Below are 55,004 nucleotides of genomic sequence, written 5' to 3'. Positions count from 1 at the left end.
CGTTCCGTGGTCGGTGCCGAAGCCGATGTGGTACGAACCGATTCCGGACTTCGCCCGCACCAGTTGCCCGAGGTTCAGCTGTCCGCGGGCCGACATCGCAGTGGCCCTCGCATCGCCGAGATGCGAGTTGTGCGCCCAGATCACGCCCTTCGCCGCTGGTCCGTGAAAGTCCAGCAGCGCTTGCAAGGTGGTGAACATGTGCCGGTCGCGGAGGTTCCAGGACTCCTCGCCGCCGTAGTACATCGCGCGGTAGTACCGCTCGGCATCTCGCGCGACCGCGGCGTTCTGCTCGGCGTCGAGGAACTCCTCACCCCGGCCGGTCCGATAGCTGTCGCGACGCCGGCACAGCTCGTGCAGCACCGCCACGACGTCGTGCTCACACGCGCGATATCGCTGCCTCACCGCAGCCTTCCCGTACGCCGCCGGGTTCGACTCGTACGGCGTCAGGCACCCGTACCGCTCCCTGGCAAGTTCCCCCAACTCCGGGTCTTTGTCGTCGAGGTACTTCACCACCCGCTGGATCGAGTCCTGCAAGCTGTACAGGTCGAGCCCGTGAAACGAGACAGCATGTTCCGGATCCTGGTCGTTGTGAGCGCGCAGCCACGTCACGAAATCCAGTACGTCGGTGTTGCGCCACATCCACTGCGGAAACCGCCGGAACCCGGACTCCACCGACTCGGAAACCCCAGCGCGGACGTAGCGATCGATCAACGCGGCATCGGGCCAGTCCGCCTCCACGGCAAGGAAGTCGAAGCCGGCCCGCTCGATCAGCTCCCGGGTGATCCGCTGCCGCACCCGGTAGAACTCACTCGTCCCGTGCGACGCCTCGCCGAGCAGAACCAGCCGGGCGTCGCCGATCCGCTCCAGCAGTCCACCCAGCTCGGGCTCCGCCAGGTCCGCGATCGGCTCACCGGCAAGCTGCACCATCACGCCTCCTCAGCTGTACGACGGGTGCCTGCCGCCAGTACCCAGAAAGCTCAGGCTCAGCTTTCGCGGGAGTCCGCCTCGGCGCGGGCCGCTTCGATGTCGTTGATGTACCGCTCGGCCCAGGCACGGATCACGGCGACCGGCTCCCGCAGCGTTCTGCCCAGAGGCGTGAGTTCATAAAGGACGGTCCGGTCCGGCCGATCCGCCTGCCGGGTGATCAGGCCGTCTCGCTCGAGACTGCGCAACGTCTGGGTGAGCATCTTCTCGCTGATCCCGTCGATCTGGTCGCGCAGTTGCCCGAAGCGGCGCGGCCCGGTCTCCAGGGCGCCGATCAGCAGCACGGTCCACTTGTCGGCCAACCGGTCCAACGCCTGCCGGGACGGACAGGCTGCGCTGTAGACGTTCGCGAGGTGCCCGTCGGCCAAGCGGGCGCGAGCAGGCCTGCGACTGCCGGGGCGCGGACGGGGTTGCACCGGGCTGGGCGACATAGCCAGAGGCTAACCGATGGAGAGTGTCTTGGCGCGACTGCGCACTTGCAAGTGCGTACTTGTCGAGCGGATCTGACTAACCAATGGTTAGTAGGTCAGCTCACGAGAGGAACCCAGAACATGCTCAACGCCGCACCTCGGACCCAGCTCACCGTCGGGTCGACCACGGTCACCTATCTGCCCGACGGCGAGATCCATCTTGACCCGACGGTCTTCTTCCCGGCCTCCGCGCCGGACGGCTGGTCGGCGTACGCGCCGTACCTCGACGACGACGGCCGGCTGCCGATCAGCGTCGGCTCGTTCCTCGTCCGGACTCCCGAGCATCGCCTGCTGGTCGACCTCGGGCTGGGTGCGGTCGACTTCGAGATCCCAGGGATGGGCTCGTTCACCGGAGGGCGGTTGCTGGACAGTCTGGCCGCCGAGGACCTGCAGCCGAGCGACATCGACACGGTGTTCTTCACCCATCTGCACCACGACCATGTCGGCTGGACGAGCGACCACGCGCCGGCACCCGGCTCCATCCACGGCGGATCACCCAGCGGGCTGACGTTCGGCCAGGCGCGCCATGCCGTCGACCGCGCCGAGTGGGATCACTGGACCGGCACCGCCGAACTCACCGGACCGGACCCCGAAGCGGTGCGGAAGCCGCTGAGCTCCGTCGTTCAGTTCCTGGATGACGAACTGGTGGTGCCCGGCGTCCGCGCGATCTCCACCGCCGGCCACACGCCCGGTCACACCAGCCTGCTGATCACCGATCCCGGGACCGATCACCGCGTGCTGATCCTCGGCGATGTCATGCACACCCAGGCGCAGGTCAGCGAAACCCACTGGAACTTCCGTTTCGACGTCGATGCCGAGGCCGGCACGAAGACCCGGATCGACCTCTTGGCCGCCTACCAGGACGACCGCACGACGATCGCCGCCGGTCACTTCGCCGGCACGGTCTTCGGCCACTTCCTGCCGCCGAAACTCCAGCACCGTTGGGCTCAGTCCCGCGGCAAGTAGCCTTGGGCAACTAGTTGGAGGAGGTAGTCCTCGGTCTCCTCCGGCTGCCAGCCGTAGTCGCCGTGCAAGGCCCGCAGGTGGACGTAGGTGAGCATGACGAGGTTGGTCAGCGCGGTGACGAAACGCTCCGGGTCGGCGACCGGGTCGAGCGTTCCGTCCGCCGCGCCGGCCTCGAGGATCCGCAACCACGGTCCGAAGAAGTCGAGCTCGATGCCCATCGCTTCGAGCACCGGGCCATGGAAGGCCTCGGCGGTGTGGGCGAGCAGCGGCAAGTTGCGCTCGGCAACCGAACACAAGGCTCGGAGCGCTGCCGCCAGCCGGTCCCGACCGGAGGCTTCCATCGTCAGCGGTCCCCACAGGGCGTCGCGATAGTCGCGGACGAGTTGCGCCCGCAACACCGCTTCGACCGACGCCTGGGTGACACCGTGCCGCCAGACCGTCGCCCGGGAGAGACCGGCCCGCTCGGCGACCCGGTCCAGGGTGAGCGCCGACCAGCCCTTCTCGTCCAGCAGTTCGATCGCGACCGCCAGCAGCCTCTGATCCATCCGCTCTCCTTGGCTGAAACAACTTGTTTCATGGTACGACGAACTCCAGCTCACCCTGGGAGGGTAAATGCGGCAAGTGACGTTTCGCTGGCAGGACGGCCAGCCGGCGTACGACGTACTGGTGCGGCTCATCTCGCACACGGATCGGGCTTATGACGAAGGGGAACTGGATCGCTATCTGATGCACCGGGACGGCGACGGCTGGTCCTTGACGTTGGAGCTTCCGGCCGCGCTCAGGACGTCGTACCAGCTCTGTCCCGTGCGCGACGCACCAGTGCGTGGACAGAAGATCGACGACGATCGCTGGACGGCGATCATGGCCGCCGGCGTAGCGGACCCACTGAACCCACTCACTCATCCCGCGGGCTGCACCTACGGCAATCCCGGGCCGGCCTCAGTCCTGGAGATGCCGGCCGCACCAACAAGAGCAATCCGGGCCGGTACTGCGGGGAGCGTTGTGCGGCGGCAGGTCTTGGACGATGGATCCGGGGTCACCATCGCTCAACCACCTGATCCGCAAGGGCTTGCGGTGCTGTTCGACGGTGCTCGCTGGATCGACCTCGGCCTGCTGGACCAGCTGGATCTCCCGATCACCGTGGTCCTGATCGAATCGATCCGCGGACTGCCTCGACGGGATACGCTCGCCAGGCCGGAGGTGTTCGCACCAGTCGCGATCCAACTCGCCGAGCACTGGGCGACCACCGGCCCGACGGCGGTGATCGGTCAGAGTCTCGGCGGGCTCGCCGCGACCTTCACGGCGCGACAACGGCCGGACCTGTTCGACACTGTCGTCGGGCAGTCGAGCTCGTTCTGGTGGGACGCCGACGGCTTCGACGGCGCCTCCGTGATCGACGAACTCGAGCAAGGTCCGCTGACGACCCAGCGCTTCTTCTACGAAGCCGGCAGTACCGAGGGCGATCTGCTCCTCGGCAACCGCCGGCTGGCCGCGGTACTGGCTGGGCATGGCTACGACTCGGCGTACCGGGAGTACGAAGGTGGGCACGACTACGCTTGCTGGCAGGTCGGCCTGATCGACGCCCTGCGCTGGGCCTTTCCGGTGCGTAGTTAGTTGCCGAAGGCTACTTCTGGCGGGTGGCGACGAACCGCTGGCGGACGATGACGCGGCCGTCGGCGTCCTCGTCCTCGTTGCGCCAGTGGAAGCCGGTGCCGGAGATCTCGGTGAAGATCCAGCGGGTCTTGGCGGACTTCGGCTCGCGGGCTTCGAGGGTGATCGAGTGCTCGCCGGGATGACCGATGAACGTCATCACGGACGCGTGCTTGGGACCCATCCAGGTGGACCGGAACGCCTTCAGTTCCGGATCGTGGATCCGGACGGTCAGACCCCACTCGCCGTCGCCGTCGGTGGCCCGGGCCGCGCGGCTCGGGGTGATCCAGATGTCCGCGATCGCCCGCCCGTCGAGCGCCCAGGCGAAATGCCACTCCCCCTTGGTCTGCCGGGTGACCGCGCCGTCCTCGTCGTACCAGCTGACGTCGAGATCCCAGCTCCCGATCAGCGGTGCGAACGGCTGGAAGGCCTCGGCGAACTCCTCCCGCGGCCCCTCCGACACCATCAACCCAGCAAGGACATTCGCGGCTTCGACCCGACTAGACATGTGCATACTGCCTATTTACCCCTTACTCCGGCCCGGTTGTCAACGCATTGGACAGAGACCTTTCACCGCAGGTCGCCAAGCTGCGGATCGCGCCCGGCAATGGTCTGGGTGTTCACGAAGTGAAGGTGCAAGACGGTTGGTACGCGGTCAGCTGGTTCGCCAAGGGGAACTCCACCGAGTGGGGTGGCAAGCTCACGGCGTACGACGCGGCGGGCAAGCTGCTCAAAACGCTCCCGCTCTGATCAGTCGGCCGGCTCGAGTCGGGTCAGCCAGTTCTTGAGGAGCTTCTCCAGCTGGTCGGCCTCGGCCGGGCTGAGCGTCTCGAGCAGCCTTCGCTCGTTGGCGATGTGCGCCGCGAACGCCTTGTCGATCAGGCGTTTGCCGGCCGGCGTCAACCGCACCATCCGGCCTCGTCCGTCCGCGTCACTCCGGCGCCGATGGACGAGGCCGGCCTCTTCGAGCCGGTCGACCCGCTTGCTCACGGCACCGGTGGTGACCATGGTGTGCAGCGCGATCTCCCCCGGCGCCCGCTCGTACGGCGTACCGGCGCGGCGGAGCGCGGCCAGGACGTCGAACTCGCCCTCGGTCAGGCCGTACTGGGCGTAGACGAGGTTGAGCTCGCTCGTCAGCCGGGCGGCGATCCGGTGCAGCCGGCCGATGACGCCCTGCGGCCGCACATCGAGATCCGGCCGCTCCACCCGCCAGGCGGCCTGGATCCGGTCGACGTGGTCCTGTTCTTCGGTCACCCGAGCACTATATCTTCCAGGGAAGATAGAATGTCTTCCATGGAAAATAGTTTCCGCTGGGCCGCCGTCACCGCGATCGCGCCGATCGCCTGGGGCACGAACTACTACGTCACCCACGAATACCTGCCCAGCGACCACCCCCTGTACGGCGCCGCCCTCCGCGCTCTCCCGGCCGGGCTGCTGCTGTTCTGCCTGGCGCGCCGCAAGCCGGTTGGCGACTGGTGGTGGAAGTCCGCAGTACTGGGGGTGTGCAACGTGGGCGCCTTCTTCGCGCTGATCTACGTCGCCTCCCAGCTGCTGCCGGTGAGTGTGGCGTCGATGATCATGTCGACCGCGCCGCTCGCGATGGGGATGTTCGCCTGGGCTTTGCTCGGCGAGCGGCCCACCGTGCCGGTCGTGCTCGGCACGGCAGCCGGGATAACCGGCGTCTGCGTCATGCTCGGCGCCGCGCCCTCGGCGGTGAACCTTCGCGGTGTCGCCGCCTCGCTGGCCGCGGTCACGCTGTCGTCCTTCGGCTATGCGTTGACGAAGAAGTGGGGGCGTCCGGGTGACCTGATCGCGACAACCTCGTGGCAACTCATCGCGGGTGGCGCGGTCCTCATCCCCTTCGCCGTCATCTTCGAAGGAGCACCACCGCGCCTCGATCGGGCCGCGGTCGGCGGCTTCGTCTACGTCATCCTGGTCTGCACGGCCGCGGCGTACCTGTCTTGGTTCATCGGCTTGCGTCACCTCGGCGCCGCGACCGTCGGGCTGATCGGATTGCTCAACCCGGTCACCGGCGTACTGCTCGGAACCACCTTGTCCGGCGAGAGATTGAGCACGGCACAGCTGGCCGGGATCGCCTTGATCCTGGCGGGAATCCTGGTAAGCAAGGGGTGGGGGCGGCATGGTCCCAGCACGTCTGGGTACCCGGGCAGTCGTCGCTCCGAAGTAGTCCACGCCGAAACAAGGGGGTAGCCGTGCCGTCGTACCGTGCAAGGGTTTCCAGCAATGTCATCGCTTCAGCGGCAACTCGGGCCGAGGCGCAGGCAACGGTGGATTTCCTCTGGTCGCGCGGTCTGCGGGAAGGCCTCAGCATCGTGGGCACCGATCTCCGGCTGGCGGACAGACCGCGCCGGAGCGTGGCGCGAAGTACTGGTGTGGACGCCGCGCAGGGCGCGGGCATCGGGTTGCTGATCGCGATCCTGATCGCGTCGTTCACCGAGACCAACACCAACGGCTTCCTCGTGGTGCTGTGGGGCCTCCTGTACGGCGCGCTGTTCGGCGCGTTGCGCGGCTTCTTCCGCGCACTGTCCCAGCCCGCCCCGGAGCCGCAGCCGGTCGCGACCCGCTTCGAGGTGTGGTGCGCACCGGAGGACGAACGGGTCGCCCGCCGCCTGCTGGCCAGCGAGGAACAACTGCCCGACGCGGCCTGATCACTCATAGCATCGGGCCCAGTGGGTACAGGCTGATCAGGAGGCCCGGTCACTCGAGGGACCGTCACCCCCAGGCCCCAGGCGTTCAACCCAGAAGCGCCGGGACCGCTTCCACCCCGCCCACTCCCGCCCAAGCCACCACCACCCTCCTCACCGGCGACAGCCACCCAGACAAATCTCCGCGTGGTTGAGTTGCGGCGAGTGGGTACCGGGGGCCGCATGGAGCATGGGGATGGTTCTGTGGGTGGTGGAGGTCGGGGATGGCCGGAGGGGCATCGGCGGCCGGAGGGGGTTAGTGATGAGACGCTGGCGGCGCTGGGGGCCTTGTCCGAGGCGTTGGAGAAGGTGATTCGGGCGCGGGGGCATCTGTACTCGTTTCATCAGCTGACGGGTGAGGCCGACTTCGGGCTGGACGAGGCGGTTGAGGCGTTGCGGAAGGCTGGGCACGGGGAGCTCGCGGAGCGGATCGACAGCGAGCTCGTCGGGCGGAACGTGCTGCCCGGGCGGTGGACGTTCAAGGTGGTCGAGGACTACGACGACCAGTACTACGAACCGTTCGTCGCGCTGGAGCGGGAAGCTCGGCAGCAGTTGGTCGGTGGCAAACGCCACCTGCATGAGGCCGAGCTGAAACGGCAGCGCGCCACCCCGGGCCGGTCCGGTCACGAAATGGATGCCGGCGAACTCGGAGAGTGACCGGCGTCAACGCTGCTTCAACGGCGATGACCGGGGTACTGGAAGGTGCTTTCGGCAACCGGCAGGTGGCCGGAGTCCCTCGGTTTCTTGGGTTGCGAACCTCAGCCCAGCAGCAGATCGTGCCGATCGCGCCGAGGTGGAGACGAAGGACTCGCACCATGTTCGATCAGGTTTCCGCACCGCCCCTGACCTGCACCCATGCTCATCCTGCCGCCCACAGCACCAGGCAGCTCCAGCAGGCCGAAGGCGTCCTGCGGGGCTGGTTCGATCTGTCGGCCGAGGAGGCCGGCGCGATCCTTCGCGCCTGGTCGATCGAGTGTGACGCCTGCACCTGCCAAGTCGCCGAAGCTCTGGTCAACGGCATCTGTCTCGGCCGCGGCACCAGCCAAGACCCCGAACTGGTACGGCGGCTGGAGCAACGCCTTCGCCGGCTGCCAACCTGAAGACAACCGCGGCCGCACGCATGGATGACGCCTCCGGTGGGTACTCACTGACAGGTTCCGGTCCGGGAGGAGGCGGCGGTGGCGACCGTTGAGGAACGCCGGCAGGCTGTCAGTACGTCGGGGATGCCGCTGGTCAGGCAGCGGACGCTGGGGCAGCTCGCGGTCAAGTGGCTGACCACCACCGACCACAAGCTGATCGGCCAGCTGTACCTGATCACGTCCTTCGTCTTCTTCCTCGCCGGCGGCGTGATGGCGCTGCTGATCCGGGCGGAACTGGCCCAGCCGGGCCTGCAGATCGTGAACGAAGAGGTCTACAACCAGCTCTTCACCATGCACGGCACGATCATGCTGCTGCTGTTCGCGACGCCACTGTTCGTCGGGTTCGCCAACGTGATCATGCCGGTCCAGATCGGCGCACCGGACGTCGCGTTCCCGCGCCTCAACATGTTCAGCTACTGGCTGTTCCTGTTCGGCGGCCTGATCGCGTTCAGCGGGTTCTTCACCCCTGGCGGCGCCGCCGACTTCGGCTGGACCGCCTACACCCCGTTGTCGAACGAGGTGCGCTCGCCGGGCATCGGCGGTGACCTGTGGATCATGGGTCTGTGGATGGCCGGTCTCGGCACGATCCTCGGTGCGGTCAACTTCGTCACCACGATCATCACCATGCGCGCTCCCGGAATGACGATGTTCCGGATGCCGATCTTCACCTGGAACATCCTGGTCACCTCGATCCTCGTGCTGATCGCCTTCCCGATCCTGGCCGGCGCGCTGCTGATGCTGGAGGCGGATCGAGCATTGGGGGCTCACGTCTTCGACGCCGCGAACGGCGGGCCACTGCTGTGGCAGCACCTGTTCTGGTTCTTCGGCCATCCCGAGGTCTACATCATCGCGCTGCCGTTCTTCGGCATCATCACCGAGATCCTCCCGGTCTTCAGCCGCAAGCCGGTCTTCGGCTACATCGGCCTGGTCGCGGCCACCCTCACCATCGCCTTGTACTCCGTGGTCGTCTGGGCGCACCACATGTTCGTCACCGGCGCCGTCAATCTGCCGTTCTTCTCGCTGGCCACCTTCATCATCGCGGTGCCCACCGGGGTGAAGTTCTTCAACTGGATCGGCACCATGTGGGGCGGCTCCATCTCCTTCGACACCCCGATGCTGTGGTCGGTCGGCTTCCTCACCACGTTCCTGTTCGGTGGCCTGACCGGCGTCATCCTCGCCTCCCCCTCACTCGACTACCAGCTCAGCGACACGTACTTCGTCGTCGCGCACTTCCACTACGTCGTGTTCGGGACCGTGGTGTTCGCGATGTTCGCCGGGTTCTACTTCTGGTGGCCGAAGATGACCGGCCGGATGCTTGACGAGAAGCTCGGCAAGCTGCATTTCTGGCTGCTGTTCCTCGGCTTCCACGCGACGTTCCTGGTGCAGCACTGGCTGGGTGTCGAGGGCATGCCGCGGCGCTACGCGTCGTACGGGGCGAACGAGGGGTTCACCACCCTCCATCAGGTCTCGTCGGTGGGGGCCATGCTGCTGGGCATCTCGACGCTGCCGTTCCTCTACAACCTCTACAAGTCGCGGAAGGCGCCACTGGTCGCCGTCGACGACCCGTGGGGCTGGGGCCGTTCACTGGAGTGGGCAACCAGCTCTCCGCCGCCGCGGCACAACTTCGTCAGCCTGCCGCGGATCCGGTCGGAGAGCCCCGCCTTCGATCTGCATCACCCGGACGTCGCGATGTCGGAGTACCCGGACAGCGGTGCTCCGCCGGACAACCTGCTGGACGCCGGCGAGGACCAGGGCCGGGTCGAGCACCTGAACCGGCCTGACGCCGACAAGTGACCGCGAGCAGTCTGTCAGTAGCGCTGGGCCACCGGCGCGATATCCTCGCAGTACGCCGTGAGCGGCCGTGACGGGAGCATTCGTCGATGACAGATCGCGCAGGAATCTTCGTCCGGCTCGCGACGCTGGCGGCCGCCAACGCCACGCATCCGGATCTGGCCGGGCGGCTGTGCGCCGCGAGCCGGCTGATCCTGGGCGCCGACGGTGCCGCGATCACCGTGGAGAACACCACCGCGAACCGGACCACCCTGTCGACGACGGACGCGGTGATGGCGAGGCTGGAGGATCTGCAGGACGTGACCGGGGAAGGGCCGTGCCTGGACGCGTTCCGGTACAGCACCCACTTCACGCTGGTGGTGAACGACCGGCCGAATGTCCGCTGGCCCGAGTTCGCCAGGTCGGCCTGGCAGGCCGTGGGCGGTCTGAACATGTACTCGTTCCCGATGCGCCCGTCGAACCGGACGCTGGGGGTGGTCAGCGTCTATTTCACGGATCGGCGCGAGCTGCCCGAGCCGATCGACACGGCCCAGTTCCTGGCCGACGCCGTCGGTGCGGCCCTGCTGCAGGACCCGGCCGCCAAAGGACTGGGGACCGAAGGCCCGTGGGCGTCCCGGGCCCAGATCCATCACGCCTGCGGCATGGTGACCGCCCAGCTGCGGCTGTCGGCCGAGGACGCGCTGGCGATCCTGCGCGCCTATGCCTACGCCCACGACATCACCTTGGCCGAAACCGCCCGCCGGGTAGTGAATCGCGAACTCGACTTCCGAGGAGACTCATGAACGGCCGGCTCGACACCCCGATGCCCGAGCGCGTCGTGCGGGAGCTGGCTGCCGCGGCGGCGGCCCTGGTAACCGACCATGACGTCCTCGGTACCGTCACCAATCTGCTGGCCGGTTGCGAGCGCTGCCTGGGTGCGACCGGCAGCGGAATCGTGGTGTCCCGTCCCGACGACCAGCGGCTCGAGTTCCTTGCCGCCACCAGCCACCGCGCCGAGGACATCGAGCTGTACCAGGCGCAGACCGAACAAGGCCCGGCCGCCGACAGCATCGCGAGCGGGGAACCGGTGTCCATCGGCGGACCGCGCTTCGTCGAGCGCTGGCCGGGTCTGGCTGAGCAGGCCAAGGCGCGTGGCTTCAAGAGCATCTACGCGCACCCGCTGCGGTGGCGTGGACAGACCCTGGGAGCACTGAACCTCTTCTTCGCCGGCGACGAGGCACCGGCCGGTACGGAACCGGTCGCGCAGGCGTTCTCCGACCTCGCCACCGTCGTGATCGTCCACTCGGGATCGGTCTCCATCACCCACGTCATCGGGCAACTGCGCAACGCGCTGTCCGACCGCGTCCTGATCGAGCAGGCCAAAGGCGTGCTCGCCTATACCGAGAACCTCACCATCGACACCGCCTTCGGGCGCCTCCTGACCATGTCCGCCGAATCCGGCCGCCCACTGTCAGAAGTAGCCTCCGACATCGTCGAAAACCTGGCACACCCCCACAGCCCCTGACAGCAGCGTGTGGGGGTGGGTACCGGCAGATGCCTCCGGCCGTCGCTCGCACGAACGGCCGGAGGTCTACCCGGACCTAGTGTCCTGAGTCGGCGGAGCCTGACTGACGGATGTTGCCGGCCGAGTCCTTCGCGCCGTCGGCCACCTGCTGCGCCGCCGAGCGCCCCTCGTCCCGCACGTCCGTGGCAGCCTGGGTCGCGGACTGCCGCACGCTCTCGACCGCCTGCTGCGCTGGTTCCTGGAGATCTTCCTTGACCTCCTGAGCCAGCTGCGCAGCCTGCTCCTTCACCGGACCGGCCGCCTCCATCGCCTTGTCCTTGGTCTCCTGCGCCAATTCGCGTTCCCGGGTTGATGCCGGTAGCGCGGCAGCGACGACCCAACCCGCAGCAAATGCGATCATGCCTGCAGCCAGCGGCGTACCGCGCGTCCGTGCGCGCGCCATCTGCGGTGCCGAACCGACGGCGTCACCCACCTTGCTCCCCGCCTCCTGCACGGTGGACGCGGCCGAGCCGGCCGTTCCGCTCACCGATCCGCTGACCGACTCGGCCGAGCCCATCACGCTCTCCTTCAACCGGTGCACCCCACCGCGGGCCCGATCCACCCGCCGGCCGACGATCCGGCCCGGGCTGACCTTCTCGGTCAAGGCGTCGACGTCGCGGCCGAGGTTGCGCCGGGTCTGTTCGATGTTCCGCCTCAGCTCTTCCGGGTCTTCAGCCATTTCGCGTCCTCCTTGAGTGAGTCGACCGTCTGGTCGGGTTTCGGGTTGACCTCCTGCAACTGCTTGCGCCCGGTCATCGCCAGTACCGCGGCGACGATCGCCCAGACGACGGTCACGATGAGCGCGGCCCAGACGAGGTCCATCACCTCGTTCAGGGCCCACATCACGGCCCACGAGAGGAAGAGCGCCGTCATCCAGCCGGCGAACGCGGCACCGCCGAGCAGGCCCGCGCCTTTGCCGGCCTTCTTCGCCTCCGCCTGGAGCTCGGCCTTGGCCAGCGCGAGCTCCTGACGGGTCAGCTGTCCCAGGTCGGAGCTGAGCTGGGAGACCAGCTCGCCGACCGACTCGTCCGTCGACAGGCCGCTGGACCGGCTGTCGGACGGTGATCCGCCCACCGTCATGTCACCGCTCCGATTCCGGCCCGAACCTGGGCGTCACCGGCGCTCCCGGATCAGGATCCGGCGCAACCGGAGTAGGCGTCGGCGGCGGGACCATGGAGTCCACGGCAGGAGGCGGAGCCATCGGCTGGGCCACCGAGCCCGCGACAGGAGGCGGAGTCGTGGAGCCCGCGACCGGAGCCGGCGGCGGGGGCGTGGTCTGCCCGACCGGTCCGGCCGCCGGGGTGGTTTGCGCGACCGGGGTGGACGTCGGCGGCGGGGTCGTGGTGTGCGCGACCGGCGTACCGGAGAGGTCCGAAGATCCCGTGTTGCTCGGTGTGTCGGGAGCGCCGGATGCCATCGCGCGAGTGAGGCGGCCGGCGACGATGCCTGCTGCCGCGGCGACCAGCAGGAACGTGCCGGGCTTGCGACGGGCGAACCCACGAACCTCTTCCAGCAAGTCACCAGGCTCGCGCTGCGACAGGAAGTCGGCAGCCTGGTTGGTGAACTCGGCGCCGTGCCGCACCAGCTGAGCACCCAGACCGGACTCACCCTGCTCGGCCATCCGGCGCAGCTCGTCGCTCATCGACCGGAGACCGTCGGCGGCCCGGTCCTTCTGCTGGCTCGCTTGCCCGACCAGTTCGTCCCGCGTCTGGCCGGCCAGCCTCCGGGTCTGCTCACGCGCATCCGACGTCACCTCGGAAGCCTTCTCCTTGACGGTCTCCGCGACCTGCCGCGCCGCGTCCGTCGACGTCTCCTTCAGCTGTCCGGCCTCGTCGCGAGCCGTCTGGCCGACACCTTGGGTGGACGGACTCTCGGTGTCCGTCCAGTGGTTCGTCGTCATCTACTGAACTCCTTCCAGGGGAAGGGGAAAGGCAGCGGCACACTGCCGTACCACCGCGAAATCTCGCCCGCCTGTACCCAGCGTCGAATCACCGTGCACAAGGCGGTTTTCCCCAACGGAGCCAGGAGATCAGCCTTGGCCGGAGCCTTGCTCGCCCTTGCGTTCGACGTCGGCGACGAGTTCTTCGGCGAGCCGGCGGAGTTTGGTGTTGCCGTGCTGGGAGAGGCGGGTCAGGAAGGCGAAGGCGCGCTGGTCGGTCAGCGTGTAGCGCTCCATCAGGATGCCGACCGCCTGGCCGATCGTCCGCCGGGTGCGCAACGCTTCCTGCAGGTTCTGGATCTCGTTCGCGTACTCGATCGCCATCGCCGACTGGTGCCGGAAGAGCTCCCCGAGCGAGCTGAGATCCTCGAAGGCGCCCGGCGTCAGCGAGTACAGGTTGAGGGCGCCCTGCGACTTCGGCGCGTCGAACAACCGGACCCCCATCTGCGCCCGGATCCCCGCGGCGACCGCGGTCTCGGCGTACTTCGGGAAGCGCTCGTCGACGGCCAGATCGGGCGAGACGACATGAGCGCTGTCGGTCGCGGCCTGGTAGCAGGGCCCTTCCTGCAGCTCGTACTGCGCCGCGTCCACGCCCCACAGCACGTCGTGGGTCGGAGCCACCGTCTCGAGCCTGCCGTCACTGTGCTTCACCGTGATGCTGGCGTACTCCACTTCGGGAAGTACCTCGACGGCTGCCGCGGTGATCCGGCTCAGCGTATGGTCGAGATCACCCGGAGTGAGTGATTTCGCCAGTTGCTGGGCTGCTTCGATCAAGGCTGCATCGTCCATGACTGGCCTGTACCCGCCTACAGCGACCCGAAGCACCGGCTTGCGGAGGGTCGCCGGGCCGCCTTCGGCGTCAGACCCCGGCCCGGCGACCAGCCGCTACTTGGCCTTCTTCGCTCCCTTCTTCGCGGCCGCCTGCGCCTTGCCTTTGACCGTGCCCTTCAGGTCCTGCATGGTCGAGTAGGTCCCGAACAGGGCGGGATCGGGCGCGGGCGCCGTACCGGGAGCGCCGAGCGCCTCGGGGTCGGTCAGGTACTCCAGCGGGTCATCGCCGTCGGACCAGCCACCCTTGGGTCCGTCCGTCCCGTCGGACAAGCCCCAGATCGTGTGGTTGTGCTCCTGGTTCTCCTCGTCGAAGAAGGCGTTCGGCACGATCGGGGTTTCCAGACCGTCCGCCTCCAGCTCCTCGATCGCCTTCAGCCACTGTTTCTGGTGCACGGTGTCGCGGGCCAGATTGAACTGCAGCATCGCCTTCACGCCGGGATCGTCGGTCATGTTGTAGAGCCGGGCCGTCTGCAACCGGCCCTGCGCCTCGGCGGCCGCGTTCGCCCGGAAGTCAGCCAGCAAGTTGCCGCTGGCAACGATATAGCCACCGTTCCACGGCACGCCCTGGCTGTTGGCCGCCAGCGCGCCGCCACCGGCGACGATCGCCTGCTGAGGGTCCATACCGCCGAGCACCGCCGCCATCACCGGGTCCTTGACCGCCTCGGCGGTGGCGGTGGCCGGCGCTCCCTCCAGCAGCCGGGCGACCATCGTGGCCAGCATCTCGACGTGGCCGATCTCCTCGGTCGCGGTGTCCATGATCAGATCCTTGTACTTGCCCTCGACCCGGCAGTTCCAGCCCTGGAACAGGTACTGCATGGTCACGGTCATCTCGCCGTACGCACCACCGATCAGCTCCTGCAGCTTCCGCGCGTACAGCGCGTCCGGCTTCTCCGGCTTCGCTTCGAACTGCAGTTGCTTGGTATGACGGAACATCAGGTTCTCCACTTCGTCGGGGGAGGCGCCTCGGTACCCACGGTCCGGCCCCGCAGTCGCCTTCGAGCACACTGTTTTCCCAGCGAGCACACTGTTTTCGTCCGCCCCCTCCAGGCGTCCGGTTGCTCTCATGCCCGGTGGGTACCGGCCTCCCGTGACTGATGCCGTTGTCATCGGGGCCGGACCCAACGGGCTGGTCGCCGCCAATCTGCTGGCCGACGCGGGCTGGGAGGTCGTGCTGCTCGAAGCGAACGACGCGATCGGGGGTGCGGTGCGCAGTACCCGCGAGGTCGCCGGCGCCTATGTGCACGACACCTTCAGTTCGTTCTATCCGTTGGCCGCGGTGTCTCCCACGATCAAGTCGCTGAAGCTCGGCGACTACGGGCTGAGCTGGTCGAACGCGCCGTCGCCGGTCGGCAATCCACTGCCCGGCGGCGGATGGGCCCTCGTCCATCCCGACCCCGGCGACACTGCCGCCGCTCTCGATGCGCACAGTCCGGGCGACGGGCAAGCGTGGCTCGAGCTGTACGCCGACTGGCGACGGGTCGGCCCGGCGATCATCTCGGCCCTGCTGAACCCGTTCCCTCCGGTCAGGGCCGGCGTCGAGCTGCTGCGTCGCCTGCTGGGGCGACGTGGCCTGGAACGGCTCCTCCTGCTGATCGGCCCGGTGCGCTCGGTCGGCGACCGGCGATTCTCGGGCGAGGCGGCCAAGCTGCTGCTGACCACTAATTCGCAACACGCAGACATCGCGCCGACCGGCCTGGGATCGGGGTTGATGGGTTGGCTGCTGGTGATGATCGCGCAGCAGTACGGCTATCCCGTACCGCGCGGCGGGGCCGGTCGCCTGTCGCAGGCTCTGGCCGATCGGTTCGTTGCTCGTGGTGGGTCGATCGTGTGCGGGGCCGAGGTGAGTCAGGTCGTCGTACGGGATCGTCGCGCGGTCGCAGTACGGACGGTGGAGGGCACGGAGTACAGGGCTGGGCGGGCAGTGCTCGCGGATGTCTCGGCGCCGGCGCTCTATGGGCGACTGATCGCGCCCGAGGATCTGCCGGGCAGTGTCAAAGCGCGGCTGCGGTTGTTCGAGTGGGATCCCGCGACCGTCAAGGTGGACTGGGCTCTCGACGCGCCGATCCCTTGGAAGGACATGCCTGAGCTCTCCCCCGGTACTGCGCACATCGCCGACTCCGTCGATGACCTCCGGCGCTGGTCGGCGCAACTGTCCGCCGGACAGATCCCGGACAATCCGTTCCTGCTGATGGGCCAGATGACCACCGCTGATCCGACCCGGTCGCCGGTGGGGACCGAGTCCGTGTGGGCTTATACGCATGTGCCGCAGCGAATTCGCGGAGATGTCGGTGGCACCATCCGCGGCACGTGGGACGAACACGACGCGGAGCTGATGGCCGAGCGGGTGGAGGAGCGAGTCGAGCAGTACGCGCCTGGCTTTCGTGAGCATGTGGTCGCGCGGCGGGTGATGACACCGCCCGAACTGGAACGCCGCAATGCCAACCTGGTCGGCGGAGCGGTCAACGGCGGCACCTCACGTCTGCGGCAGGAGCTCGTACTCCGGCCGTTCCCGGGGTTGGGGCGGTCGGAGACGGCCATCAAATCCCTCTACCTTGCGTCAGCCTCGGCGCACCCGGGAGGCGGAGTCCATGGAGCCCCAGGTTCCAACGCCGCCCGAGCGGCTCTCCTGCACGCCCGCTGACTCCGCCCTCGATGACTGCCGCCGCAATGATTGCCGCTGGGTACTCAGTGGGCATGAGTGAGAACGAGCGGCTGATTCACGCGCCTGTCGCGGACGTCTTCGCCATCCTGACCGACGGGTGGTCCTACGCCTCCTGGGTGGTCGGCGCCTGCCGGATCCGCGATGTGGAGCCGGGCTGGCCACAGCCGGGCCACAGCATCCATCACTCGGTCGGGCTCTGGCCGCTGCTGATCGACGACACCACGACCGTCGAGCAGTACGAGCCGCTGCGCTTCCTCCAACTGAAGGTCCGCGCGTGGCCCACCGGTGAAGGCCGGGTCGAGTTCGTTGCCACCGACCACGACGGTGAATGCCACCTGGTCATGCGCGAGCAGACCGTGAAGGGCCCTGCCGCCCTGCTGCCGGACTCCGTGGTCGACCAGATTCTGCACGTGCGCAACACGGAGACCCTCCGCCGCCTGGCGTTGATGGCGGAGGGCTCCACGAAGCACCCCAGCCAAACGGACTAAGGCATCGGCTTCCCACCGGTGGCGCCGATGCGTTCGCCGGTGATGTAGCTGGAGTCCGACGACGCCAGGAACACGTACGCCGGTGCCATCTCGGCCGGCTGACCCGCTCGGCCGAGCGGTGTGTCCGCGCCGAACTGGTCGACCTTCTCGGCCGGCAACGTGGCCGGGATCAGCGGAGTCCACACCGGACCGGGCGCCACCGCGTTCACGCGGATCCCCTTGGGCGCGAGCTGCTGGGCCAGCGCCTTGGTGAAATTCAGGATCGCGGCCTTGCTGGTCGCGTAGTCGAGCAGCTCCGGCGACGGCTGGTAGGCCTGGATCGACGTGGTGTTGATGATCACGGAGCCCTCCGACAAGTGCGGCAGCGCGGCCTTGCTCAGCCAGAACATCGCGTACACGTTGGTCTTCATCACCTGGTCGAACTGCTCGGTGCTGATCTCCTCGATCCCACCCTGCGACATCTGGTACGCCGCGTTGTTGACCAGGATGTCCAGTCCGCCCAGCTCACTGACGGTGCGCTCGACCAGCTTCGAACAGTGGCTCTCGTCCCGGATGTCGCCCGGTAGTGCGAGCGCACGCCGGTCAGCCTCCTCGACCAGACGGCAGGTCTCGCGGGCGTCGGCCTCTTCGCTGTCCAGGTAGGAGATGGCCACGTCGGCCCCTTCGCGGGCGAACGCCAGCGCGACCGCCCGGCCGATCCCGGAGTCGCCGCCGGTGATCAGTGCTCGCTTGCCGGTCAGCTTGCCGCTGCCCTTGTAGCTGCTCTCGCCGTAATCCGGCTGCAGATCCATCTCGCGACTCAGACCAGGATGCTCGAGCTGCTCCTTGCCCTGGGCCTCCGGGCCCGGGTAGCGGCTGGTCGGGTCTTGATCAGACATCACTGAGGAACTCCCTTGATCGTCGGCTATCAGGTGGTACCGGGACCGGTGAGGAAACGGCTGGGATCGCCGGCCGCACTGGCGGATGAAGCCAGCCAGGCCTGGAGGCCGTCGGGGTTTCTGCGTTCCAGCTCGTCGAGGCAGTGCTCGCGAGCTTCGATGATCTGCAGCCGGAGTGCGAGGGTCGGTGCCTCCCGCAGGGCCTGGTAGCTGTCCTGCCACTGCCGGCACAGCTCCAAGGTGGTCAACTCACGCACCTGGACCGAACCGCCGGACCGCCCCTTCGGCCGGGTCCCGTGTTTGTGGAACAGCCGCTCGATGACCGGCGGCGACGTCGCCATCGCCAGCAGGAACAGCAGGAACGCCGCAGCACCGAGCAACTGCACGTGGCCGGACATCGCCACACCCGCACCGCCGACGACGGCGCCGGCCAGCAACGCATGCCTCAGCCGTCCGCCGGAGTCGGCCGGCGCACGGCCGAAGGTCGTTCCGAATCCGACCGCCAGTCCCGTGGTCGCCGCGGCGACCACGAAGAACCCGATCAGCAACGTCGCCGGACGTGACAACAGCACCGCGGCGACCAGCCCTGGCACCGCGAGCACAACACCCACACCGCACCAAACCAACCGGTACCTGCGCATGCCATCCGGTACCCCGCCGCACTCGCCCGCATGCAGGGCCCGCATGCGGGCTTTCCAGCCTGGGTACCGCGGGCAGATGACTGACAACCGACCTCTTGCCCTGGTGACCGGAGCCTCCAGCGGAATCGGGCTCGAGCTCGCCCGGCAGTTCGCCGTCCACGGGTACGACCTGGTCCTCGCGGCCGAGAACGACGCGGTCGAGACCGTGGCCTCGGAACTGCGAACCGCCGGACCCACCACCGTCCAGGTCGAAGCCGTCAAGGTCGACCTGGCCACGTCGGACGGCGTGCAACGCCTGTACTCCGCTCTCGCGTCCCGCCCCGTCGATGCCGCCGCTCTGAACGCCGGTGTCGCGCTGGGCGGTGCGTTCGTCGAGAACGACCTGGCCGACGAGCTGCGGATGATCGATCTGAACGTCAAGTCGACGGTCCACCTGGCCAAGTTGCTGCTGCGCGACATGACCGCGCGGGACGCGGGCCGGATGCTGGTCACCTCGTCGATCGCCGCGACCATTCCCGGCCCGTACCAGGCCGTCTACAACGCCACCAAATCCTTCCTGCAGTCCTTCACCGAAGCGCTGCAGAACGAGCTGTCCGATTCGGCCGTCAGCGTGACGTTGCTGATGCCCGGGCCGACCGAGACCAACATCTTCCACCGGGCCGGCATGGACAACACTCCCCTCGGCCGGGCGGACAAGGACGACCCGGCCGAGGTGGCCAAGCAGGCCTTCGACGCCCTGCTGGCCGGCAAGGACCGGGTGGTGGCCGAGTCTCTGATGACCAAGGCGCAGGAGCTGGCCGGCAAGGTCGTCCCGGACAAGGTCAAGGCCGCCCTGCACCGGAAGGTGTCGGAGCCGGACCAGTGACCCCGGCGGGCCGGAAATCCGCGATTAGGCGCTGTTTTCGCGGGGAACCGGGCGACCGAGTGCCGGTTCGGCCTCCCGGTCGGTGAGTTCTCACCGGACGCAGCGAAAGGACGGCGTGATGATGGTTGACGCGACATCACGAAGCATGACCGCCACGGCGGTCCAGAAGGCGGCGCTGGCAGTAGCGCTGGCCTTTCTTGCGGTCGGCGTCCTCGGATTCATCCCGGGCGTCACCACCGACTACGACACCATGTCGTTCGCAGGGCATCACTCTGACGCGATGCTCCTGGGCATCTTCCAGGTCTCGATCCTGCACAACATCGTGCACCTGCTGTTCGGAGCAGCCGGCCTGGCGATGGCCCGGACCGCTGCCGCCGCAAAGCTCTACCTGCTCGGCGGCGGCGTCGTGTACCTGGTCCTGTGGATCTACGGCCTGGTGATCGACCAGACGAGTTCGGCGAACTTCGTCCCGGTCAACACGGCCGACAACTGGCTGCACCTGGTCCTCGGGGCGGGGATGGTCCTACTGGGCGCCCTCCTCACCCGCCGGGTCAGCGCGGCGCACGCAACCCACTGAGGAGCATCTTGAAAGCACTGACCTGGCAAGGAAAGCGCAAGATCGAGTACAGCGAGGTTCCCGACCCGAGGATCGAGCAGCCGACCGACGCGATCGTCAAGATCACCTCGTCCGGCCTGTGTGGCTCCGACCTGCACCTCTACGAGGTGATGGCGCCGTTCCTGCAGGCCGGGGACGTGCTCGGGCACGAGCCGATGGGCATCGTCGAAGAGGTCGGCTCCGAGGTGACCAACCTGTCCCCCGGTGACCGGGTCGTCGTTCCCTTCGGAATCGCCTGCGGGACCTGCTTCATGTGCGAGCACGGACTGCAGTCGCAGTGCGAGACGACGCAGGTCACCGAGCACGGGTCGGGCGCCGCGCTGTTCGGCTACACCAAGCTCTACGGGCAGGTGCCGGGCGGGCAAGCGGAGTACCTGCGCGTTCCGCAAGCGCAGTACGGTCCGGTGAAGGTGCCTGAGGGGCCGCCGGACGACCGGTTCGTCTACCTCTCCGACGTGCTGCCGACGGCCTGGCAAGGAGTCGAGTACGCCGCGGTGCCGGACGGTGGAACTCTCGCCGTCGTCGGGCTCGGCCCGATCGGGGACATGGCGGCGCGGATCGCTCTGCATCGTGGCTACCGGGTGATCGGGATCGACCTGGTGCCGGAGCGACTCGGACGCGCGGCGGCCCGCGGCGTCGAGGTACTGGCCTTGAGCGACGATGTCGCGGCCAAGGTGCGGGAAATGACCGACGGTCGCGGGCCGGACTCCGTGATCGATGCCGTCGGCATGGAAGCGCACGGCTCACCGGTCGCCAAGGCCGGGCAGCAACTCGCCGGGCTGCTGCCTGACAAGCTGCAGGAGAAGTTCATGACGACGGCCGGCGTGGACCGTCTCGCCGCGCTGTACCTGGCGATCGACCTGGTACGCCGTGGCGGCACCGTCTCGCTCAGCGGCGTCTACGGCGGGATGGCCGATCCATTGCCGATGCTGACCATCTTCGACAAGCAGCTCCAGCTCCGGATGGGTCAGGCGAACGTGCGGAACTGGACCGACCAGATCCTGCCGCTGCTCACCGACGAGGATCCGCTGGGCATGGACGACTTCGCCACCCACCATGTCCCGCTCGCCGAAGGGCCGAACGCCTACGCGATGTTCCAGAAGAAGGACGACGGCGCCGTCAAGATCCTCTTTCGGCCCTGACCTCTGAACCCCCGCGCCCGGACTCAGGTTCCGGCGCGGGGTCGGGGTTGGCGTCGGGGTCGGGGTCGGGCAGGGGCGGGCCTGCGGGTTCGCTCGGCGACGGACGGCCGAGCGGCTCGATCGGAGTGGGCTCGGCGGCCCGGCTCGGATCGTTCTCCGGCGGGACCGACAAGGGATCGGCGGGATTCGGTTCTGCAGTCATGACCTGCCGGTTGCCGCGGAGCTTGACCGGCAAACTTCCGCGGGCCAGCCTGGTTTCACCGCGGGGTACCGCAGGAGCAAGCACAATCAGCGGATCGGTCGAGGGAGATGCACGGGCAACAGGCGCGGGAGTTCGCGGCGGCCGCCGGCCGGCTGGAGGGTCAGGTCGAGGTCGGGGAGATCTTCGCGACCCTCGAGGAGCTGGCCCGGGTCGGGCTGCACTGCGAACACGTCGGGCTCCTCCTGTGCAGGGATGACCGCCTCACCGAGGTCGGCGCGACCGACCCCGCGGTGGAACAGGCCGACCGGTGGCAACTCGACACCGGCGAAGGGCCCTGCTGCGCCTGTCTGGAAACCCCGGGCGCCTGCGTGGTGGCCGATACGACGACCGAGGACCGCTGGCCGGGCTGGAGCACCCGCGTGGCCCGGTTCGGCTTCCGGGCCAGCGCGGCCATCCCGTTGCGCGAAGGCGAGGTCACCCTCGGAGTACTGACCCTGTACTCCGACCGTCCGGCCACGTTCGACGCTGCGGCGCAACCCTGCGCCGACCTGCTGGCGGCCCACGCGACCAGAGCCCTGGCCAGATCAGGGCTCAATTGACGGCCGGTCAGAGGTGCAGAGGCACTCGGGTGCCTTCGGGTAGCCGGCCGGTGTCGATCAACTGGTTCGCAAGGTCCCGCAGCACCAGGTTGCGGTCCTGGGAACAGCGGCGCAGGACGGCGAAAGCCTGGTCGGCGTCGATGCCGTAGCGCTCCATCAGGATGCCCATCGCCTGACCGATCAGCTTGTGTGACTCCATCGCCTCGCGCAAAGTCTCTTCCTGCCGGGCGTTCCGCAGGGCGACCGCGAGATGGCCGCACAAGGCCTGGGCGGTGTCCACGTCGCAGGGCCCGAACGCGGCGGGCTCGGTACTGAACAGCTCCAGTACGCCGAGCATCCCGTCATTGGTTGCCAACGGCAACGCCAGGAGACTGCGCAGCCCGAGCTCGGCAGCGGCACCGGCCCACTCCGGCCAGCGGCCTTCGGTGCGGGTGTCGGGAACCAGTACGACGTGCCCGCCGGCCAGCACGTCCGGGGCCGGGCCGTGGCGCTGCTCGATCTGCAACTGGTTGACGGCGGCAACGATCTCACCGGTCGCCGGACCGGCCCGGAGCGCGTCACGACGCCCCTTGAGCACCAGGCCGGCATGAGTGCAGTTGATCACTTGACTACTTGCTCGCAGGACGGCAGCGGCGGTCTGCTCGACACCGGAGATCCGGTGCAGGTCCTGGGCCAGCTGGGCAAAGACTGCAGCGGTCGCAACGCTGCTCGCCGGGTTGGTCACTGGGATGGTCACTGGGCACCTTCCAGGGCCAGTCAAAGTACTCGCCCGGCCGCCGTGACCCGGCGTCACCATTCTGCCCCCGAAGACGCCGGGCGTCACGCATCCAGCGGCCGCGGTTCCCGCGCGTTCTGGCTTCAGAGCGCGGTGCCGATCTCGCGTCCTCGGCTTCAGCGCGGCGGCCGATCTCGCCCGCGGGCGAGATCGGTCACCAGTCGCTCGCACAGTTGACGACCGAACCAGCGGTCAGTTCCGGGAGATCTCCTGGACGGTGTCGCCGGTGGCCTGTTCCGGCATGGACCGGGCGATGTCCGCCTGGGCGAGCATGCCGACCAGGTCGTGGCCGTCGATCACCGGCAGCCGGCGGACCTGGTGCTTGGTCATCGTCGCCAGCGCCTCCTCGATGCTGTCGTCGGCGCCGATCGTGACCGGCTTGCCCTGACCGAACTGGCCGGCCGTGGCCTGGCTCGGGTCACCGCCGTCGGCGAGGCACTTCACCACGATGTCGCGGTCGGTCAGCACGCCCTTGAGGCGGTTGTCCTCACCACAGATCGGCAGCGCCCCGACGTCGAGGTCCCGCATCTTACGGGCCGCGTCCACCAGCGTTTCGTTCTCGCCGACACACTCCGCGCCGGCCGTCATCAGATCCCGTGCTTTGGTCATCGAAAACCACTCCCCACGTTCTGTTGGCCTGACTACGTGGTTGTGCGGTTCCCCAGCCTCGCCAGGCGAAACGCCGATTCAGCCGGCGATCGCGTACAGGGTCGAGGTGAATCCCGCGGCCGACCCCAGGTGCGGGTCCGGATCGAGCAGCCGGATACAGGTGCCGGTGCGGTCGGCGAACACGGCGTACCGGCCGAGCGATCCGCTCACCGGGGCGATCAGCCAGTCCAGCTCGGGGTGGTCGGCGAAGAACGTGTCGACATCGCCGACGTCGTACACGCCGCCGCAGCCGAGGGCGGCCTCGGCCGGGTCGCGGATCAGCACGATGGTCGGGTCGCCGCCGCTCGGGCCGAGCAGCGCGGTGTCGTCATCGGGCCAGCCGAGTGGGTCCAGCCCGAGCCCGCGGTAGTAGTCGACGCTGGCTTCCAGATGTTCAACTGGACGGAACTCGAACAACAGCTTCATCGGCTTGCTCCTGTCTCGCCTCGGACGTCGACCCGTTCACACTGATCCGGCGCGGTCCGGCCGGCGCGGCCACCGGCACCCGCACGGTCAGCACACCGTTCTCGTAGCCCGCCTCGATCCGTTCCAGGTCGAGCGTGTCGCCGAGGAACAGCTGCCGGGAGAAGACCCCCAGCGGACGCTCGGCCGCCTGCAGCTCGACCCCCTCGGGCACGTCGGTCGGCCGCCGCTCGGCCTTCACGGTCAAGACGTTGCGCTCCACGTTCAACTCGATCGCCTCGACCGGTACGCCGGGCACATCGAAGACCATCACGTACTCGTCACCCGCCCGGTAGGCGTCCATCGGCATCGGGGCCGGCCGGGACCAGGTCCCCCGCGCGGAGGCGCCGGCCGCCGATCGGGCCCGCCGGTCGAACTCACGGAACGGGTCGGTGCGCATCAACATCGTTCCACCTCCCGAGCAGTCGCTTGTCGGTGTCAACACGCAGTACTGGTTATATCGCGTCATCGCCTCGATGACAAGAGCTCTGGTCATCGAAGCGATGACATGACGATTTGGCCCGTCGGCGCTGGGTACCGCAGGAGCATGAGCAAACTCCCCCGACTTGGTCTGCTGCTCGCGCTGGTGACGGCCGTTTGCGCTTTTCTTCAGCCCGCGGCGGCCGGTGCTGTGGCCGCGGCCGATCGCGCCGGCGCGGTGGCCGCCGCCGCCGTCCCCAGCGCGGACTCGGCGACTTCTCCGAGTCCGGCCGAGGACGGGCCTGGCGCCCGCGACGGCGACCGTGACGACTGGGACGGCATCCGATGGTTGTTCCTCGGGCTGCTGATCCCGGTCGTGTTCATCGGCGGCGTCATTCTGGCCAAGAAATACGGGTCAAGCAGCCGAAAGTGACGGGCCGAGCCGGTTGCGCAGGTTCTCCAGCACCTGGCGCAGCACCCGGGAGACCTGCATCTGGCTGATGCCGACGTCCTTGCCGATCTCGGACTGCGTCCAGCCCTCGACGAACCGGAGCTCCAGCACCCGACGCTCCCGCGGGCCGAGCGCCTCCAGGACCGGCTGCAGCATGTCGATCGTCTCCAGCTGACTGATCGAGTCGTCCTCCTCGTCGGCGACCAGGTCGCCGAGCGCGAGACCGTCGCCGGCAGGTAGCGGACGATCGAGCGAGAGCACGTTGAAGCAGCCCCGCGCGGCCAGCGCCTGCTCCACCTCGGCCACTTCATGACCGACGTACGCCGCGATCTCGGCGATCGTCGGTTCGCGGCCCAGCTCCTGCTCGAGGGCCGGCACCTTCGTCCCGATCGCGCCTTGCAGCTCCTGCAGCCGACGTGGGATCCGGACCGTCCACGCACAGTCCCGGAAGTATCTCTTCACCTCCCCGCGGATGGTGGGGATGGCGTAGCCGATGAACGGCGTGTCGGCGTCGAGGCGATAGTGATGGGCCGCCTTCACCAGCCCGAGGTAGGCGACCTGTTCGAGGTCTTCGGGTTCGGCGCCGCGGCTGCGGAACCGCTGGGCGATCCCGCGGGCGATCTCGATGTTGAGCTCGACGATCTGTTCCAGCAGTTCCCGCTGCTCGACCTGATCCGTACTGCGATCCCTGCGCCGGAACAGTTCCTGGGTCGCCGCCTCGCGCGCTGCGCGATCTTCGGCGGAGTGACACTGGACTGGCACCGGCTGAGTGGTGCTGAGAGTAACCATGGCTTGACCTCGCGACGAGTAGTCACGGCGTAGCCCACCTCTGGACCACGGTCAGGTTGGTTCCCCCTCCGTACCCCACTACCGAAACCACATGCATCATCACGTCCGGCAACGGCGTGTCGACCCGGAGCGATCGATTACAGTAGGTGGCCGAGTGGGTACAGAGACGTTGCCTCGAGACTAGTTTCAGTTTTCCCGAAAGCAAGGTCCTGGTATGTCGAAGTCCGCGTGCTGCCTTCTCGCCCTCGCCGTCGCGGCCGGTTTCGCCGGCTGCAGCGATGTCGAGGCAGACCACCCGAAGACCGAGCAACGGGTGGATCGGCCGGCGCCCGCGCCCAAACCCGCGGCCGCACCCGAGCCGCGGGCGAAACCGCCGGCTCTTCCGCAGTTGCCCCGCGGGGGACGTCAGCTCTTTCCCACCTACCAACTGGTCGCCTTCGTCGGGACCCCCGGTTCACCGGCGCTGGGTCCGCTCGACAGCAATCTCGACGAGCGCGCCCGACGGCTGGAGCGCCTCGCGGCGTCGTACCGGGCCGGGCGGCAGGCGCTGCCGGTGATGGAGCTGATCGTGGTCGTCGCGCAGGCCGCGCCGGGCAAGGACGGCAAGTACCGGTCCCGGATCGACCCGGCGCAGATCGACCGCTATCTGGCGGTCGCGCGCAAGCACAAGATGCTGCTGATGCTGGACGTCCAGCCCGGCCAGGCGAAACCCCTCGACGAGGTGCGGCTGCTCGAGCCGTGGCTGAAGCAGCCTGATGTGGGCCTGGCGCTCGACCCGGAGTGGCAGGTCGGCAAAGGACAGGTGCCAGGCCGGGTCTTCGGCCGCACCTCCGCCGCCGAGCTGAACAGTGTCGCCGCGTATCTCTCCACGCTCGTCGCCAAGCATCGGCTGCCGGAGAAGCTCTTCGTCTTCCACCAGCTCAGCAAGCCGATCGTCAGCCAGCAGGGCTCGCTACGTCCGCACCCCGGGGTCGCGATGGTGAAGTCCGTCGACGGGATCGGCACTCATGGCCAGAAGCTTGCGACGTACCGCGGCCTGACGACCGGGCTCCCGAAGGGCCTCCGGACCGGCTTCAAACTCTTCTACACCGAGGACACCCGGCACGGAGCTCTGATGACACCCGCGCAGGTGCTGGCCGTGCGGCCACGCCCGGAGCTGGTGATCTACGAGTGAACCGGCGACGCTTCCTCGCCCTGGCCGCCACCTCGACGGTCGTGGGCGGATGCGCCGACACCGCTCCTGACACCGCCCCGGTGGTCGTGGGGTCCGCTGCTACCCGACCGCGCGTCACCACAACACCCCGTACTCCGAAGCCGTCCGTCGCCAAGGTGCGCGCCAACGAACTGGGCCTGATCCCGGTGCTCATGCACCACCGGCTGGTGACCGGATCCGGACCCGTCGGCAGCTACGACATGACGCCGGCCTTCTTCCGCCAGGAGCTCGAGCGGCTGCACCGCGAGAACTACTACCCGATCCGCGCGATCGACCTGGTCCTCAGCGAGCTGGGCTCGGTCCCGGCCGGCAAGACACCGGTCGTGCTCACTTTCGACGACAGCACACCGGGTCAGGTCGCCTTCGATGCGAACGGGCAGGTCGCGCCCGGCTGCGCTCTGGGCATTCTCCTGAGCTTTCATGCGCGACATCCCGACTTCCCGGCGGTCGCGACCTTCTACATCAACCGGTCGCCCTTCGGGCTCAACGGGTCGGCCGCGACGCGGGCCCTGGTCCGGCTGGCCGAGCTGGGCTGCGAGATCGGCAACCACACCTGGAGCCATCCGAACCTGGGCTCGTTGACCACCGTCCAGGCCGAGGCCGAGATCGGGAGGCTGGCCGCCATGGTGAGCCAGGCGACTCCACGTTCCCCGGTTCGCACGCTGGCGCTCCCGCTCGGCGTCCATCCGCGGGATCCCCGCGTCCTGGCGCGCGGCGGGGCAGGCGGTACGGCGTACCGGAATCTGGGGGTCCTGCTGGTCGGCGCCGAGCCGGCCCACTCGCCTTTCCATCGCGCGTTCGACCCGATGGCGGTGCCCCGGATCCGTTGCAGCTCGCACGATCGCGGCGACGGGGATCTCGAGCTCGGCTACTGGCTGGACCGGCTGGCCGCTAGGCCAGAGCTGAAATATGTTGCCTCCGGCACACCAGGGCGCATTACCGCGCCTCGCACGCTGAAAGCCGAGATCGGGCCGGCCTTCCGCGGCCGCGCGACCTGGTACTGAATTCCCTGGAGGCCGCGCGCATTACGCGGTCGGCGGCGGGTACCGGCCGAGCATGGTTTCCGTTTGGAGTGCTACCGCAGAGATTTCGCAGTACGAGCCGTTGCGGACCGATCGGCGCGCGGACGTGGTCGTGGTCGGTGCCGGGTGGATCGGCCTGACCACCGCCCTGCTGCTGGCCCAGGACGGCGCCGACGTCGTCGTCCTCGAGGCCGGCCGGATCGCGACCCGGACGAGTGGGAACACCACCGGCAAGGTGACGTCCCAGCACAGCACGATCTACGCGGACCTGCTCGACCGCCACGGCCACGACAAGGCCGGCCTGTACGCCGAGGCCAACCAGGCCGCGATCGACCAGGTCGCCGCGCTGGTCCAGACGCACGGGATCGACTGCGAGCTGACCCGGGCACCGGCTTTCGTCTACTCCAACGAGTCGGAGAGCGAGATCAAGCGCGAGGCCGAGGCGGCGCTCTCCCTGAGACTGCCCGCTCAACAGACCGACGGACGGGAGATCGGACTGCCTGCGGTCGCGGCGCTCCGCTTCGACAATCAGCTCTACCTGCACCCGGTGAAGTTCTTGGCCGGCGTGGCAACGGCCCTGACCGCGGCCGGTGGGCAGATCTTCGAGCAGACCAGGGTCACCGACGTCGACACCGAAGACGACGGCGTACTGGTCAGCACCCAGGGTGGCCCGAAGGTCCGCGCCCGGCACGCGGTGATCGCGACCCTGCTACCGATCGGGCTGATCGGCGGGTACTTCGCCAAGACGCGTCCGCAGCAGTCACACGGCATCGCTGTCCGGCTGCCGGTCGAGGCACCGGCCGGGATGGCCATCTCGATCGACTCGCCCGTGCGCTCGACCCGCCCCTGGCCGGGTGGCGGCCCGAACGGGCTGATCGTGGTCGGCGGCGGCCACGAGACCGGCAGCGAAGAGGACACCGCGGCGATCTACCAGAGCCTGACCGACTGGGTCAGCTCGACGTGGAACCACCCGTGCCAGGCCGAGTACCGCTGGTCCGCCCACGACTACAGCACTGCCGACCAGCTCCCGTACGTCGGCCGGACGCCGGGCAGCGACGCGATCATGATTGCCACCGGCATGCACAAGTGGGGCCTGAGCAACGGAATGGTTGCCGCTGGCATCTTCCGCGAACTCGTTGCCGGCCGCCCTGATCCGTGGGGCGGCCTGTACGACGCCCGCCGGATCGGCGATGTGAAGGCGGTCGCCAAACTGCTGAAGGACAACGCGAAGGTGGGCAAGGAGTTCGCCGCCGGACACCTGAGCCGCGCCCTGCACGGTGGTCTCGACCATCTCGAGGTCGGCCAGGGCGGGCTCTTCGAGATCGACGGCGAGAAGGTCGGCGCCTACCGCGACCCCGACGGTCAGCTGCACGCGGTCAAGCCCACCTGCACCCATCTCGGCTGCCCCCTGAACTGGAACAACGCCGACACCAGCTGGGACTGCAACTGTCACGGCTCCCGCTTCTCCTACGACGGAAGCGTGTTGTACGGCCCGGCCACCAAACCTCTCGACCGCTCCTGATCCGAAGCGCCACGCCAGGCCTTGCGGCGCCCCGGCCCACGTCATATGAATGAGTCATGCATGAATCGAACCTGTGGGCTGCGTGGACGCTGCGCAGTCACGATGTGCTGGTCGCCGCGCTGCCGGACGGCCTGGGGCTGCGGGACGCGGCGGCGCTGACCCTGATCGCCAGCCACGACGGTTGCTCCGCCGACTGGCTGCTGGCGCGGATCGGGCTGACGCAGTCGGGCACGGTCCGGCTGATCGACCGGCTCGAAGGTCTTGGCTACCTCGCGCGGACTCGCGCCGGACGATCGGTGCAACTGAGTCTTCTCCCGGCGGGGCAGGCGGTACTTCGGGACTGGAACCAGGCGCGAGAAGCCGCCTGCGACCAGGCTCTGGGTGGATTGACCGACGAGCAACGGCAGGAGTTCGGCGCGCTGCTGGATCTCGCGCTGCGCAGTACCGGCCGAGCGCGGCTCAAGGCGGATGTGACGTGTCGCCTGTGCGACTGGGACGCCTGCCCGAGGTGTCCGGTTGACGAGTCCGTGGACGAACCGTGACGGCTACCGACACTGCCCGCGCAGACTCGCTCCCCCGCTCGGTCTGGGCCCTGGCGGGCGCCTGGACGCTGGCATCGACGGCGGACCACTTCGTTCTCTTCGTGCTGTTGTGGAGCGCCGAGCCGCAGGGTTGGACGGGGTTGCAGACCGCGCTGCTGGTGATCGCCATCCGGCTGCCCGCGGTCGCCGGCGGCATACTGGGTGGCCGAGCCGTGGACCGGGCCGGGCCGACCCGGATGATCGTCGTCGACGGCTGGACGCGGGCGCTGCTGATGATCGTTCTCGCGCTGATCAGCTGGACCGGCCAACTGAACATCTGGGCCGTCCTGGTCGTGGGGGCGATCGCCGGTACGACGGCGCCGTTCAGCTACTCGGCGGCCCGGACCATGGTGCCCAGCCTGGTCGCTCCTGGCGCGCTCGGTCGCGCAAACAGTCTCCTCAGCATCGGTGACCAGCTCCCGCTGCTGTTGGGCGCAGTACTGAGCGGGCCTGCGCTCGCACTGCTGGGAACCGGCCCTTCCTTTCTGCTGCCAGGGCTCATGATGCTCGGTACTGCGGTCATCGGGCACCGGCTGCGACGCGTTGCCCGGTCTCAAGTGCAGTTGCCTCCCAACCCGACCTCCCACCGGGCTTCCTGGACGCCACGAGTGATCGGGCTGGTCGCTCTGTCGGTCGCGTACTACTTCACCTACGGCCCGTTCGAGACCGTGCTGCCGATGTTCGTCCGCGACGGGCTCGGCTCCGGCCTCGGCGGCTACACGCTGCTGTGGATCCTCTTCGGTGCCGCCTCGTTGCTGACGTTGCCCGCGGCCGGAGCGTTGTCCCGTCGCCGACCAGGGCTGGTGAACGCGGCCGGCGCAACGCTGTGGGGAGGGCTGATGCTGCCGCTGGTCTTCGTCGACCACCTTCCGGTTTTCGCCATCGGCTTCACCGTGGCGGGCGCGATCTGGGGCCCGTACTCCGCGATCGAGGCGACCGCGCTCCAGCGATGGACACCTCAAGCCGAGCACGGACGAATCTTCGGCACCCAACGAGCCCTCCTGGCCATTGCCGCACCGCTGGGCGCAGCGGCCGGAGCGCTGGCGGCCGACCACACCACGCCACAAACCGTCCTCGCCTTCTCAGCCGCAGGCTGCGCCGTCGCAGGCCTACTAGCCGCAACCCTCAAGGGCCTACGCAGTCCAGCCTGATCAGGTGAGGAGGCGGGCTACCGAGCGTTCGAGCTTCAGGCGGACCGTGTGTTTGTCGAGGTCCGAGCCGGCCTTGTCGATGGCCCGGGCGATGGTGCGGCCTTCCTCGTACTGCGTGATCACCCGCGGGTCGACGTACGACGCGCGGGCGACCGCCGGGGTGTTGCCGAGGTGCTCCGAGACCTCCGTCAGCATCGCCTTGACCGCGGCCTTCTTGGCCGTCTTGGTCTTCGGCGGGTCCGCCTGGGCGAGCGCGACGGCGGCATGCACTGTGGCGGTCCAGGTGCGCAGGTCCTTGACCGTGTAGTCGTCGCCGACGAGCTCGTGGAACCGTTCGTTGATCTGGTCGGCGGTGATGTCGTGCCAGCCCTCCTCGTCCCGGTAGACGAGCAGCAGCGGACTCTTGTGCCTGCTGCGCTTGAGCGCGGTGACCGCCGCGACCAGCTTGCGGTCCTCCAGTTCGAGCGTCCGGCGGACACCGCCCTTGGCGGTGAAGTCGAAAACCAGCTGGCCCTTCTTGACCTGGACATCTTCCCGAAGCAGCGTGGCCGCGCCCCGGCTGCCGTACTCGTCGGCGTACTGCGTGTTGCCGGTGCGGAAGACGCCGTAGTCGAGCATCCGGAGCGCCACCGCGAGGACCCGCTCGCGGCTGAGCCCCTTCGCGCACAAGTCGCGGTCCACGGCTTTACGGAACGCCGGCAGGCGGGGCACCAGGCGGCGTACCCGCTCGTGCTTGTCGGAGTCCTGGTCGGTGCGCCACTGGTCGTGGTAGAGGTACTGCCGGCGGCCGGCCTCGTCGGTGCCGACGGCCTGGATGTGGCCGTTCGGGTAGGGGCAGATCCAAACGTCCTGCCACGCGGGCGGAATCGCCAGTGCCCGGATCCGCTCGAGCACCTCGGCGTCGCGAATCACCTTGCCCTCGGCATCCAGATAGCTGAACCCCGTACCACGCCGGCGCCGGCTGAACCCCGGCCGATCGACGCTGGCCCGCCGCAACCGCACCTGACCTCCCGTTGGCTCCGATCAGGCCCCCTGGTACCCAGCGGGCAAACTGGTTTCCCTTCGGGTACGGGACTCGGAGAGCCAGCGAGGAGACCGATGAGCAACGAAACACCGGCCGGCCGCTACCGGCGCGAGCAAGAAGAAGAACACGAGCGCCTGGACCGGCACTGGGCCGAGCTGCTGCAGGAGCTGCGGCTGGCCCAGACCGGCACCCAGATCCTGTTCGCCTTCCTGCTCAGCATCGCCTTCACCAACCGGTTCCAGGACGCCGACCGGTTCACCCACGACGTCTATGCGATCACCCTGGTCGCCTCGGCACTGGCCGCGGGCCTGTTCCTGGCCCCCGTCTCGTTCCACCGGATCGTCTTCCAGCAGAAGATGCGGGACCGGATGATCCCGATCGCGAGCAAGATGACCAGCGCGGGCCTGGTCTTCCTCACCCTCGCGACCACCGGCGGCATCCTGCTCGCCATCGACGTGGTCCTCGACCGCCGGTGGGCGATCATCACCGCAACAGGCGTCCTGCTGTGGTTCGTCTTCTTCTGGTACGCCCTTCCCACCTGGATCCGCAAAACCAGCCGCAACGGATCGGACAACGGCGACACCTCGGGGCCGTAGCATCGGGTGATATGTCGCAGAGCTCGTTTCCGCCGCCACCAGACGGGCGGCCGCAGGACGGGCCGCCGCAGTACGGGCAGGCGCCTTACGGCCAGCCGCCGTACGGAGGACCGCAGTACGGGGTGCCGCAGTACGGCGGACCTCCCGGCGGGCCGCCGAGGCGGAGTCGGGGGCCGTTGGTTCTGGTTGTCGTGCTGGGGATCGTGCTGGTCGCCGTACTGGCCGTGGGTGCGGTGGTGTTGCTGCGGGCCGACGAGTCTGGGGACGCTAAGAGCGGCGCGCCGGCGGCAGCGGCCGAGGCTGTGCAGTTCCGGCCGGTGCTGAAGGCCGAGCCGGGTGGGTGCAGCGCTTCGGCCTCACCCTCGGTGGACGGTGCCGCGTGTGGGCCGGACGGGGTCCGCTACACACTCGGCAAGGTGGAGCTGGACGGCACCCACGTGTCCGAGGTGACGAAGCCCATCCTCAGGGACGGGGCGGGCTGGATCGTCGGGCTGACCCTGGACGATGAGGGGGCGCAGACGTTCAGCCGGCTCACGACCGAGCTGAGCAAGAAGGCGGCGCCGCAGAACCAGATCGCGATCGTGGTGCGCGGCCGGGTGGTGACCGCGCCGGCCGTGATGTCGCCGATCACCGGTGGCAAGCTCGAGATCAGCTCCAACTACACCCAGAAAGAAGCCGAACAACTCGCCAAGGAGATCACCGGCTGACCTAGCCGTTGGCGAGGTGGGTGAGGATTCTGAGCAGGGCGCGACGGTCAGTTGCGCTGAGATCGGCGAGTAGGTCGTCCTCCATCGCCCGGATCTTGGCCTGTACTGCGGCCAGCCGGCTCTCGCCTTGCGTGGTCAGCCGGACCCTGCGGTGGCGCCGGTCGGCTGGATCCTGCTCGCGGACGATCAGGCCGTCGTGTTCCAGCTGGTCGAGCAGCGGGATCAGCCGCGACTTGTCGTGCCCGATCGCGGTCGCCAGCGCCAGCTGACTGTCGGCAGGCTGCTGGGCCAGGTGGGTCAATACGGCGTACCCCCACATGGACAGCCCCTGCTCGGCCAGGAGCGGTTCCTCGGCGACGATCAGCCGCCGGGTGATCCGGCCGAACAGCGATCCCAGGTCTTCGCGCTGCATGCTTCGGATGATAAGTGCTGGACAACGATAAGCACGTGCGTATGATAAGCGCATGCCTACTAATCTTCTGATCACCCACACCCGTTCCATCGCGATCGCCGCCCCGACCGAGAAGGTCTTCGCGCTGGTATCCGACCCGAACGCCCTGCCGAGCTGGGCGCCTGGTTTCGCGCGCGCCATCCGGCGCGACGGCGAGCACTGGGTCGTCGAGAACGACCAGGGCGAGGCGCGGATCATCGTCCGCAGCTCCGCCGACCACGGCACCGTCGACATCCTGAATGCCGGCAACCCGAGCCAGGGCGCGTTCACCCGGGTCCTGCCGAACGGCGACGGCAGCGAGTACCAGTTCACCACCCAGTTCCCGCCGGACGCGCCCGAGGAAGCCGTCTCCGCCCAACTGCTCGTCATCGAGGAAGAGCTCCGGACCATCCGCGAGCTGTGCGAGTAGTCCCCTAGGCCTAGTACGGTGCAAAGCCAAGGAGGAATCCGCTCATGACACTTCGCCGATCGATCCTCGCGGTGGCCGGCGCGAGCCTGCTCGCCGCCACCACGCTGGCCGGGCCCGCGGGCGCCGGAGTACAGGACAAGCCAGAGCCGGATCGCCGCGTGGCCGGGGCGGCTGTCGCCGCGTCGGCCTGTTCGATGCAGGTTGGCGCGGTGAACGCGGCCGGGATGAGCGGTGGCTACAACATCGTGGCCACCAAGCCGGTGCAGGTGGGCGAGTTCGTGCCCTACAAGCTCTTCGGCATCCGCGCCAGCGCGACCTGGTACTACTACCAAGAGCCGACCAGAAACTACTTCCGAGGGCTGATCCTGCAAGGCAGCAACTTGTACGCGGCGTACGAGATCTACACGGGTTCCTCGGACGTACCGACGGTCAGCGCCACGAAGGTCGGGATCGGCTGGACCGGGTTCACCACCATCGCGAGCTCCAACTACGTGCAAGGCTCCAACCCCCACCGCTATCTCTACGGCCTGCACACGAACGGTTCGCTCTACCGCTACAACATCACCGGACCGATCAGGTCGTACGGCTCCGCACCCGGCTACCGGTCGTTCAAGACCATCACCGTGATCGCCGAGACCGCGACGTACGACACCTTGCTCGCCACCACCAAGACCGGCGCCCTGTGGACCATCCGCGTCCCCGTCACGGCGCCACTCAAGGCAACCCTGAAGCAAGTCCGCAGCACCGGCTTCAAGGCCTACGAGCAACTGATAGCGCAACGCTGCGGCACCACCAGCACCCTGCTCACCGCCTTCGACAACGACGCCAACACAGCCACCGTGTACGCCGTCAGCCGCGCCACCGGCGCCAGCACGCTCATCAAGACCATCGACACCTTCGCCGCCACCTTCGACGCCCCCACCCACCACCTCTATACCGCCAGCGGCGGCCCCCAACTGGTAGGCGAGTAACACCTACTAGCCAGGGGCCGGGCGGTCAGCTGGTTTTGGCGATCATCAGCCAGCTGAGTTGGATGTCGGGGGAACGGGTGGGAGCCACCGAGACGGTGATCTTGCCGTCCGCGGTCGGAGTGATGTTGGTGTATTCACCGGCTGTCGGGGTGGTGGTGAAGAGACGCTGCGCGTCTACGACTGTGCCGTTGACCGAGACGCCGGCTGCTCGGTTCGCCCACGGCCAGGGGTCCCAGTAGCCGGCGTGGACGGTGTAGGTGCCCGGCTCCAAGTTGCTGAAGTCGTAGCTCAGGGCTTCCTTGTTCTTTGCCCAGCGCAACGTTGTGTAGAGATTGTCGCCGGCACCACCGTAGGTGCCACTGGAGCCGGTGAATCCCCAGGTGGCTGCGGTCTTCGGGTCGACGCCGATCGGCTGCTCAGGCACGGAGTTCAATACTGCGCCCTCGGTCGCGGCCACTTCGACGACGCGCTTCCAGTCGGCGGTGACGGCGCCACCGGCGTTCACGACGTACCGGAGGTTGTGCGGTACGACGAGGACGGAGCGGGTGAAGGTCCGCCCATCGGCGAGTGTCCCCCGCACCTGGCTCGGCCCTGGCTGGGTGACGGTCGACGCGTCCCAGGTGACGCCGAGCGTCTGGGTCCGCCCGCCCGCGGTGACCGCGACCTTGGCCGGAAGGTTGCTCGTGTCCCGCAACCAGACATGATCGGGCAGCAGTGTGTCGACCGTCCACCGCTGGTAGGGCTTGAGATCTGTCAGCTTCCACTCGGTGTCCGGACCGATCGACAGACTGCCGCCTTCGCCGAACCTCATCGGCATCCACACGTACGGCGAGTTCGCCAGGTCGTTCGGCGTCCAGCGGTCACCCATGAAGACGAACTTGTTGTTCGCCCGGTCGACCGGGATCACCGACGTACTCTGCGACCGGAACGTGTCCGCGGCACCGGCGCCCACGATCGGGTTGCCTTGATCCGACCAAGCACCCAGGACACTCGTCGCCGTCGCGTACCGGGCCGGATTGGGGTCCCAGCCGGTCGCACCCGACGTCACCAGGTAGTAAGTGCCTTCGGACTTGAACATCGCCGGCGCCTCACGCTGCGAGCACGGCAGCGTGCGGACGAAGTCCTTGCCTTGCACGGCCTGCTCGGGCGCTGCCGACAGATAGGTGTAGGCCCGGTTGAGCTTGGAGAGGTACATCGTCCGGTTCTCCTCGGACGAGTAGATGATGTACGCCGTACCGTCGTCGTCGACGAACAGGTTCATGTCCCGCGCCATCCCACCGGCCGGGTCGAACGCGGACGACGTGCCACACCACGGGACCGAGTCGCTGGGCACCCGGTTGAGCCGGTACGAGTCGATCCACCGGAACGGGCCCTTCGGCGAGTTCGAGACCGCGACCCCCGCCTCGGCCCGGGCGTACGTCGAGGTCATCTCCGGGGTGGTCGGTCCGTCCGAGTGCACCCACAGCACCCACTGCCGGGTCGCCTTGTTGTAGATGACCTTCGGCCGCTCGAGGATCGACGGAGCGGCCCAGCCGTCGGTCCGGACCTTGTTGGTCGACAGGTCACGCCAGACGACCTCACGCTGCGCGGCGCTGTACCCCTTGTAGAGCTTGGCGAAGTACTTGTCCCCGGTGAACTGGTCCTTCGAGCTCATGGTCCGCAGTACGACGCCTTGGTCCTCCCAGTTGTAGAGGTCGTACGACGAGTACAGGTGCACGCCCGGGCTGTCGTAGTACCCGTTGCTGCGGTCCTCGCCGTACCAGTACCAGATGCGTTTGCCGTCGTCATCGGTTGCCTGCAGCACCTGACCGCCGTGCGCCTGGATGACCTTGCCGTCGGTGTCGCGCCACTCCTGGCCGGGGCGGAACGAGGTGGCCGCTTCGCTGAGTTCGGCTGAGGCGGGCACCGCGGTCAGGGTCACACCGAACAACCCGACCAGGGCGAGCGAAACGCTCAGCCAGACACGTGATCTCATGAATCTCCTAGACGTCTTCACTTGAGGTAGCTCGCCAGAGCGAAGTTCTGGTCCCGGATCGCCTTCGCCACCACCCGGGCGATCTTGTCGGCGCCGGCCGCTTCGAAGTGTGTGTGGTCTTTGCAGAAGAACGCGCCGACGGCACCCGAGCCGTAGTCGCCGTTGTGGGGGCAGAGTTTGAGCGTGTTGTAGAGGGTGTAGCTCAGTTTGTGCAGGTCGATGACGGCCGTGTTGGTCGCGCTGCCCGCCGCGAAGGTCTGCGAGAGGAATCCACGAGTACCGACGGCTGTGCTCCCGCTGCACTTGATGGCCGAGACGGGCGTCAGCAGCACCGGCCGAGCACCCCGGCTCTTGGCCGCGTTCACCATCATCGTGAGCAGGCTCTGGTACCGCGCCGTACCGACGTGCCGCGGGCAGTTCGGGTCGCCGTCGTTGATACCGAACTGGATGAACAGGTAGTCGCCGGCCCGCATCCCGGTCGAGGAGTTGAGCATGTCCAGCCAGCGCTGGCTGTAGGTCTTCGGGTTCACGATGCATTCGCCGGACGAGTCCTTCGTGCCGGTCACATTGCCCTCGTACAGCCAGGTCTGGATACTCCGGCCACCCACGGCCCTGTTCACCACGGTCACCTGGTCGTTGAACAGCGGGTCGAACTGGCGACCCCAGCCCACCGGGCAGGTCGACGAGCCGTTCGCCATCGTCGAGTCACCGGCCAGCCAGATCTTGGGGCCCGCGGCAACAGCCTTCACCGTCGGCTTCACGGCACAGTCGGTCGCGGCGGTCTGGTCGGCCGCCGCAGCCTGGTCGGCCGCCGCGAGGGTGCTGCCGGCAATGATCGGGGCGAGCCGGTCGGCGATCTTGCGGTGGCCGGCGTCGTTGGGGTGCACGTTGTCCACCGTGTCGGTGGCCTCGTTGATCCAGCCGTCGGTGGCGACGAACCGGACCTTCGCGTCGCCGACCGCCGCGACGGCCTGCCGCGTCTCGTTGACGTAGCGCTTCCGGAACGTCTGCAGAGCAAGGATGTTGGCGGCCGGGTACTTCGACCGGACCCGCTTCAGCAACGTGACGTAAGCAGCCTGGAAGTTCGCACCCGAAACGCTGTGCCCGGCATCGTTCGTCCCGAGATTGATCACCACGGTGCCGGCCTGGTACCGCGAGAAGTTCCAGTCCGGCGTACTGGCGTCGAGCCCGGTCTTCAGGAAGCGGTCCCGCATCCCGAGGCACCCGTCGGCCGCCGGATACAAACACGCGCCACCGACCGCGATCTGGGTGTGCCCGGCCTTGAGCCGCTCCCCCACCAGCCACGGGTACGCCGTCAGCGTCTGCAGGCTGGAGCGCTGCCCGACGGTGATCGAGTCGCCGACGAACTCGATGATCTTCGACGGCACCCTCGGTACGACGGTCCGCGCGCCCGGATCGAGGATCACGCCCTGGAAGACGGCGTCACCGCGGTACGAGCCGGCCACCGGGCGGTACGAGACCCGCAGACTGTGGGTGCCCGCGGCCAACGGTCGCGGCGTGAGGTTCACGGTGCCGCTGACGCCGGGATAGGAGACGAACGGCCCGCCGTCGATGCTGGCGAACAAATCGATGGTGTTGCGCTGGCGGAGTTTGACCGTCGTACCGGTGAAGCCGAGAGCGACGTAGGCACCGGCCCACTCGGATTTATAGGCCGTCGACGTTCTGGTGTCCCAGCGGCCGAAGTACCGGAGGTTCGGATCTGACGGCGAACCGTCACCGGCGGCGGCGGAGGCGCCGCCGGCCGGGAGGATCGCGAGAACCGCGGCGAGGACCAGGACGACGAGCAGCGACAATTTGCGCGGCAAAGTGATCACCTGACTGTGGGCGGGGGCGGAAGAATAGTACTGTTAGCGCTAACAGCGATTTCCGAGGGTAATGGCCCGGTCACACACTGGCAAGAGGTCGGCGAATGGCAGAATTCAGCTCGACGAGATGATGGGAGCTGGAAACGTGTCCAACGGTTCTGACACCGAGCGAGCCTCCGGAGCGCCGGCGACCTCCCCCCGGCGACCGCCGAGCCTGGCTGATGTTGCCGTCCTGGCGGGGGTTTCCCACATGACGGTGTCGAGGGTGATCAACGACAGCGAGCTGGTCCGGCCGGCCACCCGCGAGCGGGTCCGGGCCGCGATCGACAGCCTCGGCTACCGGCCGAACACGGCCGCCCGCGCGCTCGTCACCGGGCGGACGGGCACCCTCGGCGTGGTGACCATGGACTCGACCCTGTACGGGCCGGCCAGCACGCTCTACGGCATCGAGTGCGCGGCCCGCGAGGCCGGCTTCGCGATCACCGTCTCGAGTGTGAGCAAGCCGGACGGCGCGTCGATCGCCGAGGCCGTGGAGTCGCTGCAGCGCCAAGCGGTCGAGGGCATCGTGGTGATCGCCCCGCACGTCGCGACAGCCGAGGCGCTCAAGTTCGCACCCCAGGGAATCCCGCTCGTCGCCGTCGGCGGCGCGCCCCCGCCGATCCCGGCCATCTCGGTCGACCAGTACGACGGCGCCCGCCTCGCGACGGAGCACCTGCTGTCGTTCGGCCACAAGACGGTCTGGCATGTCAGTGGGCCCTCCGACTGGCTCGATGCCAGCGAACGGGAGCGCGGCTGGCGCGAGACCCTCAAGGCCCACGGCGTCCGGCCACCTCGGCTGGCGAAGGGCGACTGGAGCCCGCTGTCGGGGTACGAGGCCGGTAAGTCCCTGGCCAAGGAAGCCGGGCTGGGTGCCGTGTTCGTCGCCAACGACCAGATGGCGCTCGGACTGCTCCGGGCGTTCGCGGAGGCGGGGATCAGTGTGCCCGGCGACGTCCAGGTGGTCGGGTTCGACGACGTACCGGAGGCCGAGTTCTTCAACCCGCCGCTGACCACCGTGCGGCAGGACTTCAACGAGGTCGGCCGGCGGACCTTCGGCCTGCTGTCGGAGCAGATGAACGGCGGGCAGCCGGGCAGCGAGCAGATCGCCGCGACGTTGATCGTGCGGCAGAGCACGCAGCCCGGCTGATCGCCGGCGGGGGTTCCGGTCAGGCCTGCGGTCAGGCCTGGTGTCAGGTCTGTCGCCGGGTCAGGAAGCGCTGGATCACCACGAAGACCAGCAGCAGCGCGCCGATCGAGATCTTCGTCCACCACGAGCTCAGCGTGCCGTCGAACGAGATGAAGGTCTGGATCGTGCCGAGCAGCAGGACACCGAACATGGTGCCCAGCACCATGCCCCGGCCGCCGGTCAGCAGGGTGCCGCCGATCACCACCGCGGCGATCGCGTCGAGTTCCATCCCGACGGCGTGCAGGCTGTACCCCGACAGCGTGTACGCCGCGAACAACAGGCCGGCCAGCGCCGAGCACAGCCCGCTGATCGTGTAGACGCCGACCTTCACCAGAGCGACCCGCAACCCCATCAGGTGGGCCGAGCTCTCACTGCCGCCGACGGCGTACACCGTGCGGCCGAAGCGGGTCTGGTGCAACATCCAGGCGGCGACCGCGAAGATCGCCAGCGCCACCACGACACTCGGGGTGATGTGGTAACCGCCCGGCAGCGGTACCGACCCCTGGGCGAACGTGGTCAGGCCGGGGTCGCGGATCGGGATCGACTCGACACTGATCAGGTAGCAGAGCCCTCGGGCGAGGAACATCCCTGCCAAGGTGGCGATGAACGGCTGGACGTCGAAGTAGTGGATCACCAGCCCCATCAGCGTCCCGAGCACGGTGCCGGAGACCAGCACGGCGATCACCGCAGCGATCACCGGCCAGCCCGCCTCGAGGGTCGACGCCGCGATCATCGTGGACAGCGCGACCACCGACCCGACACTCAGATCGATGCCGCCGGCAAGGATCACGAACGTCATACCGACGCCCAGCACCAGCAGGAAGGCGTTGTCGACAAAGAGGTTCATGATGACCTGAGGGTCCGCGAACCCCTCGTAGCGCAGCGATCCCGCTCCGAACATGCCGATCAGCAGCGCGACGGTGGCCGCCACCGGCAGATAGCGCCCCGGCGGGCTGTACCTGCGGATGCGGGTCGCCAGAGCGGGCACTGCCGTCGTGGTGGTCATGCTGCCTCCGTTCCGGCAGCGGCAACGGGTGCGGTCCGGCGTGGCCGCCGATTGCGCAGCGCGGCCCGCGCCTTGGGCGACTGCAGAAGACAGACCGCGATCACGACTACCGCCTTGAAGAGATAGTTGGCCTCCGCCGGGATCCCGATGGTGGGGATCGTGGTGGCGAGGGTCTGGATGAACATCGCGCCGATCAGCGTGCCGGTGAGCGAGAACTTGCCACCGGCCAGCGACGTACCGCCGATCACCACGGCCAGGATCGCGTCCAGCTCGATCCACAGCCCGGCGTTGTTCGCGTCGGCCGCGCTGGTGTTCGACGCGATCATCAGCCCCGCGATGCCCGCGCAGAATCCGCTGAACACGTAGACGGTCCAGGTGATCGTGCGGGCGTGGATGCCGGCCAGCCGGCTGGCCTCCGGGTTGATGCCGACCGACTCGATCAGCAGGCCGAGCGCGGTCTTCCGGGCCAGCACCGAGGTGATGCCGAAGACCGCCAGGGCCACCAGGATCGCCACCGGCAGGGTCGCGAAGAAGCCCGCGCCCAGCACCTTGAACGCCGGATTGGTGACGGTGGTGATCTGGCCATCGGTGATCAGCATCGCCAGGCCCCGGCCGGCCGTCATCAGGACGAGAGTCGCGATGATCGGCTGGATCCCGATCACCGAGACCAGGAAGCCGTTCCACAACCCGAGCAGGATGCAGACCCCGACCGCGAGGAAGATGGCCGTGATCACCGTGGTGGTCGCGCCCTCGTTCGAGCCCGCGATGTAGACGCAGGCGACCGCACCGGAGATCGCGGCCACCGCCCCGACCGACAGGTCGATCCCCCGGGTGGCGATCACCAGCGTCATCCCGAGCGCGACCAGCAGCACGGGAGCGCCGTTGCGCAGGATGTCGATCAGGCTGCCGTACAGGTGGCCGTCCTGGATCCGCAACGACACGAACGACGGCGTGACCGCTGTGTTCAGGCCGAGCAGCAACAGCAGCGCGAGCGTCGGCCAGAACAACGGCCGGCGGACCAGGTCACGCATCGGTCTTCCTTTCCTCGGTCGCCGTCGTCCCGGCGATGATGGTGAGGATCTCGGCGACGGTGACGCTGTCGTTGTTGAACCGGTCCGCGATCTTGGCCCGGTCCCGCATCACCAGGAGGCGGTCGCTGAGCCGGAGCACTTCCTCCAGCTCGGCCGAGATGAACACCACGGACATGCCTTCGGTCGCCAGTTTCGCGACCAGCTGCTGGATCTGGGTCTTGGCGCCGATGTCGATCCCGCGGGTCGGCTCGTCCAGGATCAGCAACTCCGGCTTGGTGATCAGCCAGCGGGCCAGCAACACCTTCTGCTGGTTGCCGCCGGACAGGTTGCGCATCAGCGCGTTGGGCTCCGGTGGCCGGATGTCCAGCGCCTTGATGTACTCCGAAACCAGCTTCTCGCGGGTCCGGGCCGGGACCGGCCGCAGCCAGCCCCGGGATGCCTGCAACGTGAGCAGCATGTTGTCCGCGACGGTCAGGTCCTCGACCACGCCTTCGGCCCGCCGGTTCTCGCTGGAGAACGCGATCTTCGCGCCGATGGCGTGCCTCGGCGTACGGAACCGGTGCTTGGTACCGCGGACCTCGATCGAGCCGGAGTCCGCGGTGTCGGCACCGAACAGCAGGCGGGCGAGTTCGGTGCGTCCCGACCCGAGCAGACCGGCGATGCCGATCACCTCGCCGTCGTAGACCTCCAGGTCGACGGCCTGCAAGCTGCCCTTACGGCTCAGCCCCAGCACCTTCAGCAGCGGTACCCGGCCTTCGACCGGCGCCGGCGCCTCGGCGTGGTGCTCGAGCTTTTCGAGCGTCTCCAGCTCGCGGCCGATCATCGCCTCGACCAGCTGGAGCCGGCTCACGTCCTTGGTCAGGTACTCGCCGACCAGCTTGCCGTTGCGCAGTACGGTCATCCGGTCGGAGATCTCGAAGACCTGGTCCAGGAAGTGCGAGACGAACAGGATCGCCACGCCCTGGTCCCGCAGCGTTGTCATCACCGTGAACAGCCGGGCCACCTCGTCGGCGTCCAGGCTGGAGGTCGGTTCGTCGAGGATCAGCACCCGAGCGTCGATGTCGAGCGCCCGCCCGATCGCGACCAGTTGCTGGACCGCGATCGGGTGGTCGCCCAGCGCCGAGCCGGGATCGATGGACAGACCGAGCCGGTCCAGGATGGACCGGGCCCGGGCGTTCATCGCCCGGACGTCGATCCGGCCGAACCGGTGCGGTTCCCTGCCCAGCAGCATGTTCTCGGCCACCGTCAGGTTCGTGCACAGGTTGACTTCCTGGTAGACGGTGCTGATGCCGGCGGCCTGCGAGTCGGCCGGTGAGCTGAACAGGTGCTGCTCACCGGCCACCGTCACGGTGCCGTCGTCGATCGTGTACACGCCGGTCAGTGCCTTGATCAGCGTCGACTTGCCGGCGCCGTTCTCGCCCATCAGGGCGTGGACCTCGCCCGGAAGCAAGCGGAAGTCCACCCCCTGAAGTGCTTTGACACCCGGGAAGCTGATGCTGATGCCCCGCATCTCGACCACTGGCATGGTCAGCGACGGCGAGAGGGCCGCAGTGGTCACCTGGGTCATCAGCTGATCAGTACTGACGCGAGGCCAGCGCCGCCTTGGCCGCTGCCTGGTCGAACGCGGTCTCCTCGGTCAGCACCCGCTGCGGGACGTCCTGCTTGGCGACGACCTTCTTGGCCAGGTCCATCAGTTGCGGGCCGAGCAGCGGGTTGCACTCGACGATGTAGTTGATCTTGCCCTCGGCCAGCGCGGTCATACCGTCCTTGACCGCGTCGATGGTGATGATCTGGATGTCCTTGCCGGGCTTCTTGCCGGCCGCCTCGATCGCCTCGATCGCACCCAGGCCCATGTCGTCGTTGTGCGCGAACACCACGTCGATGTCCTTCTGCGCCTTCAGGAACGACTCCATCACCTTCTTGCCGCCGTCGCGGGTGAAGTCACCGGTCTGCGAGGCCGCGATGGCGATCTTCGGGTTGGCCTTCATGGCCTCCTCGAAGCCTTCCTTGCGGTCGATCGCCGGCGCGGCGCCGGTGGTGCCCTGCAGCTCCACGACCTTGATCGCGCCGTCCTTGTTCACGTCCGCGGCGTCGGCCTGCTTGACCAGCCACTCGCCGGCCTTCTTGCCCTCGAGCACGAAGTCCGAGCCGAGGAAGGTCTTGTAGAGCGAGGTGTCCTTCGAGTCCACCGCGCGGTCGGTCAGGATGACCGGGATGTTGGCCCGCTTGGCCTCCATCAGCACGGTGTCCCAGCCGGTCTCGACGACCGGGCTGAAGGAGATGACGTCCACCTTCTGCTGGATGAACGACCGGATCGCCTTGAGCTGGTTCTCCTGCTTCTGCTGCGCGTCGGAGAACTTCAGCTCGATCCCGGCGGCCTTCGCCGCTTCCTGCACGGACTTGGTGTTCGCCGTCCGCCATCCGCTCTCGGCACCGACCTGGGCGAAGCCCATCGTGATGCTGTCATCGCCACTTGCCGCGCTCGTCTCGGGTTTGTCGTCCCCGCACGCCGCCAGGCTTCCGGCGAGCACCAGACTCGTCGCAGCCGCCATCAGTCTCTTCACCACAGCACTTCCTCCATCTTGGGTGCTTCCTGGTCCGAACGGCCAGGGAGAGATGAGCCCCACCAGAGCGCCCGGCCAGCCCTCGTGAGATCGCGGGCCACACACCTGATTGGCTGAATGTTAGCGCTAACGTTCCGGGCGTCAACCCCTTCGTGGCCTGATTGTTAGCGCTCGCATTTCTGAATCACTACTCTCGGTAGTCCCATTGACACGGTCCGCGTCGGGCTCTACATTTCGGGAACCGCTTTCCGTGCACAGGAAGCGATCGGGCCCCTCCCACCCGCGCTCTTGCGCCCGACGCTGGACGGTCATGATGAAACGCAGCAATCCGCCCCTGGTGACAGCCGTCGCCGTCACGATTCTCGGTGCCGGCCTGACCGCCGGCCTGACCACCGCACAGGCCGCCGAGCAGGCCGCCGCACAGACCCCCGCCACCTCGGCGTCTGCCACCGACCCGACCTCGAGGCTCAACGCTGTCCTCCCCACCGACACCGCCAATCTCGGCCGCGGCCTGATCAGCCTGCGGACCGCGAAGGGCAACTTCCTTTCCTGGCGGCAGTTGCACGACGATCCGGCCGGCACCGAGTTCGCCGTGTACCGCGGATCGACCAGGATCGGGACCACCTCGGTCACCAACTACACCGATGTAGGTGCACCGGCGAACGCCCGCTACACCGTTCGCCCCACCACCGGCGAAGCGAAAACCCTGGCCGCCGACGGCGAAGTGGGGACGATGGCGACCAGCCAGGACGTCCCGATCCAGAAGCCTGCCGGTGGGACCACTCCGGACGGCGTCGCCTACACCTATACCGCCAACGACGCGTCGGTCGCCGATCTGGACGCCGACGGCGCCTACGAGATCGTGCTCAAGTGGGATCCGACGAACGCCAAGGACAACGCGCACGCCGGCTACACCGGCAACGTCTACCTCGACGCGTACGAGCTGAACGGCACCCGCAAGTGGCGCATCGATCTGGGCCGCAACATCCGGGCCGGCGCGCACTACACGCAGTTCCAGGTCTTCGACTACGACGGTGACAACCGGGCCGAGGTGGTGGTGAAGACCGCGGACGGCACGCGTTCCGGGACCGGCCAGGTCATCGGCAGCTCCAGTGCCGATCATCGCAACTCGTCCGGCTACATCCTTGCCGGACCGGAGTACCTGAGTGTTTTCAGCGGCACCACTGGTGAGGTGCTGGCGACGGCCGACTACGTCCCACCGCGGGGCAATCTCGCCTCCTGGGGAGACAATTACGGCAACCGCGCCGACCGTTTCCTGGCCGGTACTGCGTATCTCAACGGCTCCCGGCCGAGCATCATCATGGCGCGTGGCTACTACACCCGGTCTGTCGTCTCGGCCTGGGACTACTCGAACCGCACGCTGACCAGGCGCTGGACCTTCGACAGCAGCAGTTCGTCCAACGGCTCGGCCTGGACCGGACAGGGCAACCACCAACTGTCGATCGCCGACGTCGACAACGACGGCCGCGACGAGATCATGTACGGCGCGATGGCGATCGATGACAACGGCAACGGTTTGTGGGTGAACGGTCTCGGGCACGGCGATGCCTACCACGTCGGCGATCTGGTCCCCAGCCGCGCGGGCCTGGAGGTCTACAAGCCTTCCGAGGACAAGTCCAAGCCGGCCGACTGGCTCGCCGACGCCCGGACCGGACAGACCCTCTGGCGAGCGGCGTCCTGCAACTGCGACAACGGCCGGGGTGTGGCGGACGACATCTGGGCCGGCAACGCGGGCGCCGAAGTCTGGTCGTCGGCGGTCGGTGGGTTGCGCTCGGCAACCAATGGTGCGCAGGTCGCATCCCGCAAGCCGGGCTCGACGAACTTCGTGATCTGGTGGGACGGCGACCGGCAGCGGGAGTTGCTGGACGGCACCCATATCGACAAGTACGGCACCGGCGGCGACACCCGGCTCCTGACCGGCAGCGGCGTCCGCTCCAACAACGGCACCAAGGCCACTCCCGCGTTGCAGGCGGACATCCTGGGCGACTGGCGTGAAGAGGTCATCTGGCCGACCACGGACGACACCAAGTTGCGGATCTACTCGACCACCGAGTCGACCAGCATCTCGCACGTCACGCTGATGCAGGACCGGATGTACCGGCTGGCCGTCGCCTGGCAGAACACCGCCTACAACCAGCCGCCGCACGCGAGCTTCCTGAACCCCTGACAGGTGGTACGACGTGGGGGCGCACCGCCCCGCGCCCCCACGTCACTTGACCGCGCCACCGGTGATGCCGGCGATGATGCGGCGCTGCGCCACCGCGAAGACGACCAGCAGCGGAATGCTCATCAGCACCACGTAGGCGAAGATCAGGTTCCAGTTGTTCAGGTAGACACCCGCGCTCGCCACCTGGAACAGGTTCAGCGGCAGCGTGTCCATCCGGCCGCCGATCACGAAGAACGCGAAGAACACGTCGTTCCAGATGTAGAGGCAGATCAGGATCGTCGCGGTGGCCAGCACCGGCCGCAGCAACGGCAGGATGATCGTGAAGAAGACCCGGACCGGGCCGGCACCGTCGACCCGGGCCGCCTCCTCCAACTCGTGCGGGATGGTGCGGATGAAGCCGGTGACGAAAAAGATTGCCGTGGACAAGTAGATGCCCACGTAGACGAGGACCATCCCGGGCAGCGTGCCGGCCAGGCCGAGCTGACGCAGCAGCAGGACCAGCGTGATCACCGCGGGCGGGATCACGATGCCGCTGATCGCGACGGCATACACGACCGCCAGCCAGCGACTCGCTCGCCGCGCCAGCACCCAGGCGGCCATCGAACCGAACAGGAGAATGAGAATCGCGGCCGGTACGACGATCGACGCGCTGCCGAGGAACGCCTTGATCACTCGCCCTTCGGTGAACGCCCGGCGGTAGTTCTCGGCGAGGTGCCAGCCGTCGGTCGGCAGTCCCAGCGACGGGTTCAGCGCATCGCCTTGCGACTTGGCCGACGTCACCAGAACCAGCCAGAGCGGGATCCCGACGACGACGGCGACCAGCGCCAGGGCGGCCACCGGCTGGATCGTGGTCAGCCACGATCGGCGTTCCGTAGTACGGGCGGTGGTGGTCACAGGACACGCTCCCGGCGGCGCAGGAAGATGATCGTCGGAAAGGCCATCAGCGAGATGACCAGGACCAGCACCAGGCTCATCGTGGTGGCCTGGGCGAACAGGCCCTGGCCGAAGGTGCGGTAGATGAAGATGTTCAGGATCTCGGTGGTCTGACCGGGACCGCCCCCGGTGGTGGCCTGCGCGATGTCGAAGCTGTTCATCGACCCGAGCAACGCCGTCGCCACGTTGAAGGTGACGGCCGGGGCCAGGAACGGGAACTTGACGTGGCGGAAGGTCTGCCAGCGGTTCACCCCGTCGATCCGCGCGGCCTCGAGCACCTCGGCGGTGATGGTCTTCAACCCGGCCAGGTAGATGAGCATCGCCAGCCCCATCCACTTCCACGAGTGGATCAGGGTCAGCCACAACAGGGTCTTGCTGGGATCGTTCAGCCAGGCGTAGCTGATGTCCTGCCCGGTGAAGAACGAGAGGATCGCGTTGACCGAACCCGCCGGCTTGAGCAGCGCCTGGAAGATGTAGCCGACGGCAAGGGCCGACATCAGGACCGGGATGAAGATCATCGTCCGGGCGAACCGGTTGATCCTGGTGTCGGCCTCCAGCAGCAACGCCAGCCCGAGACCGAAGAGGTTCTGGAAGACGGCGACCAGGACCGCGTAGATGATGTTGACCTTCAGATCCCCCAGCAGGACGCCGTTGTTCAGCACGTTGCTGAAGTTGCGCATCCCGACGAAGTTGATCGAACTCTTGAAGCTCGACCAGTCCGTGAACGCGTAGACCAGGTTGTAGACGCTCGGCACGAAGAAGAAGACGAGCATGATGGCCATGGCCGGCACCAGGAAGGCCAGGGGCTGAGAAGGTTTGCTGCGCATCAGAAGCCAGGTGCGCCGATGGCCTGGGCCAGCTGGTCGAACTGGGCCTGCGTGGTCGAAGCGACCTTGTCCGGCGTGGCCTGTCCGGCCAGCATGTTGGCCAGGTTGAGGTACAGGTCCGGGTTGACGATCGCGAGCACCTGCATCGAGCCGACCGACGTACCGATCGATTCCGCGTTGGCCTTCAGCGCGTCCGGAACTGTTGCGGGCGTCTCGACACCGGTCTGGATCGAGACCGTGTTCTGGCTCTTCACGAAGTCCGGGTACGCCGAGCCGAGCCAGTACGACAGGAACTGGCGGGCAGCCGCCTCGCGCTTGGCATCACCGGTCTTGAAGGCGATCAGCGCGTTGGACTGGTCGGGGATGAACGTGGCGACGTTGCCACCGGGCGAGATCGGGAAGAAGCCGATCTTCTTGTTCAGCTCGGCCGTCGTCGACTGGGCCTGCAGCTGGCTGAAGAAGGTGTTCACCTGGATCGCCATCGCGGCCTCGCCGGTCAGCAGCGCCTTGCCCTGGTCCACGAAGGTGGCCGAGGTGATGTTCTTGTTGAACAGGCCTTCGTCGATCAGGCTCTTGTACTTCTTGATCGCGTCGAGAATGGCCGGGTCGGTGAACTTCGCCTCGCCCTTGTTCACCTTGTCCCACAGGCCGTTCTTGGCCGCGTCGGCGAGCTGGACCTGGACCCACCACTGGGTCGCCCACTTCTCGCCGCCCATCTCGTAGAACGGCACGCCGCCCGCGGCCTTGATCTTGCGGGCGTCGGCGACCATCGCGTCGAAGTTCTTCGCCGGGGCGGTGATGCCGTACTTGGCGAAGACCTCCTTGTTGTACCAGACGCCTTCCACGGCAGGCACGGTCACCAGGGCCGCGTACCGCGTCTTGTCCAGGATGCCGGTGGCGTCCTTGAGGGCCGGCGTGTACTTCTCGACGAACGGCGCTCCGTCGAGCGGCTGCAGGTTCTGCTTGGCGTTGATCGCGGTCAGCTGCGACGCGGTCGGCTGCCAGAAGGCGAGATCCGGCTTGTCACCCGACGCGACCTTCGTCTGAACGCTCTGCTCGTAAGGGTCCGGGACGGTGAGGATGTTGACCTTGGCACCGGTCGCCGCACCGAAGTCCGCCGCGACCTTCTTGGCCACCAGGTTGCTGTTCTGCGCGGCCCAGATGGTCAGCGTGACCCCGTCGAGCTTCTCGGTCTCGGCCGGCCAGGAAGCGGGCGCGGCCGAGCCGGTGTCCGCCGTACCGGCGCCGGGGTCGCTGCACGCCGCGGTCAGCAGCGCGACCGCCATCGCGGCGATCAGTGGTTTGCGGATTCTGCTCATCGGTCGTCCTTGTCGCTAGTGGTTGGTGCGGGCCCGGTGCTCTCCCGTACGACGAGCGTCGGTTTGTCCAGTGGCGCCGAATCCGGCGCGTTCATCAGCAGGTCGAACGCCCGGCGCCCGAGTCCCGCGAAGTCGAATCTGACGGTGGTCAGGGCCGGGGTGTAGAAGCCCGCGGCCGGTACGTCGTCGAAGCCGACGACACTGAGGTCGGCCGGGATCCGCAGACCCAGATCGTGGGCGGCGCGGATCACCCCGAGCGCCTGATCGTCGTTGCCGCAGAGGACTGCGGTCACCGCCCGATCGCGGAGCAGTCGCAGCGCCTCCTCATGGGCGCCGGCCGTGCCCCATCCGTGGGGATGGATGACCTCGGGAACGGGAGCACCCGCCGAGACCAGCGCCCGCTTCCAGCCGCGCTGGCGATCGCCGACGTTGGTGGTGGACGGAATCGCTAGGTGGTGAACGGTTTTGTGGCCCAGCTCGAGCAAGTGAGCGGTGGCCTGCTCCGCGGCGATCGTGTCGTCGAACCATGCCCAGCGGTCTCGGTCCGCTGCCGGTGCGCGGCGACCAAGATACGACTCGGCCGCCGCCGACGACCGCACATTCGCGGGAAGTGCCCGCAGTGCACGAGCTCCGGCGCGGTCGAAGGCCAGCACGATGACTGCGCCCGAGCGTGGATCACTGACACCTTCGACAGCCGCCGCGACGTCGTCCGCGCGATCCGACTCCAGGACGCGGATGGCGACCTGGATGCCGGCTGCTCTGGCCGCTTCCTCGATCCCGCCGAGGGTTTCGGCGTACCCGAAGAGGCTGGTGTTCGAGGTCAGGACGGTCACCGCGCGGTCCACCCCACTGGCCAGTGCCCGCGCCGCACGGCTCGGCCGGTAGCCGAGTGCCGCGATCGCGTCATTGACCTTCTGACGGGCCTTCTCGCTGACGTTCGGGTGGTTGTTGATCACCCGCGACACGGTCTGGTACGACACCCCGGCCGCACTGGCGACGTCGCGGATCGACGCCGTCGCGGCGGCTGGGTCTCCCTCGGCTGATCCATTGTGACCGGTCACAAACATGGCTAGAGTGTTAGCGATAACACCGGCGGAGCGCAAGACCCCGGCCCGGATTCGGTCCCCGTTCGTCACCGGCGTCACCGCCGTTTGGAGTCCCCCTTGAGCCCTCAGCCCCTCGATGAGATCCACTGGTCCCCCGGCGTGTTCTTGGTGATCCTCACCGTCACCGACGGGACGGTTCGGCTGTCCCACGTCCGGATCGGCGATCAGGAGCTCGTCCGCCCGGCCGCGCCGCTGCCGCTGGTCGAACTGGGGATCGCGGGCTCAGGCCGCAGCTGGTCGTCCCGCCGGTACGTCGACTCGGTGGCCGGCCAACGGTTTGCGTATCGGCATCACACGATGTCGACCGACACCCTCACGGTCACGAGTGTTGACGATGTCAGTGGCCTCAGTGTGATCACCACGTTCTCGGCGGTACCGGGCGCCGGCGCGGTACGGATTCAGTCCCGCATCGTCAACGGAGGCAGCGATACAGTCGATCTGGAATGGGTGACGTCCGCTGTCTGGGGTGGCACCTTGGCAGCCTCGCCGGTCGAGTCGCTGCGACTGTGGTGGGCCGACAACGACTGGCTCGCCGAAAACCGCTGGGCCTCCGCGACCGCCCGCGAACTGCTGCCCAGTCTCAATCGCAGTGCGCACGAGCACGATCCGCGGGGTGCTTTCTCGCGGACCGCACTCGGCGCTTGGTCGTCGGATGGCAGCCTGCCGCTCGGTGTCGTCGTCGACGAGTCCACGCAGGCCGCTGTCGGCTGGCAGATCGAGCACAACGGCGGTTGGCACTGGCAGGCCGGCGAGCGCACTGACGGTCTCTACGTCAGCCTGCTCGGCCCGGCCGAGACCGAACACGACTGGTACGCCAGGCTCGCCCCGGGCGAGGACTTCACCACGGTTCCCGCGACGATCGCCTTCTCCACCGAGGGTTTCGATGGCGTGATCGCCGCGTTGACGGCCGGGCGGCGCGCAAACCGGCGACCACACCAGGACCAGGTCCGGCTGCCCGTGGTCTTCAACGACTACATGAACACCCTGATGGGTGACCCGACGACCGCGAAGCTCCTCCCCCTGATCGACGCCGCGGCCGAGGTCGGCGCCGAGACGTTCTGTATCGACGCCGGCTGGTACGACGACTCCGCGGGATGGTGGGACGGCGTCGGTGCGTGGGAGCCCGCGACGAAGCGGTTCCCGGGCGGCCTAGCGATGATCATCGACCACATCCGTGACCGGGGCATGATCCCTGGACTCTGGCTGGAGCCCGAGGTCGCGGGAGTTCGCAGTACGGTCGCTGAACTCTTGCCGGATGAAGCCTTCTTTCAAAGGCACGGGCGGCGGGTTGTCGAGCACGGCCGGTACCACCTTGATCTGCGGCATCCCCTGGCCCGTAAGCATCTTGACGAGGTCATCGACCGGCTGGTCGGCGGCCTGGGAGTTGGCTACCTGAAGCTCGATCACAACATCAACATCGGGGTCGGTACCGATCACGACGCTCTGTCCGCCGGGGCCGGTCTGCTCGGCCACAACCGTGCGTTTCTGCAGTGGATCGACGGCGTACTGGATCGCTACCCGGACCTCACGCTGGAGAACTGCGCATCCGGTGGCATGCGGGTGGACTACGCGATGCTGTCTCACCTGCAGTTGCAGTCGACCAGCGATCAGCAGGACTTCCTCCGGTATCCGCCGATCGCCGCGGCGGCCGCTGCCGCCATCGCGCCGGAACAAGCGGCCAGTTGGTCCTATCCCCAGCCGACGTTCGCCGACGACGAGATCGTGTTCACGATGTGCGCCGGGATGCTCGGCCGGCTGCAGGTCTCGGGTCATCTGGACAAGATGGACGAGGTCCAGCGAGCCCTGGTCGCCGAAGCTGTCACCGCCTATCGAGCCCACCGCGAGTTCATCACCACCGCCGTCCCGTTCTGGCCGCTGGGTCTTCCCGGCTGGGAGGACGCGTTCGTTGCCCATGGCCTCCAGTTCGGCGGTCAGGCTTTGGTCGCCGTCTGGCGTCGCGGTGGAGCCTCGGATACCTGCCTGCTCCCCCTACCTCTCGCGACTTCGTCCGTCGACGTGGTCTACCCGGCCGCGACGCCGGCGACGTACCAACTGGTCCCCACCGACGGCGCCCCGGCGCTGCGTATCACTCTGCCCAACGCCTATCAGGCCATCGTCCTGGCCGTCGGAGAAAACCCGCCCAAGGAGTAGCCCATGAAGCAAGTCGTCAGAGCTCTAGCCGCCTCTACCGTGCTCGCGCTCACCGCGGCAGGACTGTCCGTTGCGCCTGTCGCGGCCGCCGATCCCACTACCGACGCGTTGAGCGTCGACTTCTCCCAGAGCACCGGCACCTTCCGGGGTGGTGCGACGGGCACGCTGTACGGCTTCGGTGACGAGGGTGCGCCGACACAGGCGCTCATCAACGGGGCCGCTATCACCAACACGTCGCAGAAGGCGCCGTACGGGACGCAGCATCCGAGCGGTGACGCCCTCAAGGTCGAGAACGGGTTCTTCGCCAAGCACGGCAAGGACATGTACATCTACGTCCAGGACTACTACCCGGACTGGTCCTACAACGGTGGCGTGCGGCCTGGCGACGCCCGCACCTACAACCAGGCGACGGGTGCCTACACCGACACCCCCAACGGCATCTGGGACTACCTGGAGATCGTCGAGTTCGTCACCGAGGCGGTCGCGACCAAGTCGGCGCATGCCAAGGACTACGTGTTCATCCCGTTCAACGAGCCCGACGGCGGCAACTGGTACGCCAACTGGTCGACCATGAAGCCGACGTTCCTGGCGGACTGGAAGGCGGTGTACACGAAGATCCAGCAGGTGTACGCGCGCCACCAGCTGGGGCACGCCCGGGTCGGCGGCCCCGGCGACACCCGCTGGCAGCCGCAGCGTTCGGCCGACTTCCTGCAGTACAGCAAGGCCAACGCGGTCCTGCCCGACATCTTCATCTGGCACGAACTCGGCATCGACAACCTCGCCACATTCCGGTCGCACTACGCCGACTACTGCCGCCTCGAGAGCACCCTGGGCATCAGCCCGCTGCCGATCAACATCACGGAGTACGGGATGTTGCGGGACATGGGTACGCCGGGCCAGCTGATCCAGTGGCTGTCGATCATGGAGGACCTCAAGGTCGACGGCCAGACGGCGTACTGGAACTACGCCGGCAACTTCAACGACAACAGCGCGCGGACCAACTCGGCCAACGCCGGCTGGTGGCTCTACAAGTGGTACGGCGACCTCGCGGGCAGCAAGACCGTCAAGGTCACCCCGCCGGCCCTGAACACCGTCGACACCCTGCAAGGCATCGGCGCGGTCGACACCGCGAACAGACGAGCTACCGTCCTGTACGGCGGTGGCAACAAGCCCGTCGCGTTGAACCTGTCCGGTCTCAGCCCGACCGTGTTTGGCAGCAAGGTCGACATCGAGGTGCGCGAGAACACCTTGTCCGGTGCCGAAGGCGTGGCCGGAACCCCGCGAGTGATCAAGGTGCTCGACGGAGTCGCGTTGTCCGGTGGGGCTGTCTCTCTCCAGGTGCCCACCTACGATCGCTACGCGGCGTACCAGGTGATCATCACGCCCGAGCAGGATCGTGCCCTCGCGGTCGACCAGGTGTGGTCGACCAGCATCGAAGCGGAGAAGACGAATCTCACCGCAGCTACGGTCTACGACCAGGACCCACTGTCCGGCGGCGGCTGGAAGTTCCTGGCCTCTGGCGGTCGCGATGTCGGGTCCTTCAACCAAGC

Annotated in this window: 59 protein-coding genes (2 of these 59 running past the window's edge); 30 read left to right on the top strand and 29 right to left on the bottom strand. The window is 67.9% G+C overall.

The annotated features are described in order from the left end of the window. Together ACQPYM_RS12315 and ACQPYM_RS12310 are read right to left on the bottom strand one after the other, a co-directional pair. Window positions 1-927: the 5' portion of an erythromycin esterase family protein gene (locus tag ACQPYM_RS12315; RefSeq protein WP_433019484.1), read on the bottom strand. It extends 360 nt beyond the left edge of the window; 927 of the gene's 1,287 nt are visible here — the first part of the coding sequence; the start codon lies at window positions 925-927; the stop codon falls past the left edge of the window. A 56-nt stretch (window positions 928-983) separates the two neighbouring features. After that, on the bottom strand, window positions 984-1,415 hold the full coding sequence (locus tag ACQPYM_RS12310; RefSeq protein WP_433019481.1) for a winged helix-turn-helix transcriptional regulator: 432 nt from the start codon (window positions 1,413-1,415) through the stop codon (window positions 984-986). A gap of 120 nt (window positions 1,416-1,535) precedes the next feature. Here ACQPYM_RS12310 and ACQPYM_RS12305 point away from each other — a divergent pair, with 120 nt between their 5' ends. Next, a complete protein-coding gene (locus ACQPYM_RS12305) occupies window positions 1,536-2,420 on the top strand; it encodes an MBL fold metallo-hydrolase (protein ID WP_433019478.1) in 885 nt (294 codons plus the stop codon). Here the strand turns inward: ACQPYM_RS12305 and ACQPYM_RS12300 are convergent. Next, the gene (locus tag ACQPYM_RS12300) at window positions 2,402-2,965 is read right to left on the bottom strand and encodes a TetR/AcrR family transcriptional regulator (protein WP_433019475.1); all 564 of its coding nucleotides are present in this window, start codon (window positions 2,963-2,965) and stop codon (window positions 2,402-2,404) included. The genes ACQPYM_RS12305 and ACQPYM_RS12300 overlap by 19 nt on opposite strands. 67 nt (window positions 2,966-3,032) lie before the next feature. Between ACQPYM_RS12300 and ACQPYM_RS12295 the strand changes: the two genes are divergently transcribed. Continuing rightward, window positions 3,033-4,034, top strand: coding sequence for an enterochelin esterase domain-containing protein (locus ACQPYM_RS12295; RefSeq protein WP_433019472.1), 1,002 nt, complete (start codon window positions 3,033-3,035; stop codon window positions 4,032-4,034). A gap of 10 nt (window positions 4,035-4,044) precedes the next feature. Here the strand turns inward: ACQPYM_RS12295 and ACQPYM_RS12290 are convergent, their stop codons facing one another. After that, window positions 4,045-4,578, bottom strand: a complete 534-nt coding sequence (locus ACQPYM_RS12290) for a hypothetical protein (RefSeq protein ID WP_433019469.1) — start codon at window positions 4,576-4,578, stop codon at window positions 4,045-4,047. Between the two features lie 47 nt (window positions 4,579-4,625). Here ACQPYM_RS12290 and ACQPYM_RS12285 point away from each other — a divergent pair, with 47 nt between their 5' ends. Continuing rightward, window positions 4,626-4,820: a hypothetical protein gene (locus tag ACQPYM_RS12285; RefSeq protein WP_433019466.1), complete on the top strand. Its 195-nt coding sequence runs from the start codon at window positions 4,626-4,628 to the stop codon at window positions 4,818-4,820. On the opposite strand, the gene ACQPYM_RS12280 is transcribed toward ACQPYM_RS12285, so the two are convergent. Further along, complete coding sequence (locus tag ACQPYM_RS12280; protein WP_433019463.1) at window positions 4,821-5,324, bottom strand: MarR family winged helix-turn-helix transcriptional regulator; 504 nt, start codon at window positions 5,322-5,324, stop codon at window positions 4,821-4,823. 39 nt (window positions 5,325-5,363) lie between these two features. Between ACQPYM_RS12280 and ACQPYM_RS12275 the strand changes: the two genes are divergently transcribed. The 7 genes from ACQPYM_RS12275 (at window position 5,364) to ACQPYM_RS12245 (ending at window position 11,209) form a co-directional block, all read left to right on the top strand. Then, entirely contained in the window at window positions 5,364-6,281 is a 918-nt protein-coding gene (locus ACQPYM_RS12275; RefSeq protein ID WP_433019460.1) for a DMT family transporter, read from the top strand. A 2-nt stretch (window positions 6,282-6,283) separates the two neighbouring features. After that, the gene (locus ACQPYM_RS12270; RefSeq protein ID WP_433019457.1) at window positions 6,284-6,739 is read left to right on the top strand and encodes a hypothetical protein; all 456 of its coding nucleotides are present in this window, start codon (window positions 6,284-6,286) and stop codon (window positions 6,737-6,739) included. A gap of 324 nt (window positions 6,740-7,063) precedes the next feature. Continuing rightward, a complete protein-coding gene (locus tag ACQPYM_RS12265; RefSeq protein WP_433019454.1) occupies window positions 7,064-7,432 on the top strand; it encodes a hypothetical protein in 369 nt (122 codons plus the stop codon). A 158-nt stretch (window positions 7,433-7,590) separates the two neighbouring features. Further along, window positions 7,591-7,875, top strand: a complete 285-nt coding sequence (locus tag ACQPYM_RS12260; protein WP_433019451.1) for a hypothetical protein — start codon at window positions 7,591-7,593, stop codon at window positions 7,873-7,875. A 123-nt stretch (window positions 7,876-7,998) separates the two neighbouring features. Beyond that, window positions 7,999-9,708 carry an aa3-type cytochrome oxidase subunit I gene (ctaD, locus tag ACQPYM_RS12255; protein ID WP_433023257.1) on the top strand — a complete coding sequence of 570 codons (1,710 nt, stop codon included), beginning with the start codon at window positions 7,999-8,001 and terminating at the stop codon, window positions 9,706-9,708. A gap of 86 nt (window positions 9,709-9,794) precedes the next feature. Further along, window positions 9,795-10,487 (top strand): GAF and ANTAR domain-containing protein, encoded by a 693-nt coding sequence (locus ACQPYM_RS12250; RefSeq protein ID WP_433019448.1) that lies wholly within the window; start codon window positions 9,795-9,797, stop codon window positions 10,485-10,487. After that, the gene (locus tag ACQPYM_RS12245; protein WP_433019445.1) at window positions 10,484-11,209 is read left to right on the top strand and encodes a GAF and ANTAR domain-containing protein; all 726 of its coding nucleotides are present in this window, start codon (window positions 10,484-10,486) and stop codon (window positions 11,207-11,209) included. Before ACQPYM_RS12250 ends, ACQPYM_RS12245 begins: the two co-directional genes overlap by 4 nt. Window positions 11,210-11,285: 76 nt before the next feature. Here the strand turns inward: ACQPYM_RS12245 and ACQPYM_RS12240 are convergent, their stop codons facing one another. From ACQPYM_RS12240 to ACQPYM_RS12220, 5 genes are all read right to left on the bottom strand, one after another. Then, a complete protein-coding gene (locus ACQPYM_RS12240) occupies window positions 11,286-11,927 on the bottom strand; it encodes a DUF3618 domain-containing protein (protein ID WP_433019442.1) in 642 nt (213 codons plus the stop codon). After that, window positions 11,903-12,328, bottom strand: coding sequence for a phage holin family protein (locus ACQPYM_RS12235; protein WP_433019439.1), 426 nt, complete (start codon window positions 12,326-12,328; stop codon window positions 11,903-11,905). Before ACQPYM_RS12235 ends, ACQPYM_RS12240 begins: the two co-directional genes overlap by 25 nt. 1 nt (window position 12,329) lies before the next feature. Then, window positions 12,330-13,148: a hypothetical protein gene (locus ACQPYM_RS12230; RefSeq protein WP_433019436.1), complete on the bottom strand. Its 819-nt coding sequence runs from the start codon at window positions 13,146-13,148 to the stop codon at window positions 12,330-12,332. Between the two features lie 129 nt (window positions 13,149-13,277). Next, window positions 13,278-13,976, bottom strand: a complete 699-nt coding sequence (locus tag ACQPYM_RS12225; protein ID WP_433019433.1) for a GAF and ANTAR domain-containing protein — start codon at window positions 13,974-13,976, stop codon at window positions 13,278-13,280. A 96-nt stretch (window positions 13,977-14,072) separates the two neighbouring features. Then, window positions 14,073-14,951: a manganese catalase family protein gene (locus tag ACQPYM_RS12220; RefSeq protein ID WP_433019430.1), complete on the bottom strand. Its 879-nt coding sequence runs from the start codon at window positions 14,949-14,951 to the stop codon at window positions 14,073-14,075. Window positions 14,952-15,105: 154 nt separating this feature from the next. Between ACQPYM_RS12220 and ACQPYM_RS12215 the strand changes: the two genes are divergently transcribed. Beyond that, window positions 15,106-16,659 (top strand): phytoene desaturase family protein, encoded by a 1,554-nt coding sequence (locus ACQPYM_RS12215; RefSeq protein ID WP_433019427.1) that lies wholly within the window; start codon window positions 15,106-15,108, stop codon window positions 16,657-16,659. 53 nt (window positions 16,660-16,712) lie between these two features. Then, window positions 16,713-17,168 carry an SRPBCC family protein gene (locus ACQPYM_RS12210; protein WP_433019424.1) on the top strand — a complete coding sequence of 152 codons (456 nt, stop codon included), beginning with the start codon at window positions 16,713-16,715 and terminating at the stop codon, window positions 17,166-17,168. Here the strand turns inward: ACQPYM_RS12210 and ACQPYM_RS12205 are convergent. Together ACQPYM_RS12205 and ACQPYM_RS12200 are read right to left on the bottom strand one after the other, a co-directional pair. Next, entirely contained in the window at window positions 17,165-18,046 is an 882-nt protein-coding gene (locus ACQPYM_RS12205; protein ID WP_433019422.1) for an SDR family oxidoreductase, read from the bottom strand. The two genes, ACQPYM_RS12210 and ACQPYM_RS12205, sit on opposite strands and share 4 nt — an antisense overlap. Window positions 18,047-18,075: 29 nt before the next feature. Then, complete coding sequence (locus ACQPYM_RS12200) at window positions 18,076-18,657, bottom strand: hypothetical protein (protein ID WP_433019420.1); 582 nt, start codon at window positions 18,655-18,657, stop codon at window positions 18,076-18,078. A 106-nt stretch (window positions 18,658-18,763) separates the two neighbouring features. Between ACQPYM_RS12200 and ACQPYM_RS12195 the strand changes: the two genes are divergently transcribed. From ACQPYM_RS12195 to ACQPYM_RS12180, 4 genes are all read left to right on the top strand, one after another. Continuing rightward, window positions 18,764-19,552, top strand: a complete 789-nt coding sequence (locus ACQPYM_RS12195; protein WP_433019418.1) for an SDR family NAD(P)-dependent oxidoreductase — start codon at window positions 18,764-18,766, stop codon at window positions 19,550-19,552. A gap of 145 nt (window positions 19,553-19,697) precedes the next feature. Then, window positions 19,698-20,129 (top strand): DUF4383 domain-containing protein, encoded by a 432-nt coding sequence (locus tag ACQPYM_RS12190; RefSeq protein ID WP_433019416.1) that lies wholly within the window; start codon window positions 19,698-19,700, stop codon window positions 20,127-20,129. 8 nt (window positions 20,130-20,137) lie between these two features. After that, window positions 20,138-21,310, top strand: a complete 1,173-nt coding sequence (locus tag ACQPYM_RS12185) for a zinc-dependent alcohol dehydrogenase (protein WP_433019414.1) — start codon at window positions 20,138-20,140, stop codon at window positions 21,308-21,310. Window positions 21,311-21,619: 309 nt separating this feature from the next. Next, complete coding sequence (locus tag ACQPYM_RS12180; RefSeq protein WP_433019411.1) at window positions 21,620-22,111, top strand: GAF domain-containing protein; 492 nt, start codon at window positions 21,620-21,622, stop codon at window positions 22,109-22,111. A 7-nt stretch (window positions 22,112-22,118) separates the two neighbouring features. Here the strand turns inward: ACQPYM_RS12180 and ACQPYM_RS12175 are convergent, their stop codons facing one another. From ACQPYM_RS12175 to ACQPYM_RS12160, 4 genes are all read right to left on the bottom strand, one after another. Further along, the gene (locus ACQPYM_RS12175; RefSeq protein ID WP_433019409.1) at window positions 22,119-22,847 is read right to left on the bottom strand and encodes a GAF and ANTAR domain-containing protein; all 729 of its coding nucleotides are present in this window, start codon (window positions 22,845-22,847) and stop codon (window positions 22,119-22,121) included. 231 nt (window positions 22,848-23,078) lie between these two features. Continuing rightward, entirely contained in the window at window positions 23,079-23,495 is a 417-nt protein-coding gene (locus ACQPYM_RS12170) for a CBS domain-containing protein (RefSeq protein ID WP_433019407.1), read from the bottom strand. A 78-nt stretch (window positions 23,496-23,573) separates the two neighbouring features. After that, a complete protein-coding gene (locus tag ACQPYM_RS12165) occupies window positions 23,574-23,960 on the bottom strand; it encodes a hypothetical protein (RefSeq protein WP_433019405.1) in 387 nt (128 codons plus the stop codon). Beyond that, a complete protein-coding gene (locus tag ACQPYM_RS12160) occupies window positions 23,929-24,402 on the bottom strand; it encodes an Hsp20/alpha crystallin family protein (protein ID WP_433019403.1) in 474 nt (157 codons plus the stop codon). Before ACQPYM_RS12160 ends, ACQPYM_RS12165 begins: the two co-directional genes overlap by 32 nt. Window positions 24,403-24,543: 141 nt before the next feature. On the opposite strand from ACQPYM_RS12160, the gene ACQPYM_RS12155 reads away from it, so the two are divergent. Further along, window positions 24,544-24,849 (top strand): hypothetical protein, encoded by a 306-nt coding sequence (locus ACQPYM_RS12155; protein WP_433019401.1) that lies wholly within the window; start codon window positions 24,544-24,546, stop codon window positions 24,847-24,849. Here the strand turns inward: ACQPYM_RS12155 and ACQPYM_RS12150 are convergent. Continuing rightward, window positions 24,832-25,656 carry a sigma-70 family RNA polymerase sigma factor gene (locus ACQPYM_RS12150; protein ID WP_433019399.1) on the bottom strand — a complete coding sequence of 275 codons (825 nt, stop codon included), beginning with the start codon at window positions 25,654-25,656 and terminating at the stop codon, window positions 24,832-24,834. The two genes, ACQPYM_RS12155 and ACQPYM_RS12150, sit on opposite strands and share 18 nt — an antisense overlap. Window positions 25,657-25,870: 214 nt before the next feature. On the opposite strand from ACQPYM_RS12150, the gene ACQPYM_RS12145 reads away from it, so the two are divergent. From ACQPYM_RS12145 to ACQPYM_RS12125, 5 genes are read left to right on the top strand one after another with little or no spacing between them, the layout of a single operon-like run. Next, complete coding sequence (locus ACQPYM_RS12145) at window positions 25,871-26,830, top strand: hypothetical protein (protein ID WP_433019397.1); 960 nt, start codon at window positions 25,871-25,873, stop codon at window positions 26,828-26,830. Beyond that, window positions 26,827-27,873, top strand: coding sequence for a polysaccharide deacetylase family protein (locus tag ACQPYM_RS12140; protein WP_433019395.1), 1,047 nt, complete (start codon window positions 26,827-26,829; stop codon window positions 27,871-27,873). Before ACQPYM_RS12145 ends, ACQPYM_RS12140 begins: the two co-directional genes overlap by 4 nt. Window positions 27,874-27,925: 52 nt before the next feature. Continuing rightward, complete coding sequence (locus tag ACQPYM_RS12135; RefSeq protein ID WP_433019393.1) at window positions 27,926-29,413, top strand: FAD-dependent oxidoreductase; 1,488 nt, start codon at window positions 27,926-27,928, stop codon at window positions 29,411-29,413. Window positions 29,414-29,469: 56 nt separating this feature from the next. Next, a complete protein-coding gene (locus ACQPYM_RS12130) occupies window positions 29,470-29,955 on the top strand; it encodes a MarR family winged helix-turn-helix transcriptional regulator (protein ID WP_433019391.1) in 486 nt (161 codons plus the stop codon). Next, on the top strand, window positions 29,952-31,145 hold the full coding sequence (locus tag ACQPYM_RS12125) for an MFS transporter (RefSeq protein WP_433019389.1): 1,194 nt from the start codon (window positions 29,952-29,954) through the stop codon (window positions 31,143-31,145). The genes ACQPYM_RS12130 and ACQPYM_RS12125 overlap by 4 nt, the downstream gene beginning before the upstream one ends. Here the strand turns inward: ACQPYM_RS12125 and ACQPYM_RS12120 are convergent, their stop codons facing one another. Further along, the gene (locus tag ACQPYM_RS12120) at window positions 31,146-32,147 is read right to left on the bottom strand and encodes a DNA topoisomerase IB (RefSeq protein WP_433019387.1); all 1,002 of its coding nucleotides are present in this window, start codon (window positions 32,145-32,147) and stop codon (window positions 31,146-31,148) included. Window positions 32,148-32,243: 96 nt separating this feature from the next. On the opposite strand from ACQPYM_RS12120, the gene ACQPYM_RS12115 reads away from it, so the two are divergent. Beyond that, complete coding sequence (locus ACQPYM_RS12115; RefSeq protein ID WP_433019386.1) at window positions 32,244-32,765, top strand: DUF6328 family protein; 522 nt, start codon at window positions 32,244-32,246, stop codon at window positions 32,763-32,765. Window positions 32,766-32,776: 11 nt separating this feature from the next. Next, on the top strand, window positions 32,777-33,472 hold the full coding sequence (locus ACQPYM_RS12110; RefSeq protein ID WP_433019384.1) for a SecDF P1 head subdomain-containing protein: 696 nt from the start codon (window positions 32,777-32,779) through the stop codon (window positions 33,470-33,472). A gap of 1 nt (window position 33,473) precedes the next feature. Here ACQPYM_RS12110 and ACQPYM_RS12105 read toward each other — a convergent pair whose 3' ends face one another. After that, window positions 33,474-33,884 (bottom strand): MarR family winged helix-turn-helix transcriptional regulator, encoded by a 411-nt coding sequence (locus tag ACQPYM_RS12105; protein WP_433019382.1) that lies wholly within the window; start codon window positions 33,882-33,884, stop codon window positions 33,474-33,476. Between the two features lie 52 nt (window positions 33,885-33,936). Between ACQPYM_RS12105 and ACQPYM_RS12100 the strand changes: the two genes are divergently transcribed. Beyond that, complete coding sequence (locus ACQPYM_RS12100; RefSeq protein WP_433019380.1) at window positions 33,937-34,332, top strand: SRPBCC family protein; 396 nt, start codon at window positions 33,937-33,939, stop codon at window positions 34,330-34,332. Window positions 34,333-34,376: 44 nt separating this feature from the next. Beyond that, window positions 34,377-35,303: a hypothetical protein gene (locus tag ACQPYM_RS12095; protein WP_433019378.1), complete on the top strand. Its 927-nt coding sequence runs from the start codon at window positions 34,377-34,379 to the stop codon at window positions 35,301-35,303. A gap of 25 nt (window positions 35,304-35,328) precedes the next feature. Here ACQPYM_RS12095 and ACQPYM_RS12090 read toward each other — a convergent pair whose 3' ends face one another. Both ACQPYM_RS12090 and ACQPYM_RS12085 read right to left on the bottom strand, forming a co-directional pair. Continuing rightward, window positions 35,329-37,278, bottom strand: coding sequence for a glycoside hydrolase family 43 protein (locus ACQPYM_RS12090; RefSeq protein ID WP_433019376.1), 1,950 nt, complete (start codon window positions 37,276-37,278; stop codon window positions 35,329-35,331). 17 nt (window positions 37,279-37,295) lie between these two features. Continuing rightward, entirely contained in the window at window positions 37,296-39,104 is a 1,809-nt protein-coding gene (locus tag ACQPYM_RS12085) for a GDSL-type esterase/lipase family protein (protein WP_433019374.1), read from the bottom strand. 250 nt (window positions 39,105-39,354) lie between these two features. Here ACQPYM_RS12085 and ACQPYM_RS12080 point away from each other — a divergent pair, with 250 nt between their 5' ends. Continuing rightward, window positions 39,355-40,290 carry a LacI family DNA-binding transcriptional regulator gene (locus ACQPYM_RS12080; RefSeq protein ID WP_433019372.1) on the top strand — a complete coding sequence of 312 codons (936 nt, stop codon included), beginning with the start codon at window positions 39,355-39,357 and terminating at the stop codon, window positions 40,288-40,290. 43 nt (window positions 40,291-40,333) lie between these two features. Here ACQPYM_RS12080 and yjfF read toward each other — a convergent pair whose 3' ends face one another. Genes yjfF through ACQPYM_RS12060 form a run of 4 tightly spaced genes read right to left on the bottom strand, consistent with a single transcriptional unit; the run spans window position 40,334 to window position 44,930 of the window. Then, the gene (gene yjfF / locus ACQPYM_RS12075; RefSeq protein WP_433019370.1) at window positions 40,334-41,335 is read right to left on the bottom strand and encodes a galactofuranose ABC transporter, permease protein YjfF; all 1,002 of its coding nucleotides are present in this window, start codon (window positions 41,333-41,335) and stop codon (window positions 40,334-40,336) included. Further along, a complete protein-coding gene (locus ACQPYM_RS12070; RefSeq protein ID WP_433019368.1) occupies window positions 41,332-42,366 on the bottom strand; it encodes an ABC transporter permease in 1,035 nt (344 codons plus the stop codon). The genes yjfF and ACQPYM_RS12070 overlap by 4 nt, the downstream gene beginning before the upstream one ends. Further along, window positions 42,359-43,933 (bottom strand): sugar ABC transporter ATP-binding protein, encoded by a 1,575-nt coding sequence (locus ACQPYM_RS12065; RefSeq protein ID WP_433019366.1) that lies wholly within the window; start codon window positions 43,931-43,933, stop codon window positions 42,359-42,361. Before ACQPYM_RS12065 ends, ACQPYM_RS12070 begins: the two co-directional genes overlap by 8 nt. A 7-nt stretch (window positions 43,934-43,940) precedes the next feature. Then, the gene (locus ACQPYM_RS12060; RefSeq protein ID WP_433019364.1) at window positions 43,941-44,930 is read right to left on the bottom strand and encodes an ABC transporter substrate-binding protein; all 990 of its coding nucleotides are present in this window, start codon (window positions 44,928-44,930) and stop codon (window positions 43,941-43,943) included. A 310-nt stretch (window positions 44,931-45,240) separates the two neighbouring features. Here ACQPYM_RS12060 and ACQPYM_RS12055 point away from each other — a divergent pair, with 310 nt between their 5' ends. Then, window positions 45,241-47,118 carry a rhamnogalacturonan lyase gene (locus ACQPYM_RS12055; RefSeq protein WP_433019362.1) on the top strand — a complete coding sequence of 626 codons (1,878 nt, stop codon included), beginning with the start codon at window positions 45,241-45,243 and terminating at the stop codon, window positions 47,116-47,118. Window positions 47,119-47,160: 42 nt separating this feature from the next. On the opposite strand, the gene ACQPYM_RS12050 is transcribed toward ACQPYM_RS12055, so the two are convergent. Genes ACQPYM_RS12050 through ACQPYM_RS12035 form a run of 4 tightly spaced genes read right to left on the bottom strand, consistent with a single transcriptional unit; the run spans window position 47,161 to window position 51,264 of the window. Continuing rightward, window positions 47,161-48,012 (bottom strand): carbohydrate ABC transporter permease, encoded by an 852-nt coding sequence (locus ACQPYM_RS12050; protein ID WP_433019360.1) that lies wholly within the window; start codon window positions 48,010-48,012, stop codon window positions 47,161-47,163. Next, on the bottom strand, window positions 48,009-48,833 hold the full coding sequence (locus tag ACQPYM_RS12045; RefSeq protein ID WP_433019358.1) for a carbohydrate ABC transporter permease: 825 nt from the start codon (window positions 48,831-48,833) through the stop codon (window positions 48,009-48,011). The genes ACQPYM_RS12050 and ACQPYM_RS12045 overlap by 4 nt, the downstream gene beginning before the upstream one ends. A 44-nt stretch (window positions 48,834-48,877) precedes the next feature. Then, on the bottom strand, window positions 48,878-50,197 hold the full coding sequence (locus ACQPYM_RS12040; protein ID WP_433019356.1) for an ABC transporter substrate-binding protein: 1,320 nt from the start codon (window positions 50,195-50,197) through the stop codon (window positions 48,878-48,880). After that, window positions 50,194-51,264 carry a LacI family DNA-binding transcriptional regulator gene (locus tag ACQPYM_RS12035; protein WP_433019354.1) on the bottom strand — a complete coding sequence of 357 codons (1,071 nt, stop codon included), beginning with the start codon at window positions 51,262-51,264 and terminating at the stop codon, window positions 50,194-50,196. The genes ACQPYM_RS12040 and ACQPYM_RS12035 overlap by 4 nt, the downstream gene beginning before the upstream one ends. Before the next feature lie 96 nt (window positions 51,265-51,360). On the opposite strand from ACQPYM_RS12035, the gene ACQPYM_RS12030 reads away from it, so the two are divergent. Both ACQPYM_RS12030 and ACQPYM_RS12025 read left to right on the top strand, forming a co-directional pair. Further along, window positions 51,361-53,454, top strand: a complete 2,094-nt coding sequence (locus ACQPYM_RS12030; RefSeq protein WP_433019352.1) for an alpha-galactosidase — start codon at window positions 51,361-51,363, stop codon at window positions 53,452-53,454. 3 nt (window positions 53,455-53,457) lie between these two features. Then, window positions 53,458-55,004: the 5' portion of a CBM35 domain-containing protein gene (locus ACQPYM_RS12025; RefSeq protein WP_433019350.1), read on the top strand. The gene runs 1,159 nt beyond the window's last position; the window shows 1,547 of its 2,706 coding nt (coding positions 1-1,547); the start codon lies at window positions 53,458-53,460; its stop codon lies beyond the right edge, outside the window.

The organism is Kribbella sp. CA-294648, from assembly GCF_050943845.1.
Classification (GTDB): domain Bacteria; phylum Actinomycetota; class Actinomycetes; order Propionibacteriales; family Kribbellaceae; genus Kribbella.
Note: the sequence above shows the minus strand (reverse complement) of the source record. Positions and strands in the feature narration are given on the sequence as shown.

Coding starts and splice junctions, on each gene's coding strand:
- ACQPYM_RS12310 (WP_433019481.1), bottom strand. CDS start 1,415: ATGTCGCCCAGCCCGGTGCAACCCCGTCCGCGCCCCGGCAGTCGCAGG.
- ACQPYM_RS12305 (WP_433019478.1), top strand. CDS start 1,536: ATGCTCAACGCCGCACCTCGGACCCAGCTCACCGTCGGGTCGACCACG.
- ACQPYM_RS12300 (WP_433019475.1), bottom strand. CDS start 2,965: ATGGATCAGAGGCTGCTGGCGGTCGCGATCGAACTGCTGGACGAGAAG.
- ACQPYM_RS12295 (WP_433019472.1), top strand. CDS start 3,033: ATGCGGCAAGTGACGTTTCGCTGGCAGGACGGCCAGCCGGCGTACGAC.
- ACQPYM_RS12290 (WP_433019469.1), bottom strand. CDS start 4,578: ATGTCTAGTCGGGTCGAAGCCGCGAATGTCCTTGCTGGGTTGATGGTG.
- ACQPYM_RS12275 (WP_433019460.1), top strand. CDS start 5,364: ATGGAAAATAGTTTCCGCTGGGCCGCCGTCACCGCGATCGCGCCGATC.
- ACQPYM_RS12260 (WP_433019451.1), top strand. CDS start 7,591: ATGTTCGATCAGGTTTCCGCACCGCCCCTGACCTGCACCCATGCTCAT.
- ctaD (WP_433023257.1), top strand. CDS start 7,999: ATGCCGCTGGTCAGGCAGCGGACGCTGGGGCAGCTCGCGGTCAAGTGG.
- ACQPYM_RS12250 (WP_433019448.1), top strand. CDS start 9,795: ATGACAGATCGCGCAGGAATCTTCGTCCGGCTCGCGACGCTGGCGGCC.
- ACQPYM_RS12245 (WP_433019445.1), top strand. CDS start 10,484: ATGAACGGCCGGCTCGACACCCCGATGCCCGAGCGCGTCGTGCGGGAG.
- ACQPYM_RS12240 (WP_433019442.1), bottom strand. CDS start 11,927: ATGGCTGAAGACCCGGAAGAGCTGAGGCGGAACATCGAACAGACCCGG.
- ACQPYM_RS12235 (WP_433019439.1), bottom strand. CDS start 12,328: ATGACGGTGGGCGGATCACCGTCCGACAGCCGGTCCAGCGGCCTGTCG.
- ACQPYM_RS12230 (WP_433019436.1), bottom strand. CDS start 13,148: ATGACGACGAACCACTGGACGGACACCGAGAGTCCGTCCACCCAAGGT.
- ACQPYM_RS12225 (WP_433019433.1), bottom strand. CDS start 13,976: ATGGACGATGCAGCCTTGATCGAAGCAGCCCAGCAACTGGCGAAATCA.
- ACQPYM_RS12220 (WP_433019430.1), bottom strand. CDS start 14,951: ATGTTCCGTCATACCAAGCAACTGCAGTTCGAAGCGAAGCCGGAGAAG.
- ACQPYM_RS12210 (WP_433019424.1), top strand. CDS start 16,713: ATGAGTGAGAACGAGCGGCTGATTCACGCGCCTGTCGCGGACGTCTTC.
- ACQPYM_RS12205 (WP_433019422.1), bottom strand. CDS start 18,046: ATGTCTGATCAAGACCCGACCAGCCGCTACCCGGGCCCGGAGGCCCAG.
- ACQPYM_RS12195 (WP_433019418.1), top strand. CDS start 18,764: ATGACTGACAACCGACCTCTTGCCCTGGTGACCGGAGCCTCCAGCGGA.
- ACQPYM_RS12190 (WP_433019416.1), top strand. CDS start 19,698: ATGACCGCCACGGCGGTCCAGAAGGCGGCGCTGGCAGTAGCGCTGGCC.
- ACQPYM_RS12180 (WP_433019411.1), top strand. CDS start 21,620: ATGCACGGGCAACAGGCGCGGGAGTTCGCGGCGGCCGCCGGCCGGCTG.
- ACQPYM_RS12170 (WP_433019407.1), bottom strand. CDS start 23,495: ATGACCAAAGCACGGGATCTGATGACGGCCGGCGCGGAGTGTGTCGGC.
- ACQPYM_RS12165 (WP_433019405.1), bottom strand. CDS start 23,960: ATGAAGCTGTTGTTCGAGTTCCGTCCAGTTGAACATCTGGAAGCCAGC.
- ACQPYM_RS12160 (WP_433019403.1), bottom strand. CDS start 24,402: ATGTTGATGCGCACCGACCCGTTCCGTGAGTTCGACCGGCGGGCCCGA.
- ACQPYM_RS12155 (WP_433019401.1), top strand. CDS start 24,544: ATGAGCAAACTCCCCCGACTTGGTCTGCTGCTCGCGCTGGTGACGGCC.
- ACQPYM_RS12150 (WP_433019399.1), bottom strand. CDS start 25,656: ATGGTTACTCTCAGCACCACTCAGCCGGTGCCAGTCCAGTGTCACTCC.
- ACQPYM_RS12145 (WP_433019397.1), top strand. CDS start 25,871: ATGTCGAAGTCCGCGTGCTGCCTTCTCGCCCTCGCCGTCGCGGCCGGT.
- ACQPYM_RS12135 (WP_433019393.1), top strand. CDS start 27,926: ATGGTTTCCGTTTGGAGTGCTACCGCAGAGATTTCGCAGTACGAGCCG.
- ACQPYM_RS12130 (WP_433019391.1), top strand. CDS start 29,470: ATGCATGAATCGAACCTGTGGGCTGCGTGGACGCTGCGCAGTCACGAT.
- ACQPYM_RS12115 (WP_433019386.1), top strand. CDS start 32,244: ATGAGCAACGAAACACCGGCCGGCCGCTACCGGCGCGAGCAAGAAGAA.
- ACQPYM_RS12110 (WP_433019384.1), top strand. CDS start 32,777: ATGTCGCAGAGCTCGTTTCCGCCGCCACCAGACGGGCGGCCGCAGGAC.
- ACQPYM_RS12105 (WP_433019382.1), bottom strand. CDS start 33,884: ATGCAGCGCGAAGACCTGGGATCGCTGTTCGGCCGGATCACCCGGCGG.
- ACQPYM_RS12100 (WP_433019380.1), top strand. CDS start 33,937: ATGCCTACTAATCTTCTGATCACCCACACCCGTTCCATCGCGATCGCC.
- ACQPYM_RS12095 (WP_433019378.1), top strand. CDS start 34,377: ATGACACTTCGCCGATCGATCCTCGCGGTGGCCGGCGCGAGCCTGCTC.
- ACQPYM_RS12090 (WP_433019376.1), bottom strand. CDS start 37,278: ATGAGATCACGTGTCTGGCTGAGCGTTTCGCTCGCCCTGGTCGGGTTG.
- ACQPYM_RS12080 (WP_433019372.1), top strand. CDS start 39,355: ATGACGGTGTCGAGGGTGATCAACGACAGCGAGCTGGTCCGGCCGGCC.
- yjfF (WP_433019370.1), bottom strand. CDS start 41,335: ATGACCACCACGACGGCAGTGCCCGCTCTGGCGACCCGCATCCGCAGG.
- ACQPYM_RS12070 (WP_433019368.1), bottom strand. CDS start 42,366: ATGCGTGACCTGGTCCGCCGGCCGTTGTTCTGGCCGACGCTCGCGCTG.
- ACQPYM_RS12065 (WP_433019366.1), bottom strand. CDS start 43,933: ATGACCCAGGTGACCACTGCGGCCCTCTCGCCGTCGCTGACCATGCCA.
- ACQPYM_RS12055 (WP_433019362.1), top strand. CDS start 45,241: ATGATGAAACGCAGCAATCCGCCCCTGGTGACAGCCGTCGCCGTCACG.
- ACQPYM_RS12045 (WP_433019358.1), bottom strand. CDS start 48,833: ATGGCCATCATGCTCGTCTTCTTCTTCGTGCCGAGCGTCTACAACCTG.
- ACQPYM_RS12040 (WP_433019356.1), bottom strand. CDS start 50,197: ATGAGCAGAATCCGCAAACCACTGATCGCCGCGATGGCGGTCGCGCTG.
- ACQPYM_RS12035 (WP_433019354.1), bottom strand. CDS start 51,264: ATGTTTGTGACCGGTCACAATGGATCAGCCGAGGGAGACCCAGCCGCC.